Source organism: Aeromonas sp. 55A, assembly GCF_051919665.1.
GTDB classification, from domain to species: Bacteria; Pseudomonadota; Gammaproteobacteria; order Enterobacterales; family Aeromonadaceae; genus Aeromonas; species Aeromonas veronii.
Window position 1 is genome coordinate 230,687 of record NZ_JBQBEH010000001.1, and the last position, 56,513, is coordinate 287,199.

The following is a 56,513-nucleotide window of genomic DNA, read 5'->3' on the forward strand; positions in this document are numbered from 1 at the left end:
TCGGCATCCATATTTTATCTAGTAGATAAGCATTAACGTTGAGTTTTCGCTCATAGCTGATGCCATAATCTTTGGACCTGCCAGAAGCAGACATGACCAAAACCACAGCGTCAATCAATGGGGAGAAAGCCAGCTTGTCTGAATGAAAGAATGTTCGGCGGACAATCCCTGCATAATTAGCGACCAATAATGGACAAAAGACTAAAAGTGAGATCCCCACACGAGCCATCGTTTTGAGATGTGGATCAGAAAATGCACCAATAAAACTGTAAAATAGGTTTACATGTTTAGACCTGTGCCAATTGAAGGCTTAATCTATATACCCTTGGTGCCGGCCTGTTACATCAGTCCGCAGACGGGGGAAATAATAAAGGGGCTGAACCGTGGTCAGAATTTGCAAAATCGAGATCCAGAATTTCCGAAGCATCCGTTTACTGAGCTGGCAACCCTCACCAGGCCTCAACAGCTTGATCGGCCCTGGTGACAGCGGCAAGACTACGGTTCTTGATGCGATTGACCTTTGCCTCGGTGCCCGTCGCAATATTAGTTTCTCCGACACCGATTTTTATGGACTGGATGTCACTCAGCCTATCACCATTACGCTGACGCTTGGTTCGTTGCCCGATGCCCTGATGCGCCTGGATTCCTATGGTAATTATTTACAGGCATTCAACCGTGCGAACGGGGTAGTCACCGAGGAGCCTGAACAGGGTCTGGAAACCGTGCTTTGCCTGCGTTTGATGGTGGATAGTGAGCTGGAACCTGTCTGGACGTTGGTATCCCAACGTGCTCAGGCCCAGGGTCAGGAGCGCAATATTGCCTGGAAAGATCGGTTGCTTCTGGCTCCCGCCAGACTCGGTACCTATGCCAGCTCCAACCTATCATGGACACGTGGTTCGGTGCTTAATCGACTGACGGAAGAACGTCCGGATCTGGGCGCTGAACTTGCCAATGCAGCACGCCAGGCTCGGACCAGTTTCGGTGGACAGGCCGGCGTACAGCTCGCAGAAACACTTCAAATCGTGACACAAAAAGCCAGTGAGCTCGGCGTGCCAGTTGGAGGCAATACCCAAGCGTTGCTGGACGCGCACGCGGTATCCATCGGAGACGGTGCCATTGCACTCCACGATGCAGCAGGTGTGCCCTTGCGCTCACTGGGGACTGGTTCGTCTCGTCTATTGGTCGCAGGTCTGCAGCGTGCGGCAGCACAAAACGCGTCCGTCGCGCTAGTCGATGAAGTGGAGTATGGCCTAGAGCCACATCGACTTACCCGACTCCTTAACTCTCTTGGCGCTAAGGAAAATACCCCACCCCTTCAGGTATTTCTGACTACCCATTCTCCGGTCGCAGTCCGCGAGCTCAACGGCAATCAACTCTTCGTGGTACGTAAGTCTCCTGATGGGGAACATCAGATTCTCCAAGTAGGTGTCGCTGATGATATTCAAAGCACCGTCAGGGCGGATCCGGAAGCGTTTCTCGCCCGTAGCGTTATTGTCTGCGAAGGCGCCAGTGAAGTCGGCCTGATCCGTGGCCTTGACCATTTCTGGACGAACATAAACGGACAGTCAATGCTGGCCGCAGGGACTGCATATGTGAATGTCGGTGGCGGAGAGCCTGACCGGTGTGTCAACGCCGACCGAAAACTGATCCACTCTGGCTAATTTCGCCGATTGAAAAGTGATCCACCCGGACATGGGGTTAATTGGTTTTGGGTGTGGCCCCCGCTTTGCGTTTCTCTTTCAAACGATAGCTTTCACCGCTGATCTGAACGATGTGTGCATGATGTAACAGCCTATCGAGCATAGCTGCCGTCAGTGTCTGATCATCGGCAAAGGTGCTGGCCCACTGGCTAAAGGGCAGATTGCTCGTCAAGATCAGGCTCCCTTTCTCATAACGTTTGGCGATCACATTGAAAAACAGGTTTGCTTCCTCACGCCCAAACGGCAAGTAGCCTATCTCATCGATCACCAGTAAACGCGGCCCCATCACGACACGGCTGAAGTAGGCATTAAGCCGCTCCTGTCGTTGAGCTGCTTGAAGCTGCAACATCAGGTCTGCTGCGCTGATAAATCTGGTCTTGATGCCAGCCATCAGAGCCCGATAGGCCAGTGCGATGGCAAGATGCGTCTTGCCCACTCCGCTTGGGCCCAGCAGCACTATGTTTTCCCTACGCTCGATAAAGGCCAGACTGGCTAACTCCTGCAACTGGCTGCGAGGTGCGCCACTGGCAAAGCCGAAGTCGTACTGCTCCAGCGTTTTGACCACGGGTAAAGTGGCCAGTTTGAGCAAGGTCTGGCGGGTGCGCTCGGTCCTCAAGGTCTGCTCTGCGTGCAGCAACCACTCCAGATAATCGGCGAAGCTCGCCTCCTCGTTGGCAGCCTTCTGAGCTAGTGCTGACCACTGGGCAGCAATCCCTTCCAGGCGCAGCGCCTGACTCAGGGCCATCAGGCGTTCATGCTGCAAGTTCATACGTTCACCTCCAGCAGGTCTTGGTATACCGATAGCGGATGCTGCAAGCTCTCCAGCGGCATGGGGCGCGCAGTGGCCGTGGTGCCGGGACTAACGGGTAGCGCCTGTGGCAGGGGTAGAAAATGAGGCAGCTCTTGTTGCAATCGGATAGCCGGGACTTCACCGGTAGTGCCATGGCTACGCTGGTTGGCGATGTCTTGCAACCAGGGGCCTATATGGGCATTGGCGGTTGACACATCTAGCGCCAGTCCTGCCTGCTTGAGGGTGGCTGCCAGTGGTGTGACAAAACTGCGCTTGAGGTAGCCATTGAAGCGCTCGACCTTGCCTTTGGTCTGGGCCCGGTAGGGACGGCAGACGCGGGGGCGAAAACCGAACTCTTCGGCCAAGGCGAGCAGGGCCGGATGCCAACGATGGTCACCTTCACCATAGGCATCCCGTTCGCGGATGATGGTACTGGCATTATCAAATAGCACCTCCTGCGGGACCCCACCGAAGAAATGACAAGCCTCACGCAGTCCGGTCAACCAGGCATCATTACGTTCGTGATCGAAGAAACGGACATAGCTGGCGCGACTAAATCCCAGGGTAGCAACAAAGGCCTTCAGAGGCCGATTGCCGCGGCGGATAATGGTGAAATCGACCTGCATCTGTTTACCGGGGGCCGTTTCAAAACGGACGACAGTGCCAGAGGCGTCATGGCGCAGAGGAGATAACCAGGCCTTGAGCTGGGAGAGCCCGCCAGTGTAACCATGCTCTCGCAGTTCCCTGAGCAGAACCGTCGCCGGGATCCAGTGTGGCTTCGCTGCCTGGATACGCGCTTGCAGATAGGGTTTAAAAGGATCGAGCTTGGTTGGTCGGGCAGCTCGGCTGGGATAGATTGGCAGGCCCGGGTTGCGCAGATACTTACGAACCGTGTTACGGGACACCCGCAATTGCTGGGCGATAGCCCGGATGCTCATGCCCTGACGGGCCAACACTCTGATTTCCACTGATAACTCCTGGGTCAACATGGGCGTGGCTCAAAAGCCACGATCTTGGCCCAGGTGGGTCAACTTTACTCCGGCGTTAGTGGGTCATTTTTACATCGGCGGTGACACCGGTGTTTTGTACGCGGGCTCGCATTGCGCCGACTTGGTTACCGGGTGCTGGTCATGGTTGATGCGGATAAGCCGCCCTCTGCAGCGATCGTACATGCATACGTGGATGCCGGTGGGGAGTACATCACTTGGCGAGAAGAACGTGCTCTAGAAGACGAGTTATTTCTGAGCCTGCCAGATGTGGGGGTGGATGCTCTGCTTCAGCGAGCCATAGACCTTGTGGAAGAAGATCTAGTGGCTGCACACATCCAGACTCAGTCAAACGGACAATTGACTCTCGCCCACATCCGGCAACAGCGTCAACTAGTGGGGGAGCCATATCCTCTCGCGACGCGACAACTACTGGGGCAGGCTGCACGTAACCGTCGAAACGGATGGTTTAAATCAGTCACCAAATTTGAAGATGTGGCACGCGACATTCTGGGTCCCAATAGCCAAATTTCAGAACCAGGATTTGTCGCCTTGATCAACCGTCTATATTGGTGGGCCCATGCCGCCTGAGTTCAATTTATTTGCATTTCACCGCGGAGTGATCACCGCCCCTGCGGGGTGTGGCAAGACGCAACTCATTGCCGATTCGCTATCTAGGCATACCGGCACATCGCCGGTTCTCATCCTCACACATACCAACGCGGGGGTCACGACACTACGTCTGCGCATGCAGAAGGCTGGTGTACCTACTTCTGCTTACCATATCGCCACGATCGATGGTTTTTCCATGCGCTTGGTGGCGATGTTCCCGCAGCGAAGTGCTGTCGATGCTGCGGTCCTCCTGCTCCAGAATCCCAGCGTCGACTACCCGGCAATACGCGTTGCCGCTAGGAATTTACTGCAAAGCGGACACATCAGTGATGTCCTCGTGGCAAGTTATGCCCACCTGATTGTCGATGAGTATCAAGACTGCAATTTAGTACAACATGCTCTGGTGACAGAACTTTCCATGGTGCTACCCACCTGCGTCCTTGGCGACCCGATGCAAGCTATCTTCGGCTTTCGCGGCAACCAACTGGTGGACTGGAATACCGACGTACTTCCACATTTTCCTGCTATTGGTGAACTGAATCAGCCCTGGCGCTGGACGAATGCAGGTACACCCGAGTTCGGCCAATGGCTTCTTGAGTGCCGGCAAATACTCCTAGCGGGAGGTGGCATTGATTTGCGCCAAGCCCCACCTGAAGTCGTCTGGGTAGCGTTGCAGCAAGCGACAGCTGTTCAGCAACGGCTGACAGCGGCGTTAACACCTGCTGTTACGCGAGATGGTGACGTGTTAGTGATTGGAGACAGCCGTAATCCTCGTGGTCGTCGGCGAATGGCGAGTCAAACACCAGGGGCGTCCGCAGTGGAGCCCGTAGACCTAACCGACCTCACACTGTTTGGAGTGACGTTTAACCTGCACTCTGCCGACGCCCTGACTCGTCTGGTGACATTTGCCGCAGAGGTGATGACACAGGTAGGTCCTGCTGCTTTGCTACCCAGACTGGGGAGCTTACTTCAAGGGACTGCACGCAATCCTGCCACAGAGGCTGAAGCCGCTCTGGTCGCCTTCGCGCAAGCTCCGAGCTTCCCTCTTGCTATCGAAGCACTGCGCGCATTGACCCGACAGAATAATGCTCGTGTCTATCGCCCCGATGTCTTGTATTGCTGTCTGCGCGCGATGCAAATGGCTGCTGGAGGCAGTTGCAGTTTTGCCGATGCCACGGTGCGGGAACGCGAACGAAATCGGCATGAGAGCCGGCCTCTTGCGCGTCGTGCTATTGGAAGTACCCTGTTGCTGAAGGGCCTGGAGGCGGAAGTGGCCGTTATAACTGAACCTGAGGAAATGGATGCCAGACATCTCTACGTCGCATTTACACGTGGCTCGAAGAAGCTGGTTGTCTGCTCGTTTGCCCCCGTGCTGACAGCCCGCTAACTCCAGCGTAACTTATCCATGTTCAATGGGGGTCACTTCCATTCGAGCCGCCTTAAGCACATTCAAGGGTCGTTCAGCTAACTCATCCATAGGTGTCTTGCCACCAAGCCAACTATTTGCACTGACAAACCAGGAAGCGATCACAAGTGCCGTTCTGTGAGCAGCTAGAATAGCCAGTATCTCCTTCATTTTGGGTAGAGGCTTACCATTGATCCCAAAGCCATAGGCAGGGAAAAGATCTTTTCCCCCTACAGATATTGTGAAAATCTGCCCCGCCTTTTTCCACTTATTTGGCAGTTCTGAAGCGTTTGCCCCCTTATATCCTGCATTGTCGGAGACCTGTTGTGCCGTCAGCCACGTTGACAGGCTAAGGACCTGTTCACACAGTTGAGCCGCCGTAACCACATTCAATTTGTGCTTCACTCCGGTGCATTTATTCATTTGAGTAGTCTCTGGCATAACGACAGGCGATGCGTAGTTTTTTGGCTGTCCCCTCTGTAAAGCAGAGATCATGCGGCCCGCATCAGGAGCTGTTTTGGTGTATAACCACCAAGTGCTATATTGGGCCACCCATGGTTACATAGCACAACTAGTTCGTTACAAACTCTTGTAACTCATTAAGTGACTCAAACATGTAACCGTGACTGCAAATAGCTTAATGAGCTTACCTTCATTAAATGCAGATGTCCGCAATCCCATTTATCGGCGTTTCTTTTTGTTAAAATTCACCTTCAACATCTACATTTTGACCTTCAACACCCTGCAACGAAAGGTGTCAATTGAGTCTAAAATGGCGAACTAAAAGTCGGGTCTGGTACAGATAGCCACCCGCCAGATGCGTCAGTCGTACATATCCACTCGTATGGGGTGTGGAGCGAACTACAGCAGCGTATGGGTATCACACACCGCCACTCCCATGGAGCCGTTATTCCTTATTGGCCTCGGCCAACGGCTCTGGCTGCCCATTCTGCGAATCACCCGCGCGCCAGTCCACTTCCAATCAAGAAACCATCCAATTCAGCAAGCTGTTCATCGAGGATCGGTCGTTTTTCCTCTGCCATCGTGAAAACTATGCAAAAATGCGTCGGTATTCTCTGTCTTCTCACTACCCACAACTAGGCAATGGTTTCTAAAGTAGTTGAAAAATGGGCCTACCAATCTATGCGGCTCCATCCTTCCAGAAAGACCGCATTCATTCACTTAAAACTACCTAAATTTTCCTCTCAAGAGACCCTGCTCATGGCTCAAAAATTGAGGCGCCTGTCATTTTAACACTTTGAGAACGCAACCTAGGTGGCGCCCTAGAAACATGGCCAGTGTGTGTCTGGGCGATATATACAATTTTAATGATAATGCTAACAACAAGTGTTGATGGTGGTCTTGAGGAATGTTCAGTCTAGAAAGCGGTCAAGATACCGAATTTTCAATCGTTCGAAGGCATCACCTGAAAATGTAAGAAAATAGCTATTATTGCGCAAAAATAGCCAATTAAATTACATTCAGTCTTAATGTTTGTCATGAAATTATCGAAAAAAGTCTGTGTTAGTGGCATTTTTACAGACTTAGCCGTCAGTCTACAACCGAACCGTGTTCTATTTTATCTCCATACGGGCTCTCAAACCGATGCCCGCACGGGCACCGGTTCAATGCAGGCCCGATGCAGAGGATCGGGCCGAAGAGGCATTACTCGCCGGCCAGCTCGACCAGTGAGACTACCTTGATGCCAGCGGCAGTCAGGCGGGCATCGCCACCCAGAGACGGCAGGGAGATGATGAAGGCCGCATCGGCCACTTCACCACCAGCACGGCGGATCAGCTTGACGGTCGCATCGACGGTACCGCCGGTCGCCAGCAGATCGTCCACGACCAGCACCTTGTCACCGGGCACGATGGCATCGGTGTGCAGTTGCAGGGTGTCGGTGCCGTACTCGAGGGCATAGGACTCCTCGATCACTTCGCGCGGCAGCTTGCCCGGCTTGCGGACCGGCACGAAGCCCAGCCCCATGGCATAGGCAACCGGCGCGCCAAAGATGAAGCCGCGAGCTTCGGTGCCAACAATCTTGGTGATCCCTTGATCACGATAATGATTGGCCAGCAGATCGATGGTGGCCTTGAAGGCCTCGGCGTTCTCGATCAGGCTGGTGATGTCACGAAACAGAATGCCCGGCTTCGGATAGTCGGGAATGGTCTTGATGCTTGCTTCGATAAATTTCAGGGTTTCCGGATTCATGTGTTGACCGCTTATTTTTTTGACCCAGGGGTGGCCATTTTTTCTCAATTCCCTTCTGCGGGAAATAAAAAAGCCTGTCACGCAAAAATGACAGGCCGACTCCATAGCATTATTGCTGCAATAGCTTAGGGACTTCACTTCACCATTGCAACTGGCTCCAGCACCGGCAGACGCATTAACCAGGTGAGCAGGATCACCATTATGATAACCAGCAACCCCTTGACCCACAGCAGTGGCACCACCGCCAGCGACACCGAAAAGGTGAGCAAAATGAAGATAATGGCGCGCCGTCTGGCCTGACGACGAATGCCGCGATACTGTTGCCAATCCACGATGGGCGGGCCAAACCAGGGATGGGTCAGCAGCCAGCGATGAAAACGGGGCGATGAGCGGGCAAACAGAGCGGCAGCCAGCAACATGAAGGGGGTTGTCGGCAATAGCGGCAGCACAATGCCCACAATACCGGTGGCAAATGCCAGCCACCCGAGCGCCATCAGACACCAACGCTTCATTCCTTCTCCTTGCGTGATTTATCTCCCTCTAGCCTAACAGAGTTTGAGCGGGTGCTGACAGCGGGCCGCAACCCCACTACAATCTGCGCTCTTTTTTCTTGCCACTCTCGTCGGAAAGCCGTTATGCGCGTTATTTTGGCCCCCATGCAGGGGGTACTGGATCACCTGATGCGGGAGGTACTCACCTCCGTCAATGATTACGATCTCTGCGTGAGCGAGTTTATCCGGGTCGTCGATCAGCTGCTGCCCGCCAAGGTGTTCTACCGCCTCTGCCCTGAACTGCTGCAAGATGGCAAAACCCGCGCAGGCACCCCGGTGCGGGTACAACTGCTGGGGCAACACCCCGAGTGGCTGGCCGAGAACGCCGTACGCGCTATCGAGCTGGGCTCCCCCGGCGTCGATCTCAACTTCGGCTGTCCCGCCCCTACGGTCAACAAGAGCAAGGGCGGTGCGGTGCTGCTCAAAGAACCCGAAACCATCTACCGCATCGTCAAGGCGGTGCGTGAGGCAGTGCCCGCCCATCTGCCGGTGAGCGCCAAAATTCGTCTCGGTTACGATGACAAGGAGCTCTATCTGGAGAACGCTCAGGCGGTCTTTCAGGGGGGCGCCAACGAGCTGGCCGTTCATGCCCGCACCAAGCGCGAAGGGTACAAGGCCCCTGCCCACTGGGAGTACGTGGACGCCATTCGCCGTGCCCTGCCCATCCCGGTCACCGCCAACGGCGAGATTTGGGATCACAAAGATGCCCTCGCCTGCGCCAGGGTCTCGGGTTGCGATGCCCTGATGGTCGGGCGCGGCGCCATCTCCCTGCCCAATCTGGCCAACGTGATGAAAACCGGCTGCCCGCACATGAGCTGGGCCGAAGTGCTGCAGTTGATGGTGAGCTATACCGAGCAGGATCTGGCCAGCGAAAAAGCCGACTACTATCCCAGCCGCATCAAACAGTGGTTCAGCTATCTCAAGCGGGAATATCCCGAAGCGGACCAGCTGTTTCAGGAGATCCGGGTGCTCAAAGAGACAGATCCCATCCGCGATTCCCTGCTGCAAGCAGCCAAAAGCCACGGCTAACCACGTTTAACTTGACGCATATCATCTTGATAGAGTTATCGGATCCCTATACTGCCCCGAATCTGTCGTCTGTCCTGTGGGGGATAATGTGTGTGAAATGACGCAAGCACAGTTGACTGTCTGGCGTAATCGCCTGCTGTCAGACTGGGCCCAAGTACGAGAAACGCTGATCGGTCAGCTCAAAGCCTGCCGCCGTGACGAGTGGGCCGAGCAGGTAGGTCACTGCGAGCAGGATCAACTGGTGGAACTGACCAGCCGGCTGGATCTGCCGAAGGTAGAGCAGAGTGTGGCCCGCCTCAAGCGGATCGATGCGGCACTCTGCCAGATGGATCTTGGCCTCTATGGCCTCTGCTCCGATTGTGAAGAGCCGCTTTCCATCGAACAGCTGGAACAGGATCCGACTCTGCAACGCTGCCCGCGCTGTGAAACCCGTTACCGCAAAGTGTTACAATCAAAAGCACACACATCCGAAGAGATCTACAGATTGTGGGCCGAGAAGAACGAACCAAAGATAAATCAATAGCTTACTCATACATCAGGCTGAGTTCTAAACAACAAATCAAAGGTGATGGAGCAAGACGGCAGATCCAAGCTGCCGAGCTGTATTGCAAGCAAAACAATCTAGTCCTCTCACCCAAGACATTCCGCGATTTAGGCATATCTGCTTACAAGGAAGTGGATCGCCCTTCCCTTTCTGACCTTCACCAGTGCATCGCTAACGGCATGATCCAAGCTGGTGATGTCGTTATTCTTGAAAAGCTAGATCGTCTGAGTCGGCAGGGCATTGCCAAGACGCAGGCAATGCTTCAAGAGATATTGTCCAGAGGTGTTGTTGTCGTAAGTCTGATGGATGGGCTTGTGCTTGATCGCGATTCACTAAACGATTTGACATTAGTGATCCGAATAGCGGTTGCTAGTGATATTGCCTATAAAGAATCTCTGGCTAAGTCTCAACGCATACAAGCGAACAAAGACGCAGCCAGAGAGAAAGCAAAACAGGGCGTTGCAATACCTCGCAAGCTGCCATTTTGGCTATCGTTGATTGACGGAAAGTATGATTTCAATGATCGCCTCCCTGTGCTGAAAACTATCATCGACATGAAACGTAATGGTGCGTCACTCGCTAAAATTGCGGCTCATTTGAATAGCTCCAGTATCCCCACTGCTAATCATAACGGCATCTGGAACCCAAGCACTCTCCGCGACGTGATAGCTAATCCCTGTCTGTATGGTGCGCATCAAGTCAGAGTAAAAGTCCAGGGCAAGTATCAGCCGAGCGAGTTGATCAATGATTATTACCCTGCGGTAATCAGCTTTTCAGAGTATCAAGAGCTTAACAGCCGAGCAGTTCAACGCCCCGCTGGCAGAAGCGAAACGAATCACATTAGTGGCTTGGTTTACTGCGAACACTGCGGCAAGAAGATGGCGGCAAAGAGCCGCAAGAATAAAACTGGAAAGGTCACTTATTACTACTGTCGGTACTCTTTATTGGAGAGCTGTGAGCACAAAGCCCACGTTCGCGATCTACATAGCCATGTGATTGAACATGCCAATCGATTGGAAATCAAACAGACGCTAAAAGACGACAAACGCGCTAACGAAATTTTGATCGAGTTGAGCCAGATCGACAATAGAGTCCGAGAGCTGTCTGAATCACTGGCAAGCATGACTAGCACAATAGCCACAACAGCTATTATCAGTGCCCTATCCTCTCTCGAAGAACAGAAGAAGGCTCTATTAGCAGAGCAAAGACAGTCCGTGCCAATCGCTGCTGACGCTGTTAAAACACTGCTGACGCTGGTGGATGATCCCAAGCAGTTCAACATTCAGCTAAAGAAGATTGTTAGCGAAATAAGAGTACGTCAAAGCGGAAATGGTCATATCGTCAGCGTGAAACGACACGATGGACACAAGATTGTTTTTCATACAAACGGTGCATTTACCACTGATACCAAGCAATTCTTGGACGAGGTTCGTCAAATCAATCAATAGGCCGCGAAGCGGCCTTTTTCATGCCCGTTAAATGTTGAATTAACGGGATCGAACGGGGTTATAATCCGAGACGCTGAACGACTCGTTGACATGTTGTGATGCTGAACTTTGATCCTCTAGCCGTCTTGATACCACGAGCATTCAGACTCTCGGCCATGCGCTTGAGTGTGTATCCGTTGCGTCTCATTTCTTGAAACTCTGCTCTTAAACTCTCTGCTCTATCGTCTGCGGCTTCTTTAACTGCCAGGTTGCGAGTCTCACGATCCCCTTTATAGCCACCCAGCTTAACGCCACGCGCTTTGGCTGCTTGTAACGCTGCTTTTGTACGTTGAGATATGAACTCTCGCTCCTGTTGTGCAAGTGCTGCATACAAGTGGATCTGGAACTTATCAGCAAACGGCATACAAGCGATGCGAACGTCCACATGCTTGATGATATGAGCGACTGTTTCGACGTCACGACTTAGACGATCCACTTTGGCAACAAGTAGAGTTGCACCTGTGGCTTTGCAGAGTTCGACGGCTGCTTTCAATGTCGGGCGATCATTAAGACTGCCCTTACCAGAACGAACATCAACGAATGTTTCAAGCACCTCGGGATCATTTGCATAGTGAGACAGAAACAAATCGGTGTCTCGTTGTTGTGCTTCTAATCCGAGTCCAGATTCGCCCTGCTTTTTTGTACTCACTCGGTGATAGATAACAAATTTCATTGTCAAGTTAATCCGTTCTGTTTCTTACTCAATAAGAACATGGTAACAGGAGGCCAGTGCCAGTAAACAGATTACAACACTCGTTGTTGATGTGTATGACGTATGAAATGTGTAAGAGTTGACAGGCAACGGAAGTCCTGTTTAGTGGATTTCAGTCATAGGTGAGAGATAACGTCCGTATTACCTATAAGATCGCGTGTGATTACCACTGAAAATCATTCAATAAACAGTGATTTTTGGGTCATAAAACAATGATTTTACCGCTGCTTTTGCACTGGTATTTTCGGATATCCTTTCATGTTCTTTTTCACCAACGTGAATATTTCAGCAAGCAATCGAAGATCCATCACCGGCTCATTTTTGAAATCAACGACTAAACAATTCGACGGTGTTATTTCAGCGCGGTACATATACCCTTTATGGAATAATACCATGTTAATATCATATCCCATAAACGGTATAACAATCGTGGTATTATTGAATCGATTGTCGGCCCTAGACTTCTTAAACTTTTGAATAGTGGATTTGCACCACTCTTTCATGATGTGAAATGGATTTTGAAATCGGTATTTAAACTTGAACATATAGCTCCTTGGTAATAGGGGGGTGTTTTATTGAGAATGTATGACCACAACACAGCCACATGTCTCTGTCGTGTGTAGGAAATCGAAAATTCCAAAAACTTTTTTCGCTGATTTAAACTGGAATAACGATTTCGCAGTCCTTTAGATACTCGGTATCTTCACGGCGAGGATGTTCTATCAACAAGTATTCTCTGATTTTATTGATATCCCCCTTGGCAATAAGCCCTTGAATTTCACGGGTCTTAGACATATGGCATGGATTACAGACACTAACAAAGTTAGCACGACAACGCGCAAAATTACGACTCGGATCAAGTGACAGCTCCAGATGATGATCGACCGCAACAGCAAGACGGCGGCCACAGTGTTCACACATCGGGTAATTGATTCTATGGCTCTTAGATAACGAACGCCATCCAGATGAATTATAGAAATCCATGTTAGTGTCTAAGCCCTTAGCAGTTGTTTTTGAGTATTTGCGTGAGCGGTGAATTTTCTTGTGTTCTGGGCAATACCAGCCTTTCCCTTCAAAGGCATTAGTACAAGTCGGGTGGGTGCATAGTTTTAGCATGTTGGCTCCTTTTATTTTTATTTACTATCACGCTGGTGGAGCCCTAGAGAAAAAAGTTTCGGCCATAGACTTCCTGTAAACCTGACTAACGTGGGGTTGTGTTAGGAAGCAGTGTGTTTATATAGCCCGCCCCCCTATAAGCAGAATGTTTATTACCGTGGGTGGTCGTGTTATTATAACTACATCCGAAGTTAAAGTTAGTAAGTTGATTTCCTCGATGTGAATATTTCATGATGTTTATTACATTGGTAGGCAGTGCTATTATAACTGCATCCAAAGTTAAAGTTGTTTATTTGATTTGAATATTTGGCAATGTTTATCACCCTGTTTTTATTCGTTATAATAAACAGGTGTTTTTCACAGTAATCTCCTGATTTTGAATATTATTTTTTCATTTTCCTCATGTTGAAACCAGTTCATTGGACTGGTTTTATTTTGATCTGTGAAATAGTCACGCAAAACTGTTTAATAATTTATTAAGGAGAAATATATGGCAGCTGCCAACACCATCACCGCACAAGAAAGAAGAATTATCGAGACCTATGGGTTTACCACGTATACATTTGCACTAACTGGTCATACGAGATCTAAGATTTATAACTGGATCAAGAAATATGATATCAAAGTGCCAGAACTGGCGGAAGTAAATGAACGTGTGAACGCTATAATCAAGCAGCACGAAGCTAACAAAGTTTAATAACCATCTGAGGAAAACATAATGAACAAACTAATATTCCATCAATTTAAAGGAGACATATCGTGGAAAAAAACCATAAATCAAAATTTTCTATTCAAGAAGTAAAAGAATTATATGCGGATGCAGAACAGATAAAGATCTACGATTATCTGGATAATTTCGGCCTAGATGAGCATGAGATTAAACACATGCTTGAACTAGAGGAAGAGTTTCGGCCAAAGCTGGCATTAACTCGACTCGTTAGCCTGCTCAAGGAGAAGGAAGAAGTAAAGAAACAGATTCAGAAGAACATGACAACAGATGAATCATTGCTCCATTTATATGACTATCTGAATCGCAAGAACATATATTATTTGGGCGATACAGAAGAATTCGTAATGCTTGAGCCAGTTGGTTATGAAGACGAACCACACAATTATCGTTGGACAACTCTGACATTCAAACAGATAAAAGAGCGTTATGATAACGGAGAACATCCTACTCCTAGGATTAAAACACTCGATGATATTCTATTAGATAGTAGGGTTGATTCTGGCATAGGCGCGATTATGAAAAACGCACTATGTTATCTCGGTGGGCGCAAGACAACACGCCGCTTCAATTTTAGAACGTCTTCATCGCGTCGCATGGAAGACGAAACTCTGAATATGTGCGAAGCCGAGAAAGAAAAGTGGATTATTAACTCTGACGAGTACCACATTGCAGATCCTAGTAAGCCAGATCCATATGTTAAAGCATTGCTATGGTCAATTTCAGGCGAGAAGCAAGAAAACTTTGACCATATATGCAAATGCATTCTCTGGAAACTAAAAGGTGGTGTTATGCATACATTGCCTTCATTAGTGCTATTCGGTGGTCAGGGTTCCGGTAAATCAACTTTCACAAGCGTACTGATGCCGACTGTTTTTCATGGTTCTAGTTCTTGCGTATCAGGTAAGATCGACGATTTAAGCCGTTTTAACAGTTATATGGAAGGTGCGCATCTTGTGTATTTCGATGAAGCTAAACTGGACAAGCGTTTCAACGAAGAACTGAAAAAGACTATCGGTAACGTTAGTATTCCAATCGAGAAGAAAGGACAAGACAAATATTATATCGACAACCTCGCATGGTATGTGTTCTGTACCAACGACGAATTCGGTGCTGTTGCTTTGAGTCAAGACGCCAGCGAGAACAGACGATTCAGTATTTGCAAGGGGAATGATGCGCTGTGGAAAGTAATAACCCGAGAATTCGGAGTTAGCACAGAGGCGGAAGCAAGAGAGATTGAACAGCGTGTTATGAAAGCTTGCAAAGACAGGAAAGCAGTTGCACAGACGATAAAGTGGATCGAGAAGACTTACTGGGAAAGCATGAATAACCGCTGTCCAAGAGCATTGCACGGTGAAGACTATGAAAATCTATTGGGTATGCAGAAATCCGATAAAGATCACTTAGGGAAGGTGCGAACAAGTCCCTGATATGAGATCATGTTTGTCATCTGGAGCCATGGAACAGGGTTCATCATGAGTCATCAGCTCACCTTCGCCGACAGTGAATTCAGCAGTAAGCGCCGTCAGACCAGAAAAGAGATTTTCTTGTCCCGCATGGAGCAGATTCTACCATGGCAAAACATGGTGGAAGTCATCGAGCCGTTTTACCCCAAGGCTGGTAATGGCCGGCGACCTTATCCGCTGGAAACCATGCTACGCATTCACTGCATGCAGCATTGGTACAACCTGAGCGATGGCGCGATGGAAGATGCTCTGTACGAAATCGCCTCCATGCGTCTGTTTGCCCGGTTATCCCTGGATAGCGCCTTGCCGGACCGCACCACCATCATGAATTTCCGCCACCTGCTGGAGCAGCATCAACTGGCCCGCCAATTGTTCAAGACCATCAATCGCTGGCTGGCCGAAGCAGGCGTCATGATGACCCAAGGCACCTTGGTCGATGCCACCATCATTGAGGCACCCAGCTCGACCAAGAACAAAGAGCAGCAACGCGATCCGGAGATGCATCAGACCAAGAAAGGCAATCAGTGGCACTTTGGCATGAAGGCCCACATTGGTGTCGATGCCAAGAGTGGCATGACCCACAGCCTAGTCACCACCGCGGCCAACGAGCATGACCTCAATCAGCTGGGTAATCTGCTGCATGGAGAGGAGCAATTTGTCTCAGCCGATGCCGGCTACCAAGGGGCGCCACAGCGCAAGGAGCTGGCCGAGGTGGATGTGGACTGGCTGATCGCCGAGCGCCCCGGCAAGGTAAGAACCTTGAAACAGCATCCACGCAAGAACAAAACGGCCATCAACATCGAATACATGAAAGCCAGCATCCGGGCCAAGGTGGAGCACCCATTTCGCATCATCAAGCGACAGTTCGGCTTCGTGAAAGCCAGATACAAGGGGTTGCTGAAAAACGATAACCAACTGGCGATGTTATTCACGCTGGCCAACCTGTTTCGGGCGGACCAAATGATACGTCAGTGGGAGAGATCTCACTAAAAACTGGGAATAACGCCTTAAATGGCGAAGAAACGGTCTAAATAGGCTGATTCAAGGCATTTACGGGAGAAAAAATCGGCTCAAACATGAAGAAATGAAATGACTGCGTCAGCCGAGAAGAATTTCCCCGCTTATTCGCACCTTCCTTAGAAACTTCCAACAGCGGAAGAATTTGACAGAGACGTACAATGACTTTAAGCCTGCCTTCAAATTGCTTAGGGAACAACAAAAGAAAGGGATAGAGTATTTTCATCTTGTCTATGCTCTATGGCTTCGGCACCAACACGATTACATGATGTATCCGAACATGAGAAATAACGATCTTTTTAAAATTGTCGAATACTCACCGATAGTTTCCATTCTTGCAGAACGTGAATCAATCATGGGTAGAATTAAAACGTTATTCGACGAACTCGGATACTACCACTGAAAAATCTTGGTAAAGGGAAAATTGTGTGATTACGTCAAATCAAACGTGATCGCGGCTTTATCAAATAAAACAAATCAAAACGCTGGTGAAGTCCACCAGCTTTCAACTATCAATATTAAACACAACTAAGGAGATTTACCTTGAGAAAATTTATCAAAGACATTAGCAACCTTGAAATCCGTAGTCATTATCCACATGCCGATGAACGGGAACTGTATTACGTTACTTTTGGACGTGACTGGAAGGTCGGATCAAAGAACTTGATGCGAGAACTGGCATACGTCACTCGACACACAGAGAGCATGACACACCTCAAATATGTTCTGGCATATTGGTTCCTACACCCACATTTTGACGATGAAAGGAACAACGAGATTAAAGAGTGGTTCAGCGCCACAAAGTTCTATAAGTATCTGACCCTGGGCGAAGGAAACTATCCTGATACCGACGAAGAGTTTCAGAAGTCTTGGATCAATATAGCTTTATGCAGCCCAGTGGATTCATGTGACATGCACAAGCTGCCAGATGAAGAAATCCGAGCGATGTTTGATATCTGATGTGTGTTTTTTACATTTTGAAATTGGTCTTAGTGAAATTTCTAGATGGCTGGGACTGTGGTGATTTCGATTAAATCTCAATAAAACGGCCCCCTTTCTAAATAACAGGTGGGTTGGGTGCCCACGATATCAGCTCCGCAGCCGCCTTCGGGCGGCTTTTTCATATCTCCAATCTGCAAATTCCTGTGCGGATTAATCTACTAAGGAAATAGTGGATTCACTGCAAAATCCTGTGCAGTGGACTGAGCTGATTACATAGCTCAGTGACCAGCTATAAAGGCAGCTGATTAAATCCTCCACGCGAGGTTCAATAAATAGCTCATATACAAGGAGCTAATATGACACCACATGAATTTCTGAACATACTGGCAAAAAAAGCCAATATCCCAATTACCCAATCAAAGGACTTTCGATTCATCGAATCATCCGGCATTAGAGTTCTGGATCACTATCACAAGATTGCTATCAGTATTTCAACACACGAAAAACAAACTGTAACGCACTACCACGAGCCCACCAGCGAACTGATAACAATGCTTGTCGATGCACTGAAAACGGGTGCAAAGAGCCACCAGCAACGTCTGGCAGATGATCGTATCAATCACTTTAAAACTATGAAGGGGAAGAAGAATGTTTAACATGAACACCAAGGGATTCCAGGTCGAAGAAATCGAACAGCAAAATGATCAACAAGATGAACAGTTTGATGAAGTAGTCAGCACAATTGACCCAGAATTCGAGTCAGAGATTCGCCGCTTCATTCGTACTTGTTACTGGTACGGACTGAAAGATGATTGGATTAATAGCCTTGAGAAGGATAAGCCTAATCCCTCATTTGCTGGCATGACAGGTATCCCGCGTGATGTGCTAGTGAATCTGATTCGTAACGAGATGAAAGAACTTGCGGAAGTAGCTCAACGCGAACGGGAACTCGAAGAAGAACGGATCGGTAAGCTGTATGTCTAATGAAATCGAAGAAATCGCTGGTAGCTCGCTGCCAGTGGTTTATCGCGATCTTGTAGTAGGTAGCTATGATGACACTAGCGAGGTGATGGAAAGTGTTCCTGAGCTGTTTGGCGTAGCATTGGAGCTGGTGGATTGTTATAGCTACTGGAAGATAGTCGAGACTGATGAACTGGACAGGATTATGAGCGACTTGATCGATTATTGAACTGATTAGATAGTGAACTGATTGATACTGTGCGGTAGCACTTCGCGTAAGCGATTATCATTAATAGTATTATAATCAATACTACTTAATTATAGTAATAATTATCGGCTGCGCCGAAGTCGCTAACGCGACAATCTTATTAATGATTATTTTTAATACTGATTATTAATAATTATTAATGATCAATATCTATCGCTACACTACGTTTCGCGAAATCACTTCGTGATAACTGCATTATAATCACACCTCGAAAAACGGTAAACATTTCCGTTCAAAAATAATTTCTTAGTTCACATTTCACACTGTTGTCAACCTTTGTTTATAGTCGTCATAATCAATGTTATGATCACTCTATCGAAACAAGGAGACAATATGATCTATAAAACAGCGAAATCAATCGCAAATACCACCGGACAACACATCCCGAATATTTTCAAATCAATTTCCACTCTCTGCAAGCGTCACGGTATCAAACCCACCAGCATTGAATATGAACTGAAAGACAACAAACTTCACTCTCTTATGATCAACGATCTGATGTTCATTCGTGGCAAGTCAAATCATTGGGAGCGTGTTTGATGGAATATGAGCGTGAATATGATTTTCTCGTTGAAATGTCAGAACACCGGAGAAAGTTTATCCCGAACGGTGTCACTCTCTATTACTTCCAGAACAATCAACTGATTGATTATTTCATTCATGAATTTCAAGCGAGAGATACCGAACATCGCTACTCACTGAAAAAAGACGGTAATAGAGTATTCTTCACCGACGGTTCAACAAGCATGATCACATTAATCGTCGGAACCAATTACTTCCAACTGGATTTCGATTACTGGGGTAAACTTGCTTTCAGTGCCGTTTATGAAGCAAATAATACTGATCGTTCATTCTTTTGGAAGAAAGAATGCACTTTGATGGAACCTGGACTTTATGCCGCTTTAGATATTATCATGAATCCTATCACCGCTGATAATTTCAAGTGGTAATGTTTATTGTCAGCATAACGCATGATAATATTGTTTTGTTGATGAACAACATTGCCTTGTGAGTAAAACATTATGACTGAGGAATATATTATGACCTATTAATTTAAAGGAGACTGAAAAATGCCTGTTATTGAAATCAAAACAGATAAAAAACTCACCCATTCTGAAATCTATAATATTATCCAAGAATCAATCATTGAAAACATTCACACACGTTTTCATAAACTCGAAATTCCGTGCAGCTCTGTATACGAAACTCGTACCGGATTCCGATTTGATCTAAAACTCGGTATTACCACTGGTATTCTCATCGAGAATGGCCACGTTTTTATTGAAGACCTTATTGAAGGTGAACTGAGTAAAAGCAAAGTAATCACATTTGAAGGCGACCGATTCCGAATCATCGGCACTAATTACCACAGCCCCTCTATCGTGAGTGAAATCGTTGATGTTCTGCTTGATGAATTCGATCACGTTAAAGGCCAAGAACTCTACGACAAAGTGAGTATGACCGATCTGAGTAACATCGCTTGGATGTTCGGTGAGAAACACCGCTGGGCTACACCAGATGCGGTATATATCGATGACGCAGACAAAGATTTCCATGTAATCATTGAAGCTGACGGCCACCTGATTTCTGTTCACGCTGAATTCGAAATCGACAATAAACCGGTGTTCGAGATTATCAGCCGTCATTGTGCCCTGCCCGCAAAAGCTGTGCGACTCACTATGAAACGGTTCCGTGATGCTTATAACAGTGTGGAGGGCGTTTAAATGGAAATGAAAAAAATGTCCGAAAAAGAAATGAATGATTACGCCCTTGAATATTACATGAATCCCGTTATCGATAGCCTAGAAGACCTAGGCTATCTAATCAGCGATGTTACTATCGGCACAAACATTTGTTCAGTTGATACTCCATTCGGCAAACTGATTCTTGAACTAGAAGGTCCAACTACTGGCATAGGGGAATTTATTCTTCAAGATGAAGATCAGATTAGAGCGTCACTTGTTCGATTTGCTAACAATGAATACCACGTCCGTACTGACAGCTATCAACAAGCATTGGTCGCAGAAATCGCCGGAACTCTTAATCGTGACCACACGCCGAGCATTGAATCTTGTAAACATGAATCAATTCCTCTGACCGATTTACATAACGTAGCTTGGATGTTCGGTACTGAGCATAAAGTTGATCGTGATGTTATTTTCGTGAAGGTCGATGATCATATCAGCGTCCAGCTAGAAATCGACGACGATTGGTTCACTGTTATACCAGTGATTGAAGATTATGAAGATGGTTTTTGTTTCAATATAAGCAGGTATGATTGCCTGCCCGCTCGCACTGTTGAAAATTTGAAATCAAAATGCCGAGAAATTTATGCCGATGTACTTGCTAAACAGGTTTCAGAATTGATCGATTAAAGGCCCCGAAGGGGCCTTTATTTTTTAACTCTCACAACCTTCGGTAAAAGCTTACCCGCGATATATAATTTAATATACAACTTTTTATCGTCGTGGATTTTGAAGTAGTATTCACCTGATAACGGTAACGACCAATGTTCAAAGCTATCGATTCTTCTTCTCGACAGTGATTCCCAACTTGGAAGTCCATCCTTACTTTTCATTATAAAATTTCTAAAAGGCCAAAAACCTCTTCGCCATTCTAATTCCCAATGATTAACAATCATTGATTTGCTACTAAGATTTGTAATGAATATCTTGTTTTCTTCCCTGCCATGTATGTTAAATTCGCCTGTCACCGAAACTCGGTAATGGTTTATCCACATTTCAGCTATTTTAATGAGTGCTAAAATAGTAGATATAACAGCACCCCAAATTGCAATCCAATCATTTTGCATTATATTAACCCAAAGCTTTCTCAGCATTAGCGAGGAATAATAAATTGGTAGCAGTTAGATGAATCATATAACTAGCAAGGTGCTCTGGGATTTCGATTACTTCTGGGCCCTGACCATGACTCCCTTTTTCATTTCTAACTTTTGGCACACCTGTTTTAATAATAGACTTGAAAATATTATTTATTTCTTTATGCTGCATTTTTTGCCATTCAGGGAATAATCCATTAGCCGAACACGAATCAATCAGTGGGCTGGCAGTAGCTTTGCCTTTCTCATAATCCCATCCGCGCTTTTCATGAATAGCCTTTAACATGCTTTCGAAAGAATTCCCACAACTGGATATAGCGTCACGATAACGGCCATGCCTGTAATGATCATGCGCGGTCATGAACTCGTTCTGAGAACCGGCATACATAGGTTCGGAGTTTAATGCCGTAAGAATAGGTAGCATGACTTCTGACTGTATAAATTCACTTTCAATTTTAATGATATGCAGGCTGTTTTTATCAATCTGATATCCTACCGCTGACTCACGAAATCTAGTATTAATTTCGTCAATCAGGCTGTCGATATCAACTGATAACGTGCCTCGTTTACTATATTTATCCACTCGGTCTATTACAACTTCCAGTACGGATAGAAAGCCATCGGTATCACAGTAATTCTCAACATATGAAAATAGCACCTGAGTTTCATAGTTCTTTTCACTGTATTGGCTAATTGCAAATACATCATGAGGAAGATTATCTCCGATTTCATTTTCTATAAGTTCTTTCACATTTGCGTATACAGGATTCATTACTCTATCCCTAAGAGTAAAGAGATTCTCGTATATTTTTAATATCTGAAATCTTAATCTTCTTGGAATATCTTCATATTGGTAAACATCATTGAATTCACCGCGAAGTCGCTTTTGTCGCTTTGCATATGTTTCATGAATAGCCATCAATCTGTCCCTAATCTATCAATTGATAAACAGGATTTTACCACTGCGGTGCTGTTTGACTACAGAAAACAGCCGTGTGCTTTCAAGCGCCAAAGCAAGGGATTCCACGCCCACGAACTGTGAGGGATGCACATCTGTGCATCCGCTCAACCCTCAGCACTGGTTACTCCGTCGTTCCTGTCCAATACTCACCGTATCAGCCTGTTCGAGGGTATGCGTTGTGTACAGACTCTTGTTGTTATGGTGTTTGTGTTGCCAGGCTACGGCACAAGAGTCATTGGTCGTGGGCTGGGTCGACTGGCAGCCCTTCAGTTATCGCAATGAACAGCAACAGCTCCGCGGACTGGATGTGGAGCTGCTCAACGCCATCTTCCTGCGTGCCGGTTATCAGGCCAGATTCAGTGAAATGCCCTGGGCTCGCGTGTTGCACGAGCTGAAATTCGGCACGGTTCAACTGGCCATGTCAGCCAATATCACCGCCGAGCGGCAGCAATATGCCCGCTTCAGCCACCCCTATCGGGAAGAGGAGACGGCCATCGTCATCCGTCGGCAAGATGCCGAGCGCTGGCGCGGGATCACCACCCTGGAGCAGTTGATCAACACCCCTGACTTCCATATCGGGGTGCTCAAGGGCTTTGATTATGGCAATACCTTCCGCCAGTTGATGGCAAGGCCCGAGCTGCAGCCCCGTTTGCAGATGCGCCTGCGGCTGGAGCAGTTACTAAAGATGTTGCAAGGGGGACGGATCCAGGGGTTTATTCTGGATCCCCACGGACTGCAGGAGTGGCAGGGTAAGGATGGCGTGCAGGACAAGCTGTATATTCTGCTGCATATCGAACTGACACCAGTTCACCTGATGCTGAGCAAAGAGAGCACCACAGAGGCGCAACTGCTGCGGATCAATCAGGCTATCGATCAATTGAAACAGAGTCCCGACTATCAGCAGATCCTCGATCGCTATCAGTTCAGATCCCTGCATTCACAGGAAAACACTCATAAGTAAGGGGAGCATCTGCTCCCCTTGCAGTCTCAAACAAACCCAATCCTGTCTCAAACAGCCCTGGTTGCAACTTGCCAGGACGTTTTGGTCACCGATAACGTGATGGTTAAACCTGGCTATCAGCGTCCCAGCACAATGTCGGCAAGGTGGGCGAAGTGGTGGATTTCGTGTGTGGCATCGCACTCGCCCGCTTGCCGCGCCGGGTTGTACCAGCAGGTTGCCAGCCCCTGCGCCGCCGCCCCGGCAATATCGGTTTTCGGATTATCCCCCACCATCAGCACCCGCGCAGGATCCGGCTGCCCCATCAGGGAGAGGGTGTGCTGGAAAATAGCTGGCGCCGGCTTGGTCACCCGGATCTCGTCGGAGATCACCAGCGGCTCGAACCACTCGCTCCAGCCCAGTTTGCCGAGCCGCCCACGCTGGGGCACGCTGAAACCATTGGTGATGATCCCCATCCGCACCTTGCTGCGCAGCTGCTGCAGGGTCTCGACCACCCCTTCAAGAGGCATGCTAAGGGCAATAATTTGCTCCAGAAAGGTGTTGTTCATCGCCATGGGATCGGCGGCAACCTGCTGGGCAAAGAGGGAGAAGCGGGTCTGCTGCAACGCCGTTGCATCGATCTCGCCGTCGTTGTACTGCTGCCAGAGCCCATGGTTGAGGGCGTGGTACTGCGCCATGCTGGCGTCATCAGCCTGTACGCCATAGGTCTGCAAGGTATGCGTCAGCGCAGAGGCGACCGGAAAATCGAGCAGGGTTTCATCCAAATCGAACAGCACCCAGTCATAACTTGGTTTTTTCACAGAACTCCTTGTTATCATTCAGATTATTCAGAGGCTTGGCGACCAACTCTGCCAAGCGGGCTGGCCAGCAGATCGAGCGTGAGACGCACGCCGAAGCCGGTCACTTCGCTGGAGACCACCCCATTGCCCCCCTTGTTGCGAAAACCGCTCAGGTCGAAGTGCAGCCAGGGGGTCTGCTCGGGCACGAAGTGGGCGAGGAAACGAGCCGCATCAATGTGATCCGGCGAACTGCCCGGCGCACACTGCAACAGATCGGCCCACTCGCTTTCGATGTTGTCGTCATAATCGTCATCAAGCGGGAAGGGCCAGATCCGCTCACCGCTGCGCTGACCCAGATTGACCAGCGATGTCATCCATTCGCTGCGATTGGTAAAGACCCCGCTGTAGCGGCTACCCAGCGCCCGTTTGCAGGCCCCGGTCAGGGTCGCGTAATCGAGCAGCAGATCCGGGGTATCCTGAACCGCCATCGCCAGGGTGTCGGCCAATACCATTCGCCCTTCGGCATCGGTATCGACCACCTCGATGGAGGTGCCATTGATGGCAGTCACCACCTCGCCGGGGCGATAGGCGTGAGGGCCGATATGGTTCTCGGCAATGGCCAGCCAGCAGTGCACCTCGTAAGGCAACTGGGCTCGGCTGATAGCGTAGAGGGCCCCCAGCGCCACCGCGCTGCCCCCCATGTCCAGATGCATGCCATACATGCTGCCGGAGACCTTGAGGTTGTAACCGCCAGAGTCGTGGCAGATCCCCTTGCCCACCAACGCAATGCGGCGCACCGGCTTGGGTGGATAGTAGCTGAGCTTGACCATGGCCCCCTGATTGTCTTCCGAACCACGAGCAACAGCCAGAAACGCCCCCGCCCCCAGCTCGGCCAGCTGCGCCTGATCATAGTGATGGCACTGCCACCCCTCATCTTGCGCCAGCTTGCTGACAAACTCGCGATAGCTGGCGGCCGTCAGCTCGGAGGCAGGCAACACCGCCAGATGGCGAGCCAGCCCGTTGCCCCCCGCTTCGCTGTAAAGGCGCGCCAAGTCCAGCACCACCGCGGGTGAAACCTTGATCTGCTGATAGCTCCAGCTGCTTTCACTGCGGCGCTTGCTGGTGGGCAACGAAATATTGGCGGCAAGCAGGGCTGACAACATCACTTCGGCCAGCATCACTCGCTCGGAGGGAGAAAAACCTTCCAGATGCAGCCCGAGCCGCTCCACATTGAGCCCAGAAAGAGGAGCAATCCAGCCTCTGATCTGTTTATAGAGGCGGTGATCCCGCGTCACACTGCCGGCCACAAACACCACCTGCAACAGGGTATTGCCATGCATCAGGGTAAAGGGCGCTTTTTTCCCCAGCGCCAGCTGGGTCTGGAGATCCGCAAGGGCGGGCAGCGAAAGCAAGGACTCCTTCTGCTCTTCGGCGATCAGCAGCAGTTGCAACGGCAGCCCTTGGGCAAGGGCTTCGGCCAGCATGGCATCCCGGCTTTCAATAGCAGGAGGAAGATAGGTGAAGGGAGTGATCACAGGCGCGTGCCTCATCCATGAAGAGATACCTGATGATACCCAACAAATGGTTGATACGACCAGTTTTGGTCTTGAAAAAGCGTCAGAAATAGCAGCAATCACCAGATGGTGACGAGCATCAAGAAGGATTGTTCAATGATTGGCAATGCAGGAAGGGAACGTACAGAAAGTTGGTTGCGGGGGCCGGATTTGAACCGACGACCTTCGGGTTATGAGCCCGACGAGCTACCGAGCTGCTCCACCCCGCGTCCGAATTGTCACCCCCAAGCCGAGCAGTAGCTTGGTGGCGTTTGTCTGCCTTCGATTGTTTACGCAATCGCAGGCTGACGAAAGAGTTGGTTGCGGGGGCCGGATTTGAACCGACGACCTTCGGGTTATGAGCCCGACGAGCTACCGAGCTGCTCCACCCCGCGTCCGAATTGTCACCCCCAAGCCGAGCAGTAGCTTGGTGGCGTTTGTCTGCCTTCGATTGTTTACGCAATCGCAGGCTGACGAAAGAGTTGGTTGCGGGGGCCGGATTTGAACCGACGACCTTCGGGTTATGAGCCCGACGAGCTACCGAGCTGCTCCACCCCGCGTCCGAATTGTCACCCTCAAGCCGAGCAGTAGCTTGGTGGCGTTTGTCTGCTTTCGACTGTTTACACAATCACAAGCTGACGAAAGAGTTGGTTGCGGGGGCCGGATTTGAACCGACGACCTTCGGGTTATGAGCCCGACGAGCTACCGAGCTGCTCCACCCCGCGTCCGAATTGTCACCCTCAAGCCGAGCAGTAGCTTGGTGGCGTTTGTCTGCTTTCGACTGTTTACACAATCACAAGCTGACGAAAGAGTTGGTTGCGGGGGCCGGATTTGAACCGACGACCTTCGGGTTATGAGCCCGACGAGCTACCGAGCTGCTCCACCCCGCGTCCGAATTGTCACCCTCAAGCCGAGCAGTAGCTTGGTGGCGTTTGTCTGCTTTCGACTGTTTACACAATCACAAGCTGACGAAAGAGTTGGTTGCGGGGGCCGGATTTGAACCGACGACCTTCGGGTTATGAGCCCGACGAGCTACCGAGCTGCTCCACCCCGCGTCCGAATTTTTTCTCGAAGTGGCCGAGCAGTAGCCAGTTCGATTTCTCCTTTCCCACCAACCGGTTACACCGGCTTGACTGGTCAGGATCTCAGATGGTTGCGGGGGCCAGATTTGAACTGACGACCTTCGGGTTATGAGCCCGACGAGCTACCGGGCTGCTCCACCCCGCGTCTGAGGTCGCCAATAATAGGCGCCAGCGCACAGATTGCAAGTAAATATCTCAAAAAAAGTTTATTCGTAGATTAATCGGACAAATAGTGCGGTCATTAGCAGCATCATGCTGTTTTTTCAGGCAATCGAGTCCTTGCCAGGCATCCGGCACTACACTCAATAAGGTGAACACTCCTCATTTTGGGTAGGTAGAATATGCGCATCTCCGCCGGTCACTGCCGTCAGTTGGGGGCCACACCCGACAGTAACGGCGTCAACTTTGCGATCTGGGCACGCCTCGCCAGCCGGGTCGAACTGCTGCTCTTCGCAAGCGCAGACGATGCGACCCCCGAGGTGATCCCCCTCTCCCCGCGCCTTAACCGCACCGCCTACTACTGGCATATCCATGTGGAGGGGATCTCGGTCGGGCAGCGTTACGCCTATCGCATTCAGGGCCCATGGCGCCCATATGGCGGCACCCGCTTCGATGCCGAGAAGGTGTTGCTCGACCCTTACGGCCGCAGCATCGAGCTTGGCGCCAATTACGATCGATGGGCGGCGGCCCGTCCAGGCAGCAATCTGGCTTGTTGCGCCAAGAACAAGGTGGTCGATACTCGCCACTACGACTGGGAAGGAGACAAACTGCCTGCTCACTCTCTCTCCCGCTCGGTGATCTACGAACTGCATCTGGGGGGCTTTACCAAGTCCCCGAGCTCCGGGGTCGATCCGGCGCTACGTGGCACCTATCTCGGGCTGATTGAGAAGATCCCCTATCTGCAATCTCTCGGCGTCACCGCCGTCGAGCTGCTGCCGGTGTTCCAGTTCGATCCTCAGGATGCGCCCAAAGGACTCTCCAACTACTGGGGTTACAGCCCCATGTCCTTTTTCGCCCCCCACGCCCAATACGCCTGCGGCGATGATCCGCTGACCGAATTTCGCGACATGGTCAAGGCGCTGCACAAGGCCAATATCGAGGTGATCCTGGACGTGGTTTACAACCACACCGCCGAAGGGGGTGATGATGGCCCCACCTTCTCGTTTCGCGGCATCGACAACGAGGCCTACTACATCCTCGACAACAACCAGAAGGACACCAACTATTCGGGCTGCGGCAACACCTTCAACGGCGCCCATCCGGTGGTGCTGCGGATGATCATGGACAGCCTCCACTTCTGGCGTCAGGAGATGCACGTCGATGGCTTCCGGTTTGATCTGGCGGCCATTTTGTCGCGGGATGAATCGGGCCAGCCGCAGGCCAACGCCCCCACCCTGCGTACCATAGACACCGACCCCAACATCGCCGACATCAAGCTGATTGCCGAAGCCTGGGATGCGGGGGGGCTCTATCAGGTGGGGTCACTCGCCGGCGCACGCTGGCGTGAATGGAACGGTCAGTTCCGCGACGATGTGCGCCGTTTTCTGAGGGGGGACGATAACAGCGTGACCGCCTTTGTCGAGCGACTCTGCGGCAGCCCCGATATCTACCACTATCACCATGCCGACCCCGAGAAGAGCATCAACTTCGTCACCTGCCATGACGGCTTTACCCTGTGGGACTGGGCCAGCTACAACCACAAGCACAACGAAGCCAACGGCGAGCAGAACCGCGATGGCTGTGATCACAACTTCAGCTGGAACCACGGCCACGAAGGGGTAACGGAAGACCCCCAGATCAACGCCCTGCGGATGCGTCAGGCCAAGAACATGATGGTGGCCACCCTGCTCTCGGTGGGCTCCCCCATGCTGCTGATGGGCGATGAACTGCTGCGCACCCAGCATGGCAACAACAATGGCTACTGTCAGGACAACCCCACCTGCTGGATGGATTGGCAACCCAACGCCCGCAGTCAGGAGATGTTCCGCTTTATGAAGGAGCTGATCCAATACCGCAAACACCTGTTCCAGCGCCCGGAGCAGGAGAGCATGCCGCTATCGCTCACCGAGATCCTGCGCCACAGCGAGATCTGCTGGCACGGGGTCAACGCCGGACAACCGGATTTCAGCCCCCACTCCCACGCCATCGCCATGTCGGCGCTGTCGAGCGAAACCAAGCTGGCGCTCTATGTGCTGTTCAACGCCTACTGGGAGCCCCTCACCTTCAACCTGCCGAGCCCGCCAAAGGGGGTCGGCGGCTACTGGCGACGGATCCTCGATACCGCCCTCCCCTCGCCGCAGGATATCTGCACCTTCGGCATGCCGCTGGAGGGACTGACCCGGGAGTATCTCGCCCAGCCGCGCAGCAGTTGCCTCTTTATCTGCGGGGCCGACGATTTCTATTGATCGATTGCTGTGAATTAATAGCAGCGATACCTGCAAACCAGATATGCAAAAGCCCCGAGCCAAGGCTCGGGGCTTTCTCTTTTCAGCGCCAGTGTCAGATCAGCTGGTGCAACACGCTGGTAGCGGCAATCTGGGCAATCAGCAGGCCACACAGGGAGGTGGAGACCACCACAGGCGCGGTATCACGCTGCAAGTAGAGCGGGCTGAACCAGAGCAGCAGAGAGGCCACCAGCAACGCTGCCTGGGTCACCACCGCCGGGATCAGGGCATCGAGATTGGCCTCACCCCCTTGCCAGCCCACCAGCACTGCCAGCCAGACAAGGCTGGCCATCGCCCCCACCAGACCGGCCAGCGGCAACAGGGTGTTGAATGCCTTGAGACGATGACGGGCCCGCAGCAGCATCAGATGGGCAAAGGCCGCCCCCAGCATCGCCATCTGCAGCAGACCGCTCACCCAGCCCTGCAGTTGCAGCAGCCCGATGCCATAGAGAGCGAGCGGCAACGCCGGTAGCCAAAGCAGTGTCGAGGGGACTGAACGCTTGCCCTCCAGCCGTGACTGTGCCAGCGACAAGCCAACCCCGAGCACCAGTGCAGCCCCACCACTCCAGATGAGCCAGCTGGCCGCCTTGGCCTCGACCGCCAGCATCGGAAAGCGCGGTAATGACCCAGATGGAGAAGAGCTGCTGACTGATGCGCGAGCGCTGGCCAGGGCAGATATCACCGCGCCACAGCACGATGCCGAGGGCGATCAGGGCGCCAAGCGCCATCAATCCGGTGAGAGGAAAGAGCCAAAAAGGGAGTTGGACGAACACGACGCCTCCAGCAGTAAAGATTCGAGGTGCGCCACCGGGGCGCCAGAGAGGGGCGAGTATACCCAAACCGAGGGCTATCCCCAATCGCGACAAACAATCGTGGGCAAACAATCAGGGGCAATTTGCCGCCAGCAGGGCCCACCTTGAAGAGTGCCCTGCTGGCAGCCATATCCATATTGACGGGATGCAGCGCTGGCGTTAGCCCTGACCGCGGGCCAGCGCCACCACCCGGGCAAACATCTGGCGGATCACCGGCGGAATATGTTCGGCGCCGAGCCGCTCCGCCTCTTCCACCACCGCCAGCGCCATTCCCGGCTTGCTGCGGTGATGGATAGCCTTGTTGATGATGTGACTGGCACTCCACATGGCGCGCCCGCCCACCCCGGCCTCGCGGCGAAACACAGCTTCGAAACCGTTGTGATAGAGGTAGTGCTCGATGTCGGCGGCAGGGAGCTGGGTCAGTCGGTCCCGCTCCCGCTCTCCCTTGAGCTGGCCACGGGCCGAGGTGGCATACTTGAGCCCCGCCTCGTCACCATCGGTCAGCAGGTGCCACTCGATGCCAAAATCCCGCGCCACCTTGATGAGCGGCGACTGGCCGCACTGGGCAAACTCGATGATCCGCACCCCCTCGGCCCGCAGACTGTAACCGCAGATCTGCGCCAGCTCGGAGAGCAGCCAGATCTCGGTCTCCCCCTCCACCAGCAGCCAGCAACGGGCAAACAGCGACATGGGGCGGTTGATCCGCACATGGAAGGCGATCTTGCGCAGATCGTCGCTGCTGTAGCGCTCGCCCCCCAGCTGGTGACAGAGGATATCCTGCTGACGGCGCACCAGCCGCCGCACCTGATTGAGCGGCAGGGAGGAGAGCAAGTCCCCCGAGTTGGTGGTGAGCAGCTTCTGGCCCGGCAGTTGTTCCAGCAGCCCCCACGCCAGCGCCAGCATGGTCGGGTGCAGCCGGCTCTCCGGGTCCTCCAGGATCATGATGGGACGGGCCCCCTCCTCCAGCTCGCGGTTGCCCCGCGCCTGCAACAAGGTAGCCGCCATCCCCGCCATCGCCAGCTGCAGCGCGCGGTTATCGGCGCGGCGCAGCAGGGTATGCAGGTTGCCAGGATTGCGCAATGTCATGGGGCGATTGATGATGTCGCGCTGACTGCGCGGCTTGTTCTTGATGGGGGCCAGAGCGTTGAAGTAGTGATCCATCAGCTGGCGCACCGCCTGCAACGCCTCTTTGAGCTCCGGTTCGCCGATCCGCTGGGGTTCGTCGATCAGCTTGTCCGCCAGCTCGCTCAGGCGATGCTCGGAGAGATCTCCCCACTGCAATGTCTCCACCCCGTTGCGAGCGGTACGGGCGTCCCGCAGCCGGAACACCGGGTTCATGGTGATCAGCATGCAGACCAGCTCGTGGGTGTTGGCGATGGGCAGGCTCTTGCCTACCCCGTCGAGAAAGTCGTGAATGGTGAGCACAGAGCCATCCGCCTGCAGCTCGGCGCTGGCGCGATAGTGAATGCGGTGGAATTTGTCCTTGTGCAGCACCCAGGAGGGGCAAAGACGGGCCAGCCGACGGGAGTGCTGACACATCTGGGGTCTGTGCTCACTGAAGGTGAGCACCAGTTGCAAGTGGCGCGCCGGGGCCAATTCGGGATCTTCCGGTTGGTGAAAATCCTCGGCGGTGAACTGATAGGGCTCGGCATCCTGCCCCAGCAGACACCAGAGGGCGCGCAGCAGGCTCGATTTACCCCAGGTATTCTCGCCGATCAGCACTGTGGTGTGATCCAGCCCGAGCGACAGGCGATTTATACCGCGAAAACCTTTGACTTCAATACGTTCCAGAAACATCCAGCCATGTCCACATCATTGTGATGGGGCAATAGTGGCAAAGTTACCGGAAAAATCCTATCGCAGGCGGGGCTTTTTCAACGTGAACTGTGAGGCACTGCAGGTTCGGGAGGGGTAACAACAGCGGTGCGATCTTGCGGGGCATTCCAGTGGCTGAACCAGAGATGACGGGTACGGATTTGACGTTTGCGATAATTCAATGGGCATTCCTTTCAATGGATAAGTGGTAGAGAGTACACCTCTTTTGTCCAAAGTCTCAGGGTTATCTGTGACGAGAAGATGACAATTGCGCCCGCCACTGCCCCGGCGTCAAACCAAACGCCTCGCGAAAACGATTGCCGAAATGGGCCTGGGAAGAGAAGCCACACTGACTGGCGATACTGGCCAGCGGCTCGGGGCCGGCCAACAGCTGCTTGGCCCGTTTGAGCCGCAGCCCCAGCAGATAGCGGTGGGGCGGGCAGCCGAGACTCTGGCCGAACATGCGGGCAAAGTGATACTCGCTCAGCCCCGCCTGCTGGGCCAGCTCTGTCAGCGTGACCGAATCGGCCAGATGGGCCTGCAGATACTCCTGCACCCGCTTGATCACCACCGGCGCCAGCCCGCCGCGCAGAGGCGGCAGACCGGGAGCCTCCTCGGTGTGGTGGCGATAGGCGTGGAGGATCAACATCCAGGCGCCGTGGGAGAGCGCCAACCGATCGACCCCGTGCTGCCACTCCAGCTGCATCAACTGGCGCTGCACCAGCGAAGCCGCCTGCGGATCGTCGATAAAGGTCTTGTCCACCAGTTGCAGGTGGCGCCCCTCCTTGTCACACACCTCCTCGGCGATACGGGTGAGGTGAGCCGGGGTGAAGTAGAGATGAAAGAATCGGAACTCTTCGCGCACCAGCCACTCGGATCTGTGGTGATCCGGCATGATGCACACCTTGCCGGTGCCGCCGTGGCCACCCGGCCCGTCGAGTCGCTCGGTCTGCTCGCCTCCTTGCAGATAGACGCTCAGGGTGTGGTGGCCCGGCTTGTGATAGCGGGTCTGGTCATAGCAATTGCGCCAACTGGCCACCCCGAGCCCGGGTTCGAGCCAGCAAGCGTCCTCCAGCCGGGCGCCGGTGCTGACCAGTGCATCAAATACCCCTGCTGTTTTCATTCGCCCCTGCCACCTGTTCCGGTTATGTGTACGGGTTATCCCGCTGCCATCCATCTTACCGACCGCGCCCGCAGATGACAGCGCAGGGCGATGAAAAACCGCAAGATGGTGCAATCCAGCCATCAGGGCTCGCCCCATAGTGGGTCATCTCTCCCTGACTCACCGGAACTGTGATGAATCTGATGCTCTATCTTGCCACCGTGCTTATCTGGGGCAGCACCTGGATTGCCATCGCCTGGCAACTTGGCCCCATCCCCATCGAGGTGTCGGTGCTCTATCGCTTCCTGCTGGCAGCGGTGGCACTGTTTGCCCTGCTTACCGCCAGCGGCCGCTTTCCACGCCTGCCGTGGCACGGCCAGCGCTATGCCGCACTGCTCGGTGCCCTGCTCTTTTCCACCAACTTTCTCTGCTTTTACCACGCCACCCGCTATATCCCGAGCGGCATGTCGGCAGTGATCTTTGCCAGTGCCAGCATCTTCAACGGCCTCAACCTCTGGCTGTTCGAGCGCAAGCGCCCCACCCTGCGCTGGTTGCAAGGCTCCTTGCTGGGGCTCTTTGGCACCCTGTTACTGTTCTGGCCGGTGCTGGCGGATGCGCAACTGGGTGCAAACGGCTGGAAGGGGCTGCTGCTCGCCTGCGGCGGCACCCTCTGCTTTTCGCTGGGCAATCTGGTCTCGGCCCGGGGCCAACGCCACGGCTACCACGTACTGCAACTGGTGCCCTGGGGCATGGTTTACGGCGTGGTGCTGTTGCTGGGCTGGGTCATATTGCTCGGGCAGCAACTGGTGGTGCCGACCGATGGCCACTATCTGGCGGCCATGGTCTATCTCGCCCTGTTTGGATCGGTAATCGCTTTTACCGCCTACCTGACCCTGGTTGGGCGCATCGGTGCCAGCAAGGCCTCCTACGCGACCGTGCTCTTTCCGCTGGTGGCGCTTACCCTCTCCACCTTCTACGAAGGTTTTGTCTGGCAGCCGGTCTCGGTGGCCGGAGTGGTGATCAGCCTCATCGGCAATCTGGTGATCTTCGCGCCACCCTTGAGCGAGTGGCGCATTCGACCGGCCAAGGCAGCAAACGCCCCTTGCTCCTGAGCCAGTCAGCCCCTAAGGTAGCGCTGATCAATCTGTGACGATCCTGATGGCGATAAACAAGGGGGCGAGATGTTACTGGAAGGGCTGGAGACGCTGAGCCTGCTGGCAAGTGAAGGAACCATGGCCAAGGTGGCCAGTCGCCTCTACATCAGCCAGTCGGCGGTGAGCAAGCGGATTGCCCAGCTGGAGCAGCGCCTCGGCAAGAAGCTGATCGAGCCGGAGGGGCGCCAGATCCGCCTCACCCCGCAGGCCAAGGAGCTGCTGGAACGAGTGGCCCCGAGTCTGGCCGAAATGAAGGGGGTGCTTGCCGATAGTCAGGATCTGGCGGATCAGAGCCCCCTCCCCATCGCCTGCTCCGAAACCCTGCTGGCGGGTTATCTCGCCCACTTTATGCGTGACTATCTGGAGCGCGATCCCCACCTTGCCCTCTCTACCCACCACACCCCGGTCATTCTGGCGCGGGTGCGCAGCGGTGATGCCCTGCTCGGCATCTGCGCCGGTCGGCTCCCACCCGGCCATGGCCTCGGCGCCGATCTGCTGCTTGAGGAGCCCTTTTATCTGGTGGGCGAAACGCAGCAGAGCCTGCCACCAGCCAGCGCAGAAAGCAGGCGCAAGATCCTTACCATGGATCTGGAGAACCCCTCCAACCGCTACCTGCGCGAACCGCTGGCAGATATGGGATTGGAGCCCACCATGGAGCTCGACTCCTATCTGGCGCTCATCGAACTGGCCAAGGCAGGCATTGGCCCTGTACTGCTCCCCGCTGGCCTGCTGGGGCTGGTGGGCGAACAGGGGGAGATGGCCCGCCCACTGCCCGGACTGGGCCGTCCCCTGCATCTGGTCTACCGACCAAACAGCCTAAAGCGCGAGCGGATCGCCAGGCTGGTGAGCGCCCTGCACCAACACTTTCGCCACTGCAGCGACACACCGCGCTAGCGCTGTAAAACACCAGATATGACAACGGGGCCCGAGGGCCCCATTAACAATTGCGATGCGGCAAGCAAGGCGCACATCAGATCCAGGCAAACAGCTCCGGATACTGGCTCCACACCAGCTTGGCGGACATCAGCAAGGAGACGGTCACCAGTAGCGGCTTGATCAGCTTCACCCCTTTTTTCAGCACCATCTTGGAGCCAAAGCGGGCGCCGATAAACTGCCCCAACGCCATGCAAAAACCGACACTCCACACCACCTTGCCACCAAGAGCAAAGAACAGCAGGGAAGCGATATTCGAGGTGAAGTTGAGCAGCTTGGTGTGGGCGGTGGCGCGCGCCATGCCAAAGCCTGCCAGCGCCACGAAACCGATGGCAAAGAATGAACCGGTCCCCGGCCCGAAGAAGCCGTCATAGAAGCCGACCCCGCCCCCCACCAGCAGCGCAAACAGCATGGGAGTCAGACGGCGGGAGCTCTCGGCATCGCTTACCCGCGGTGAGAAGTAGAAGTAGCAGGCAAAGGCCATCAGCAGGAAAGGGAGCAGGCGCTCGAGAATGGCGGCATCTATGGTCTGCACCGCCAGCGTGCCGATGGCCGCACCGATAAAGGTGCAGATCACCGCAGGCCAGATCATGGCCCACTCCAGCAGCCCCTTGCGGGCATAGAACCAGGTGGCGGAGAAGGAGCCAAAACTGCTCTGCAGCTTGTTGGTGCCAAGCACCAGCGCGGGGGGCATGCCGGTGGCCAGCAGTGCAGGCACCGTCAACAGGCCGCCGCCACCGGCGATGGCATCGATAAAGCCGGCGACAAGCGCTACACCGAACAGGGCAAACAGAGTAACCAGTTCCAATTCCATCCATAGACCTCACGAGAGTGGGTTGCCCGAAGGGTCGAGCAACCGGAGATAACCAAAACGACGTTGTGCGGGGGGCTGCACAGGCTGTCCGCTATCCTAACGGGCCACTGCCCATGAATCTAACGAAACAGTGGCAGCCAATTGATTCCTGATTTTCATTTATTTGAGCTCAGAGGGCCCGTTAGCAAGCCGGTGAAGCGACGTTCGCTTCCTTGATGGCCGCCAGCGCCTCACAGAGATGATCCTCATCGGCACTGGGGAAACGGCTGACCCGACCGGCCATGTAGCGGCTGCTGAACAAGTTGAACCAGTGCTGCAGTGCCTGCCCCGCCTTGAGCTCCCCCGCCACTTCCAGCACGCAGGCCGCCACTTCGGCGGTGCAGAGGTGCTCATCGCAGTTGGCGACCCGCATACCGTAGGTGGAGAGCGTATCGGGTTTGATGGCGAGCACCGGATAACCGTCCAGATAGGGGCTCTTGTTGAACATCTTGCGCGCCTCCGGCCAGGTGCCATCAAGCAGGATAAAGAGCGGTTTTTTACCCGGTGCCAACGTCACCTCGCCGGTCAGGCGGGCAGGCGCCTTCTCGCAAGCGGGAAAGACTACATAGGGCTGCCAGGCGGGATCGGCCAGCAGGGCCAGCAGCTCGGGATGGGGCTGGGTGCGCGACCAGAGAAACGCCCAGGTGGAATCCGGCAACACATCGGCGATCAGGCGACCGGTGTTGGAGGGCTTCATCGGCTCGCTGTCATACATCAGCAGGCAGAAACCGGCCTCCGCTTTGAGCTCGGGGCGCCACTCGCAGGCACACCAATCCTCGCGCAGCTGACAGGCCGGACAGCGGGCCAGGGTGCCGCCACGGGCAAGAAACGGTCGGGTAGAGATACTCTTGCGCCAGGCCCGCAGGCGGTTGACGGCGTGATCAGGAACAGGCTTCATCTAGGTTCACAACTGGAGTCAAAACAGGAACGGCAGCGGTGCCAACATGTCACGGCGCCATAGGGCGCGATAACAGGGGGCTGCCGGAAAAGCGCAAGATTGTACCGAGTTACGCGCTGGCGGAACAGCAATCCCTGCCCCTTTCGCCAGATGCAGTGCCCACTCCTCTTGCCTTACGACTCCTGACAGCTGCGCAGCAGCTCCAGCAACAGGCTGCCATCGCGCAGTGCCTTGTGCACCTGCACCGAAGTGGGCTTGGTGGGATCTTCGTAGAAGTGGGTGGATTCAATCTGCAGCCGCACCAGATATTCGGCGGGCAACTGGCTGGCCAGCGACTGGTGCAGCATGGGGAACAGCAGCCGATCGGCACGGGTGATCTCGCCCCCGAGCAGCAGCTTGCCCGGATTGAGCAGGCAGATGAGATTGGAGAGTACCTTGGAGAGACGACCCGCCGCCTGATGGAGAATATCCTGACAGAGGCTGTTGCCTGCCAGCGCCAGCTCGCACAGCTCGCGGATGGTGACGCTCTCGGGCAAGTCGTGCTCCTGCATCCGCTCGCGCAGATCCCGGTATTGCGCCTCCAGCGCCTGATTGGTCACCAGGGTGCAGGCACAACCAAAACCGCCGCAGTAGCAGCGCTGGCCATAGGGCTCGAGCTGCAGGTGGCTGAGATCTCCGAGCAGCGCATTCTCGCTCTCGATAAGCTGGCCATTGACCACCATGCCGACCCCGATGTCGTTGTGCACGAACACCAGTACCGCATCGGCGCAATTTTTGGCAGCCCCCCACTCCCGCTCAGCCTGGATCCAGGTGCGCACGTCACCGCTTACCAGCACAGGTACCGAGAACGCCTGTTGCAGTGTCGGGCCAAGGGGCCAGTTGCGCAGATCGTAGAAGGGGAAGTGCTTGACCATGCCGGAGTGGCGCTCTACCTGACCCGGCAGACAGAGGGCGATACAGGCCAGATTGAGGGACTTTCTTGGCAAAAACACCTTGATGGCGTGCACCAGACTGCCCAGCAGATCGGCGCGCTCCTCCTCGGTAAAGAGGTGGCGCTGGCGGGCCAGCGAGCGACCGGAGAAATCAAACAGCGCCATATCCACGTAGCCACGGCCAAGACGCATGGAGAGAAACTGAAAGCGGCGCTCGTTGATGCGCAGCAAGGTCTGACGACGGCCACGCCCCACCGAACTTTCACCACAGGTGACCACCAGACCCCCATCGAGCAGTTCCCTGGTGATCTTGGTGATACTGGCAGGCGAGAGGCCGGTCAGGCGGGAGAGATCGGTGCGCGACAGCTCCTTGTGCTCTTCCAGGCTGGCATAGACCAGGCCGTAGTTGAGCTGCCGGATCAAATCGATACTACCTTTCACGATCTCATTCATAGGGTATGGGGCAAAGGCTGAAAAAAAGAGGCTGGCAATTTTCACACATTATTGGTCAATCCCCAAATAAAGTGCGGCCTGAACCGGGGGTCAGGCCGCATCTTGTGGTTGCCGTCACGGACCATTACAAGATCAATAACGGAATTGCGATACCAGTTTGCGCAATTTGTCGCCGGTATTGGCCAGATCGCGGGTGGTGCTGTTGGACTCCATGGCTGCGTCGGTCAGCTCGCTGACGATCTGCTGGATCGCTACCAGGTTCTTGTTAATCTCCTCCGACACCGCATGCTGCTCTTCGGCGGCGGTAGCGATCTGGATATTCATATCGTTGATGGTACTGACCGCCATCACCATGCTGTCGAGGGAGCTGGCAATATGGCTTGCCTCCTGCACCGTCTCCTGACTGCGATCCTCGCTCGCCTGCATCACATCCACCGCCTGCTTCACCCCCCCTTGCAAGCGCTGGAGCATCTCATTGATCTCTTTGGTGCTCTGTTGGGTACGACCGGCCAGCGAACGCACTTCATCCGCCACCACCGCAAAGCCGCGCCCCTGCTCACCGGCACGGGCCGCCTCGATAGCGGCATTCAGCGCCAACAGGTTGGTCTGCTCGGCAATGCCGCGAATGACCTCCACCACCGAGCCAATCTTGGCGGTCTCTTGGGCCAACTGTGCGATGACGCCAGCAGCAGTATGCACCTCCCCCACCAGTCGGTTGATGCTGTTGATAGCCGTACTGACCACACCACGAGCTGCGTCGGACTCACGGGCGGCATCACTGGTTGCTGTCGCGGCATTGGAAGCACTGGCCGCCACCTCCTGGGCAGTGGAGCTCATCTCGGTCACCGCAGTCACCACCTGATCGGTTTCCCGGCTATGGCCATGCATCTGCTGGTCATAGTGCTCGCTCAGATGGTGCAGCTTGTCAACAGCGGTGAAGAGATGGTTACTGGTCTCGCCAACCTGACTCACCACCGACTGGATCCGCTCGACAAAGCGGTTGAAGGCGCTGGCCAGCTGGCCAATTTCATCGTCGCTCTGCACCTTGAGGCGCTGGGTGAGATCCCCGTCACCATTGGCAATATCGTTCAATGCCAGCACGGCATCAGCCAGCGGCTTGGTAACCCGATTCCCCACGATCACGGTCGCCGCCAGGGTGACACCCAGGATCAGCAAGATCACCAGCACACTGCTCTGCAGCGACTCGTGCATATTGCTTTCGCGCTCGGCGCGCAGGGCCGCCAGCTCGTTGTCGATGTCATCGATATAGAAACCGGTACCGATAACCCACTGGTATTTGTCGAGCGCAATGTTGTAGGCGAGCTTGGGAGCATCACGACCAATGGAAGGTTTGGCCGTCCAGTACTCGGCAAAGCCATCCCCCTGACGGGCCACCTTGATAATGTCCTGGATCAGCAACTTGCCCTTGGCATCCTTGTCGTTCCAGCGATTTTTTCCCTCCAGCTCGGCACGGGTAGGCAGCAATATAGTGTTGCCCTCGAAGTCATAGACAAAGAAATAGCCATCGCTGCCGTAACGCAACGGCCTGAGCAGCTCTTTGACCTTCTGACGATTTTCCGGAGAATCCGGCTGTGCATAAACGGCATCGACGGCGGTTTTGGCCATCATGATGTAACTGCTGAGCAGCGCTTTACCTCCTTGATGGCATTCTCCCTCGCCACCACCAGCTCAGACTCCAGGTCGCTCTTGGAGACCATGTAGTTACTGAGATTGACCACCAGGGCCATCAGCAGCACGGGTACTGCACCCAATAACAGGATTTTCTGTTTTAGCGTCATCTTTCACATCCTTGCAGCTGTTTTTATTGGAATTCCTTGCTTACCCATCAGTATAGGTGCTGGCAGGGCGAGCCCAGCTTTCGTTACAATTCCCTTAAACAAATCGGCCAGAACGTGAAAATCATGAATCTTTGTCCTTGCGGCTCAACCCTTTCTCTCGAATTGTGCTGTGGCTTACGTCACAGTGGCGCGGTGGCTGACACCCCGGAGCAGCTGATGCGCTCGCGCTACAGTGCTTTTGTGCTTGGTCTGGGGGAGTATCTGGTCTATAGCTGGCACCCGGCCCACCTTGGCAGCCTCACCGCCGAAGAGCTTTCACGCATCGACACCCGCTGGGATGGTCTAGAGATCATCGCCAGCCAGGGCGGCTCGGAGGATGAAACCGGGATGGTGGAGTTCAAAGCCTGGTTTCTGGAGGGGGATGAGCGCCACTGCCTCCATGAGCGCTCCCGCTTCGTGCGTTATCAGGGGCGCTGGGTCTACACCGAGGGAGAGCAGGATCCGGCGCCCCTCAAGGCGGGGCGCAACGATCCCTGCCCCTGTGGCAGCGGCAAAAAACACAAAAAGTGCTGCGGCTGACCCCTAACACACCCACCAGACTCGTCAAACAGTGACAAGGGGCATCCGATGCCCCTTTTTTGTGCCTGTTATTCGCCACCAGCCCACAAACCGATGCGATAACAAGCGTGACAAATGTCACACAATGCTCATTAACGCGCGAGCAAATGAGCGTTTGCGAGCGCAAATTTGGCCCATATCAAACATTTCCACTCAGAAGTAGGCCACACTGGCCTCATCTGGAAGAGATGAGACGGGCAACAATGAAAAGAATAACTACACAAGTCGTCATCATAGGCGGCGGTGCCACAGGGGCCGGCATCATGCGCGATTGCGCACTGCGCGGCATCGACTGCATCCTGCTCGAGCGCGATGATATCGCCGCCGGCACCACCGGCCGCAACCACGGCCTGCTCCATTCCGGTGCCCGCTACGCGGTGACGGATCAGGAGTCCGCCCGCGAATGCATCCAGGAAAACCGCATCCTCAAGCGGATTGCCAGCCACTGTGTCGAAGACACGGGCGGCCTCTTCCTCACCCTGCCGGAAGATGACATCAATTTCCAAACCACCTTTATGGATGCCTGCGCCCTGGCCGGTATCGAAACCCGCCAGCTCGATCCCGGTGAAGCCCTGCGCATGGAGCCCAACGCCAACCCGGCGATGATCGGCGCCATCCATGTGCCGGACGGCACGGTCGACCCGTTCCGCCTCGCCGCCGCCAACGTGCTGGACGCCAAAGAGCATGGCGCCCGTATCTTCACCCACAGCAAGGTGCTGGGACTGCTGCGCACGCAAGATCGGGTGTACGGGGTCAAGGCCATCAACACCCGCACCGGCGAAGCGTTCGAGGTAGAGTGTCAGGAGGTGATCAACGCCGCCGGCATCTGGGGCCAGCAAATTTGCGAATACGCCGATCTCGGCATCCGCATGTTCCCGGCCAAGGGCTCCCTGCTCATCATGGATTACCGCATCAACCAGTTGGTGCTCAACCGCGCCCGCAAACCGGCGGATGCGGACATTCTGGTGCCAGGCGATACCATCTCCCTCATCGGCACCACCTCCAGTCGCATTGATTACAACAAGATTGACCAGCTCACCGTCGAACCGGAAGAGGTGGAAGTGCTGCTGCGCGAAGGTATCAAGCTTGCTCCCATCATGGCGCGCACCCGCCTGTTGCGCGCCTACGCCGGGGTGCGCCCGCTGGTGGCGGTGGACGGTGACGACACCGGCCGCAACATCAGCCGCGGTATCGTGCTGCTCGATCACGCCGAGCGGGATGGTCTCAAGGGCTTCAACACTATCACCGGCGGCAAGCTGATGACCTACCGCCTGATGGCTGAGTGGGCCACCGATCTGCTGGCCAAGAAACTCGGCAACAGCAAGCCCTGCCAGACCGCCGAACTGAGCCTGCCCGGCTCGCGGGATCCGGAAAAGGTCTCCGCCCCCGGTCTCTCGGTGCCGGTCGAAGGCTCAGCCCAATACCGCCACGGCGAGCGGGTCATCGCCTTCTTCCGTGACAATCCCAAGGCCAACGCCCTCATCTGCGAGTGCGAAATGGTCACCGCAGGCGAAATCGAATACGCCCTGCGCGAGCTGGATGTGGACAACCTCATCGATCTGCGCCGCCGCACCCGTCTGGGGATGGGGCCCTGTCAGGGCGAGCTCTGCGCCTACCGCGCCGCCGGTCTGATGCAGGAGTATGGCAAGGCTGACGGTCGTCAGGCCTGCGTCATGCTGCGCCAGTTCCTGGAGGAGCGTTACAAGGGCACCCGCCCCGTCCTGTGGGGCGATGCCCTGCGCGAGGCCGAGTTCACCTACTGGATCTACGAAGGGCTGTTTGGCCTGGGAGAATGGACGGCGCCGCAGCTGGTTGCCGATACCCCACGCGGCCCAACCAGCGAGACCACTCACAAGGAGAGCCGTCATGAAGTTTGACAATATCGTTATCGGTGGTGGTATGGCGGGACTCTCGGCCGCCCTGCGGCTGGTAGAGGCGGGCCAGAAGACCCTGCTGATGGCCTCCGGCCAGAGCGCCCTGCACTTCTCCTCCGGCTCGGTCGATCTGCTCGACAGCGAGGGAGATCCCCGCGCTGCGCTACCTGCATTTATGGCAGCCCATCCGGATCACCCCTACAGCAAAGTAGGGATGCAAAATATCGAAGCGAGCCTGGCCAATCTGCAGCGCCACTGCGCCGAGCAGGGGCTGCCGCTGGTGCACCACGAGACCAACCATGAGCGCCTGACCCCTATCGGCACTCTCAAACGTACCTGGCTCTCCCCCGATACTTGCGCCTGCGTCACCGATGCACCGATCCCGGACGTGCTACTGCTGGCCACCCTCGAGGGCTTTCGCGACTTTCATCCGGCACTGGCGGCGGCCAATCTGGCGACCCATCCGCGTTTTGCCCACTGCCGCATTCTGACTGGTGACATCCGCCTGCCCCAGCTGGCGGAATTCAGCCGCAATCCCCATGAGTTTCGCTCTGCCGACATCGCGCGCCTGTGTGACAAGCACCATCTGGTGGCCGATCTGGCCAGCGAGATCAGTCGAATGGTGCAGGAGAGCGGCGTGCCCGACTGCCGCCATATCGTGCTACCCGCCTGCCTGTCGCTGGGGCTGGTTGGCCCGCGTCTGGCGGAGCTGGAACAGCGTACCGGCTGCACCATCAAGGAGGTGGCCACCATGCCGCCGTCTCTGATCGGAATGAGAATGCAGGAGGCGCTCAAGCGCCGCTTCATGGCCCTTGGCGGCACCTTCCTCACCAGCGAGCGGGTGCTGGGCGCCCGTTACGAGGGGGATCGGGTGGTCGGCGTACACACCCAGAATGGCGATGACCAGCTGTTTGAAGCCGACAACTTCGTGCTCGCCTCCGGCAGCTTCTTCAGCCGCGGGCTGGAGTCCCGTCTGCGCGGCATTCGCGAACCCATCTTCGATGCCGATGTGCTGAGTCTGGAGGAGCGCGACGCCTGGGCCGGTCGCCGCCTGTTCGACCACCACCCCTTTATGGGGTTCGGGGTCAAGACCGACGACAAGCTCAGAGTGCTGCGCGGTGGCAAGCCGCTCACCAACCTCTACGGCGCCGGCAGCGTGCTGGCGCACTATGACCCCATCAAGGAGGGGTCAGGTTCCGGTGTCGCGGTTGCCACCGGCTGGCAGGCCGCCGGCCATATTCTGGGCGCCGCCCAATGATTTATTTGTCCCATATCCCGTGCCTTCACACCCTACGGGAGGAGAACTGACATGCTACTGGATCATGCCAATCAAACTTTCGATCAGTGCATCAAATGCACCGTCTGTACCGCCTACTGTCCGGTGGCCAAGGCCAACCCCGCCTACCCCGGCCCGAAACAGGCGGGCCCGGATGGGGAGCGGCTGCGCATCAAGAGCCCGGAGCTGTTTGACAGCGCCCTCAAGCACTGCACCAACTGCAAGCGCTGCGAAGTCGCCTGCCCGAGTGGAGTACGCATCGGCGACATAATCGCCAAGGCCAAAGACAAGTACAGCGGCTTCAAACCGGGGATCCGCGAGTTCGTGCTCTCCCACACCGATCTGATGGGCAGCATGTCTACCCTGATGGCGCCTGTGGTCAACTTCACCACCGGCCTCAAGCCGATGAAGCTGGTGCTGGACAAGGCGCTGGGGGTCTCCTCCCACCGCGACCTGCCCAAATACTCCCAGGGCACCTTCCGCGGTTGGTACAAGAAGCAAAAAGCATCTCAGGCCCGTTATGAGCGCCAAATAGCCTATTTCCACGGCTGCTACGTCAACTACAACCACCCGCAACTCGGCAAAGAGCTGGTACAGGTGCTCAACGCCATGAACATTGGTGTCCAACTGCTGGAGCGGGAGAAGTGCTGCGGCGTGCCACTGATTGCCAACGGCTTCATGGACAAGGCCAAGCAGCAGGCGGCCTTCAATATCAAGCAGATGGAGAACTCCCTGCTGGGCAACGAGATGCCGCTGCTGGCCACCTCCTCCACCTGCGGCTTTACCCTGCGCGATGAATATCCCCACCTGCTGGAGCAGGACAACCACAAGGTGAGGGATCGCATCTCACTGGTGACCCGCTTCCTGTGGAACGAGTTCTACAAGGGCAACAAACCGGCGATGAAGCCGCTCAATCTGCACATCGCCTACCACACCCCCTGCCACATGGAAAAAATGGGGGGCGTCATCTACACCCTCGAATTGCTGCGCGCCATTCCCGGGGTCAAGGTGACGGTACTGGAGTCCCAGTGCTGCGGTATCGCCGGCACCTACGGCTTCAAGTCGGAGAACTACCAGACCAGCCAGACCATCGGCGAGGGGCTGTTTGATCAGATCAACCGCCTCTCCCCCGATCTGGTGATCACCGATTGCGAGACCTGCAAATGGCAGATCGAGATGAGCACCAGCTTCCGCTGCGAGCATCCCATTCATCTGCTGGCCCAGGCTCTGGCATAAGATGAGCGTGACCATATCCGCTGGTGTAAACCCCGAAGCCGGGGTATTCGTTGGTTCACCACCATGCCTTTGGGGCTGCAACCCAAACAGTATCTGATCACGATAAGACCTGAGAGGAGCCGGCATTGCCGGCTTCTCTCATTGATGTTGCCGACCATCTCGCCCATCGGCGGAACGCCCGGCCCGTACAGACTGTAACCGACAGCCCTCTCAAAAAAAGAATATTTATTCATTTATTATTTTTATACCCATAAATAGATAATTGATATGACAGATAATCCTGCATGCCTTGCCAAATAACACAGGCATACCTCAGGTGTCGCTCCGTCCCGCCACAGAGACTCATTACACTTCCAATATTCTGACTTTCTTAATAATTTAACCGGGATCTCATTTCTGTCTGTTGGTGCTCTCGGTAATTGATCTAGCGCAAGCCCCCCTCTGATAAATCATCATTCTTTTTACCCATTTGGTAATATCCAACTCGAGCAATCGCATAAAAACATGGGTTTTATTCACTAATAACAATGAAGCGGCCTGCCTGCTCCTGCTTGGCGGGGGCGAACCAATGCCCACATCCAGGATGGAACTGTCAGGTCTGGCAATGAGATCGATTAGGGAGTGATGATCGTGAGTTCACGCAACAGACAGATCAAGCTGGGCCTCGCCGCCCTGCTGCTGACTACCAGCCTTGGCACCAGCGGCTGGGCACAGGCAGCCGATGACACGCAACCCAAAGGCAAGATCGAGGCGCGCAGTGAGCTGTTCGCCAAGGATCACGCCGATCAGTTCACCAGCTGGCAAGCCACCAGCGAGAGCAAGGAGCGCACCGATGCGCTGGCGGAAGATCCCAACATGGTGGTGCTGTGGGGCGGTTACCCCTTCGCCAAGGATTACAACAAGCCGCGCGGCCACTTCTATGCGCTGACCGATGTACGGGAAACCCTGCGTACCGGCGCCCCGAAAACCGCCGAAGATGGCCCCCTACCCATGGCCTGCTGGAGCTGCAAAGGCCCGGATGTGGCCCGCGTCATCGACGAGAAGGGTGAAGATGGCTACTTCAAAGGGATGTGGGCCAAAGGTGGGCCGGAAGTAGTCAACACCATCGGCTGCGCCGACTGCCACGACACCGCCTCGAAGGAGTTCAAGGAGGGTAAACCGGCCCTGCACCTCTCCCGTCCCTATGCCGATCGGGCCATGACAGCCATCGGCAAGCCGTTCAAGGAGCAGGGGCGCTTTGATCAGCAGTCCCAGGTGTGCGGCCAGTGCCACGTGGAGTACTACTTCAGCGGCCCCACCAAGGCGGTCAAATTTCCCTGGGACAAGGGCACCACGGTGGAGCAGATGGAGGCCTATTACGATGAAATCGGCTTTGCCGACTGGACTCATGCCCTCTCCAAAACCCCCATGCTGAAAGCCCAGCACCCCGAGTACGAAACCTGGCGCGCCGGCATTCACGGCCAGAACAACGTCGCCTGTGTCGATTGCCACATGCCCAAGGTGCAGAACGAGCAGGGCAAGGTCTACACGGATCACAAAGTGGGGAACCCCTTCGATCGTTTCGAGCAGACCTGCCGCAACTGTCATACCCAGAGCAAGGAGATGCTGCAGGGGATCGTCAAGCAGCGCAAAGAGGCGGTAATCGAAACCAAGCTGAAGGTCGAGAAGCAGCTGGTACACGCCCACTTTGAAGCCAAGGCGGCCTGGGATGCCGGCGCCACCGAGGCTGAGATGAAGGATATTCTGCAGGACATCCGTCACGCCCAGTGGCGCTGGGACTACGCCATCGCATCCCACGGGGTGCAGATGCACGCCCCCGAAGTGGCCCTCAAGGTACTTGGCAGCGCGCTGGATAAAGCCGCTGACGCCCGCACCAAGCTGGCGCGCCTGTTGGCCAGCAAGGGGATCAGCCACGAGATCGCCATCCCCGACATCTCCACCAAGGAGAAAGCGCAAGCCGCCCTTGGCATGGATATGAAGCAGTTCAACAGCGACAAGGCCCAATTCCTCAAGACCACGGTCCCCGCCTGGGATGCCGAGGCCAAAGCAGCCGGACGGCTGGCACAGTAACGGCGCCTGCGGGTCCGGCGCCAAGTCGGGCCCGCAGCGGATGGAGGCTTCCTATGGGTGATTTAACGATGGATTTTTTACGACTGATGCTGATGGCAGCCATGCTGCTCACCAGCCTGCAGGGTCAGGCGGCCGAGCCGGCAGCAGCCCCTGTTCCAGCTACACATGAGGTGGAATTTTTACGCAATCCCGACAAGGCCTGTACCGACTGTCACAAAGAGCAGAGCGAGGGAATGCACGGCAAGCATGGTCAGGCGACCAATCCCAACAACCTGGCACCTGTCACCTGCACCAACTGCCACGGCCAGCCCTCCCCCCAGCACAGGGAAGGGGTCAAAGATGTGATGCGCTTCAGCCACAGCCTGAAGGATAAAGAGAGCATCAAGCTTTATCCCATCAGCGAGCAGAACGGGGTCTGCATGAGCTGCCACGAGCCCAAAGAGCTTCGCGAGGCGCTCTGGGCCCACGACGTGCACGCCACCAAGCTCACCTGCACCAGCTGCCACCAGTTGCATCCGGCCAAGGAGCCCATGGTGGGGATCCCGGAAAAATCCCGCATCAAGCTCTGCGTCGACTGCCACAGCAAGCAACATGAGGCCAGCAAGGTCCGGCAGGAGCAGTCCAAATCGGCTACCGGCAAGGAGGCATCATGAGCTGCTCTCGCCGTGATTTTATGGCGGGCATGGGCGCGGGGGCCCTCATCATGATGACGGGGTCGAATCGCTCCCTTGCCACCCCCCTCGCCCACAGCCAGACCATCGACGGGATCCGCTATGGCATGATCCACGATGAGACGGCCTGCATCGGTTGCACCGCTTGCATGGATGCCTGCCGGGAAGTGAACAAAGTGCCGGAAGGGGTCTCGCGCCTCGAGATCATCCGCTCAGGCCCCATCGGGGAATTTCCCGACGCCGAGTACCACTTTTTTCGCAAATCGTGCCAGCACTGCGACAACGCCCCCTGCGTCCACGTCTGCCCCACCGGCGCCTCCCATATCCGCAAGGAGGATGGCATCGTCGATGTCGACGCGGATCTCTGCGTCGGCTGCATGTATTGCCTCGCCGCCTGCCCCTATCAGGTGCGCTTTATCAACCCGGTCACCCGAGTGGCAGACAAGTGCGACTTTTGCCGCAAGACCAACCTGGCGGCGGGCAAGGAGCCGGCGTGCGTGGAATCCTGCCCCACCAAGGCGCTGGTGTTCGGCAATCTGGATGATCCGGACAGCCCCATCGCCCAACGGCTGGTGAAGGAGACCACCTATCGCTACAAGCAGGCGCTCGGCACCTCACCCAAGATGTACCGCGTGCCCAAAGGGGAGATAACGTCATGACCATGCAAGCGGCATTTCACTTCCCCTCTCTTGTCTGGGGATTTGCCCGATCGCCATCTACTGCTGTGAAAGAGGGAGGAATGGATCATGTTGCATGACGCATTTCACTTCTCTTCACTCGTCTGGGACTGGCCGATCGCCATCTATCTCTTTCTGCTCGGCATCTCCGCCGGAGCCACCACCCTCTCGGTGCTGCTGCGCCGCAAGGGGGCCGGCAGCGAGAGCGGCATCATCAAAGCGACTGCCATTCTGGCGCCGGTGAGCGTGGTGCTGGGGTTACTGATCCTCATCTTCCACTTGGCCCGCCCCTGGACCTTCTGGAAGCTGATGTTCCACTATCAGTTCGACTCCGTGATGTCCATGGGGGTCATGCTGTTCCAGGTCTACATGGCGGTGCTGTTCGCCTGGCTGGCGGTGGTGTTTCGCTCCGAGATCGAAACCTTGCGCAGTCACCTGCTGCAAGAGAAGTTCGCCTTTGTGGATGATCTCATCGCTTGGCTTGCCCGCATCGAGCGGCTGCTGGCGCCGCTGTTGCTGCTGCTTGCCGTGCTATTGGGGGCCTACACCGGCTTTCTGCTGTCGGCGCTCAAGACCTATCCGCTCTTGAACAATCCGGTGTTGCCGGTGCTGTTCCTCATCTCCGGCGTCAGCTCTGGCATCGCCTCCACCATCTTGCTGGCGGTCACCCTGTTCAAGGAGAACCATCACAGCCAGGGGGTGAGCTTTGTTCACCGCTTCGAGCGGCCGGTGCTGGCGGTGGAGGTGCTGCTGCTGGTCTGCTTCTTTACCGGCCTCTACTTCGGTGGCGGTCAGAAAGAGGTGGCCATGTGGGCGGCCATCGGCAGCGGCTTCTGGGCTCAGGTGTTCTGGATCGGGGTGGTGGGCATCGGCATGCTGCTGCCCCAGCTGCTGGCTCTTCTGACCCCGGCGCCCCTGCGGGAGCGAAGCGGCCATCTGGTGCTGGTCTGCAGCCTGACCCTGGTGGGGATCCTGCTGCTGCGCTACTTCGTGCTCTACGCCGGTCAAATGACAGTCGTATAACGGTATGATCACCAGCGCCAGCCACCCTCGGGTGACTGGCGCTAGTTTGTTGCTGGCCCAATGAATTTCTGGTGATGCCACACCCGTTGCTTGGCAATATTCCCCGCCAAAGCGAGACGACGCTACGTGTGTGCCATGACATGAATGACATCAAAGATTGACTGGAGGTTGTGTGCTGGCGGAGCTCGGCTATCTCTCACTGTTGCTGGCGGCGGCGCTCTCCTTGCTGCAGGGCACCCTGCCCTGGCTGGGATTACGGCTCGCCTCCCCGACCCTGCTGCGCTGCGCCACGCCGCTGGCGCTGATCAATGCCATCCTGCTGTTGACCGCCCTGCTGCTGCTCGCCAGCTGCTTTGGCCAGGATGATTTCACCGTCAGCTATGTGGCCCAGCACGCCAACAGTGCCCTGCCGCTGGGCTTCAAGCTGGCGGCGGTGTGGGGCGGCCATGAAGGCTCCATGCTCTTTTTCGTCTTTGCGCTGGGGCTGTGGGGCGCTCTGGTGGCCCTTTGCTCCAAGCGGGTCGATCCGCTTATTACAACCCGGGTATTGGCCATCATGGGGCTGATCGTCGGGCTGTTCGGCCTCTATACCCTGATCTTCTCCAGCCCGTTTGACCGCCAGTTCCCGGGGCCGCTGGAGGGGCGCGATCTCAACCCCATGCTGCAGGATATCGGCCTCATCATCCACCCGCCCCTGCTCTATCTCGGTTACGTCGGCTTTGCGGTCAACTTCGCCTTCGCCATGGCGGCGCTGCTCTCGGGGCGGCTCGATGGCGCCGTGGCTCACTGGAGCCGCCCCTGGGCGCTCGGCTCCTGGGTCTTTCTCACCGCCGGCATCGTGCTGGGTTCCTGGTGGGCTTATTACGAGCTCGGCTGGGGTGGCTGGTGGTTCTGGGATCCGGTAGAAAATGCCTCCCTCTTGCCCTGGCTGCTCGGCACCGCCCTGCTGCACGCCCTGATTGTCTGCGAGAAGCGCGGTGCTTACGGCCATGCCGTGCTGCTGCTCTCCATCTTTACCTTTGCCCTGAGCCTGCTCGGCACCTTTGTGGTGCGCTCCGGGGTACTCACCTCGGTGCACGCCTTTGCGGTGGACCCCAGCCGCGGCCTCACCCTCTTGTTGCTGCTCGGTTTGCTATTGACCTGCGCCCTCACCCTGTTTGCCCTGCGCGCAGACATTCACGCCCCCTATGCCCGCTTTGGTTTGCTGTCAAAGGAGGGGCTGCTCGGCGCCGCCATCCTGCTGCTCTGCGTGGCCTGCGCCAGCGTGCTACTCGGCACCTTCTACCCCATGGTGTTCCAGTCGCTCCATCTGGGCTCGCTGTCGGTGGGCGCCCCCTATTTCAATACCATCTTCGTGCCGCTGGCCCTTTGCCTGATGGTGCTGATGACCCAACTGCCGCGCCTGCGCTGGCAGCTGCTTGTCGCAGGTTCCCGACTCAACACTTTGTTGCCGCCACTGTTTGGCCTGCTTGGTGGCGGGCTGCTTAGCCTTGCCTATCTGGAACAGGGATCGTTTGTCGGTAGCTGGATTGGCATCCTCGCCAATATGGTGAGCCTCTGGCTGATGGCCAGCCTGCTGCTCCCGCTCTTGCAACCGACGTCGCTGCGCGAGCTCACCCTCAATCGGCTCGGCAGCTTGCTGGCCCACCTCGGGGTGGCGGTGTGCGCCCTTGGCATCGCGCAGGTGAGTCACCACAGTCAGGAGGGGGGCACTGTGCTAAGTGCCAACCAGCCCTACCAGCTCGGTGCCTTCGAATTTCGCTATGAGGGGCGCGAGCCGGTGATCGGCCCCAACTATACCGCCGAGCGGATCACGCTTAGCGTGCACAAGAACGGTAAAGAGGTGGCGCGGCTGACGCCGGAGCGGCGCCACTACAGCGTTCGCACCATGAACATGAACGAGCCGGGCATCGCGTGGGGAATGCTCGGCGATCTCTACGTGGTGCTGGGTGAGAAGATGGGGCCAGATGCCTATGCCATGCGGCTGCACTACAAGCCGCTGGTGCGCTGGATCTGGCTCGGTGGCCTGTTGATGATGGCAGGTGGCGCCCTGCGTCTGCTCGCCCGTCGCCCCTTGCTCGCCTCCCGTTCCGTTACGGTTGGCACCTCCCGTCCCCGGCTCGGACAGGAGGCGTTATGAGATCCCGCCTGCGTCTCTTTCTTCCCTTGCTGCTGACCCTGGGCCTCGGCGCCCTGCTCTGGCTCGGCCTTGGCAACAATCCATATAGCCAGGATGAGGCGACGCTCGGACGTACCCTGCCTGCGTGGCAGAGCGACAATCTGCTGGGTGGGAGTCAGATCCAGACCACAAGCCTCAAGGGCGAGCCCTTTGTCCTTAACGTCTGGGCCAGCTGGTGCGTCAACTGCCGCGCCGAACATCCGTTGCTCAGCGAGCTCGCGGGCACCGTGCCCCTCTATGGTCTCAACTACCGGGACAAGAGAGAGGCCGCCCGCGCCTGGCTTATCCAGGCGGGCAACCCCTATCGCGCTGTGCTGGCCGACCCTGACGGCAAACTGGCCCTTGAGCTCGGCGTCTACGGCACGCCGGAAACCTATCTCTTTGATGCCGATGGCGCCCTGCTGACCCGTCATACCGGCCTGCTCACCCAGGAGATCTGGCAACGTCAGTTTGCCCCCCTGCTCGACCAGGCGCGAACTGATGCGCAGATAAAGGCCGCTACAACGGCACACGCAATTGCGCCATCTATTGCAACATCAGCTCGGGAGACACAGCCATGATGTGCCGTTCTCTTGCCTGCGCCCTGCTGGCCCTCGGCATGCTACTGAGTGCCACTGCATATTCCAGCGGGGTCGATACCTATCAGTTTCGCCATCCCGAGCTGCAAAATCGGGCGCAAGAGCTGGCCCGCGCCCTGCGCTGCCCCCAGTGCCAGAACCAGAACCTGGTGGAGTCCAACTCCCCCATCGCCCGGGATCTGCGGCTAGAGGTCTACCGCTGGGTGGACGAGGGACAGAGCGATGAGCTGGTGATCGCCCGCATGACGGAGCGCTTCGGCGATTTCGTCCGCTACGATCCCCCCTTCAAGGCCAGCACGGCGCTGCTGTGGGGCGGCCCCCTGCTGCTGTTGGGGCTGGCACTGTTGACCCTGTTTCGTCGCCTGACGCGCACAAAGGCGCAACCCATCCCTGTCGTTAAGGCCATCGTTGAGGCCCCCCCTCAACCCGCCGCCGATCCGCGCAGCGAATTGAATTTGCTGATCATGCACGGGGAGCAGGCAGGCCTCTCCCCCGACCAGCCACTCTACAGGGAGCTGAGCGCCGCCCGCTTGGCCAACGCCATCCCGGCGGCTGAGCTGGCCCTGCGCGAGCGACTGGCCAACCAGCATGACAATCGCGGCCGCAATAACCGGCACGGGTGGGCCTTGTTGCTGCTTGGTATCATGGCATTCGTAGCCGTGGCCGCTGTCTATCTCAGCACCGGCCGCTATCAGGCATGGCAGGCTTATCAGTCGCGCCCCGATCCGCTGGCGGGGTTGAGCCCGCGGGATCTGCAAGACAAGGAGCTGGGGAGTCTGCATCAGAAACTTCAGCGCAATCCTGCCGATCTCGACAGCTGGGCGGCGCTCGGCCAACTCTATCTCTATCGGGGTGAATATGACAACGCCCTGCTCGCCTACCAACGTCTCGCTCTGCTGGAGGGGGGCGCCAGCGCGGCGACTCAAGCCGCCCAAGCCACCGTGCTCTACTATCAGGCGGGCCAGCAGCTGACTCCCGAGGCAACCCGCCTGCTGGAGAGTGCCCTCAAGCAGGACGCGGGGGAAGTGAGCGCCCTGATGCTGCTCGCCTCCGATCACTTCCTGCATGGTCGCTACAGTCAGGCCATTGCCCTGTGGCAGCAACTGCTCGATGGCGAGCGCCCTCGCATCAACCGGGCCGCGCTGATTGAGGCGATCCAGACGGCAAGCATAATGGGCGGGTAACCCCTTGATTGAAGGAGGGTAATCGTGGTGATATGGCGCCGCGACCACGCAAGTGGCTCAGCACTCTCTTTCAATAGACAAGGATGTCTGGATGCAACTCACCCTGTTAAACGACTCGGGTAAATTCGATGGGCTCGATGACACCATTAGGCACGTTTTTGCCGAGACGGCGCACAAATTGAATGCCTTGTTCGATCTCTCCCAACTGGATGTCACCTTCAGCCCTTTTGCCGAGGGGGATGCTCCCGACTCGGGTATCGGTGGCTGGGCCATCAACATGTATCGAATAGAACTCCAGCTTGATCTGGAACGGCCTGATATCAAAGAGCTGATCATCACCGAATTGCCTGCCGTGCTGGCCCACGAAGTCCACCATATCGTGCAAAAGAAGAATAAGGTGGAAGCAGAAACACTGGCCGAAAACCTGATTTTTGAAGGACTGGCCTGCTACTTTGAGCAGAGGTTCAATGGTGGCACCCTCCCCTCGCTGTTCAAGGAGTCTCATCACCATGACTGGCAATCGCTCCTGGCAGAGATGACGCCCCATCTATCCAGCAAGCAGTTCAACTATTTAGACTTTTTTTACTGCCGTGATAACCGGCCATTTCCCAAATATGCCGGTTACTGGGTGGGGTTCAATCTGGTGACCAACTATCTGGCCAAAAATGGACTGAATGAAATAGAGGTCATGGGTCTACCCGCCGAAGCGTATTTCAATTAACACGCCTTCATACTGTTCGTGGCTATCACAGAGCCCAAATCCGGAGAGAAGATCATGCTCCCCATTCGCTGCAAGGCCGTCTCCGGCGTTGCCCTTACCACTGTCGATGGCGAAACCAGATTGCTGGTGATGAAACGGGTCAAGGGGGGCTTCTGGTGCCATGTGGCGGGCACGGTGGAGGCGGGTGAAACCGGCTGGCAGACCATTATTCGGGAGTTTGGCGAAGAGACGGGGATCAAGGTCACCGAGCTCTACAACGGCCAGTATCTGGAGCAGTTTTACGAGGCGAGCTTGAATACGGTGGAGGTGGTGCCGGTCTTTGTGGTCTATTGCCCGGCCAATCAGGCGGTGACCCTCAACGACGAGCACACCGAATATCGCTGGTGTTCTCTGGCCGAGGCCAAGGCGCTGGTGAGTTTCCCCGGCCAGAAGGCGCTCTACGACCATATCTGGCACCACTTTGTCGACAACGCCCCCTCTCCCCTGATGCGGGTCGATATCCGCTGACCGCGCACGGCTTCCCCTGTAAATGCAACACGCCCCCGGATGGGGGCGTGTTGCATCTAAAGCCAGCCAAGCGCTTTTGTTAGCCCAAGCAGATGGCCTACGGCCGCTCGCCAGCGGCCAGACGGCGGTTGATATCGCCGATAACCGGGGCAATGTCGGCCAGGGTATCAATCACATAGTGTGCCCCCGCCGCCCGCAGTTTGGCCTCGGCCGGTGCGCGCCGGGCGGCGATCTCCGCCTCGCTCATGGCGGCAAACTCGTCCCAGGTGGCACCAAATTCGTTGCCGGAAACCGACAATCCCACCGTCCACATGCCCGCGCTAAGCCCTTCGCTGATACCCGGTACGGCGTCATCCACCTTGATGCAGCGATGCACCGCGCTTACTCCGAGCTCAATCACGTTGGCCAGCGCCATCCAGGGGCCGGGGCGACCACCTGCCTTGAGATCGTCGGTGGCGACCCAGTGATCCGGGCGGTAGCCGTGATCGGCCGCAGCAGGTACCAGCGCCTCCATCACCGGACGGGGGTAACCGGAGCAGGAGCCGATTTTCATCCCCTGCCCCCGCAGAGCATCCAGCACCGGCAGCACACCGGGGATGGGGGCGGCAAAGCGGGTCACGGCGGCAATCTGCAGCGGCATAAAGGTGTGATAAATGTGGTCCACCTCGGCGTGGCTCATGGGGTGGCCAAAGCGGGCCTGCCAGCGCGCATCCACCGAGGGCAAACGGCCCAGCGCGGCGATATGATCCCACTTGCCAAGGCCCATGGGCTGGCGTGCTTCGTCCAGAGTCACGGGGAAGTCATAGGCGCGGGCGAAGGCCTCGACGAAGATGGAGGTGGGGGCGAAGGAGCCGAAATCAACGACGGTGCCAGCCCAGTCGAGGATCAGCGCCTCTACGTCGGTGGTCGGGTCTACAGCAATCTGCAAGTCAGTCATGGTGGTGTTCCTATTTCGGTGAAAGTGCGATCTCGCCGAGGGCGCGATCGAGAATGGTGATGGCGCGCACCAGATCGGCGCGGGCGATATTGAGCGGCGGCGAGAGCTGGATAACGTTGCCCTGGGAGACCTTGAAGCTGAGCCCCAGCTCCAGACAGCAGTAGAGCAGCCGCTCGGCGGCCTGGCTATTGCGGGTGCGACTCTGATGATCGACCACCAGATCGAGCGCCCAGAGCAAACCGATACCGCGCACCTGCCCGATCAGCGGGTGACGCTCAGCCAACTTGCCGAGCTCGGCCGCCATAAAGCGGCCATCCTCCTGCGCTTTTGCCAGCAATCCCTCTTCACGGATGGTCGCGATGGTAGCGAGGGCCGCCGCGCAGCCGATAGGGCTCTTCTCGTGGGTGTAGTGACCGAGCGAAATAGCTGCAGCCTGATTGAAACGGTCGCGGGTGATGAGCGCTGCAAACGGCACCACCCCGCCCCCCAGCCCCTTGCCCAGACAGATGATGTCGGGCTCAATGCCGAACTCTTCAAAGCTGAACCAGTGGCCGGTGCGACCCAGGGCATTGGGGATCTCGTCGACGATCAACAGCACCTTGTGGCGATCGCAGATCTCCCGCACCCGCTGCCAGTAGGCCTTCGAGGGCACCTGTACATCGGTATTGCGGATAGGTTCGGCGATAAAGGCGCCTATTCCTCCCTCCTTCTCGATGACGTACTCCAGATAATCGGCGTAGTGCAGGTCATCCCCTTCCCCGCGATACCAGACGCCGCGATAACGGGTGGGAGGCGGAATGCGCTCCACTCCGGCCATCAGCGGGCCCATACCGGCGCGAAAACAGGCCTCGCCACCGACCGAGATGGCATCGAGGGAGGCGCCGTGAAAGGCATCCCACAGGGACACCACCTTGCTGTTGCCGGTGATAAAGCGGGCAAGCTTCAGGGCAATCCCCACCACCTCGCTGCCACCGGGGGCGAACAGCACCCGGTTAAGATTGCCGGGGGCCAGCTCGGCCAAGGTGCGGGCACAATCGATGGCGACCTGATGGGTGTAGCGGCGGGGCGCAAA

General features: G+C 55.6%; 52 protein-coding genes, 7 tRNA genes and 3 pseudogenes (1 of these 62 cut by a window edge). 34 read left to right on the forward strand and 28 right to left on the reverse strand.

Annotated elements, in window-relative coordinates; translation table 11 throughout:
- The first annotated feature begins 383 nt into the window (after nt 1–383).
- A complete protein-coding gene (locus ACTG2G_RS01020; RefSeq protein WP_439985044.1) occupies nt 384–1,661 on the forward strand; it encodes an ATP-dependent nuclease in 1,278 nt (425 codons plus the stop codon).
- A gap of 37 nt (nt 1,662–1,698) precedes the next feature.
- Here ACTG2G_RS01020 and istB read toward each other — a convergent pair whose 3' ends face one another.
- Both istB and istA read right to left on the reverse strand, forming a co-directional pair.
- On the reverse strand, nt 1,699–2,469 hold the full coding sequence (gene istB / locus ACTG2G_RS01025; RefSeq protein WP_429203991.1) for an IS21-like element ISAeme17 family helper ATPase IstB: 771 nt from the start codon (nt 2,467–2,469) through the stop codon (nt 1,699–1,701).
- On the reverse strand, nt 2,466–3,479 hold the full coding sequence (gene istA / locus ACTG2G_RS01030; RefSeq protein WP_069785377.1) for an IS21-like element ISAeme17 family transposase: 1,014 nt from the start codon (nt 3,477–3,479) through the stop codon (nt 2,466–2,468). The genes istB and istA overlap by 4 nt, the downstream gene beginning before the upstream one ends.
- 141 nt (nt 3,480–3,620) lie before the next feature.
- Here istA and ACTG2G_RS01035 point away from each other — a divergent pair, with 141 nt between their 5' ends.
- Together ACTG2G_RS01035 and ACTG2G_RS01040 are read left to right on the forward strand one after the other, a co-directional pair.
- Nucleotides 3,621–4,067 (forward strand): hypothetical protein, encoded by a 447-nt coding sequence (locus ACTG2G_RS01035; RefSeq protein WP_439985045.1) that lies wholly within the window; start codon nt 3,621–3,623, stop codon nt 4,065–4,067.
- Nucleotides 4,057–5,475 (forward strand): UvrD-helicase domain-containing protein, encoded by a 1,419-nt coding sequence (locus tag ACTG2G_RS01040; RefSeq protein WP_439985046.1) that lies wholly within the window; start codon nt 4,057–4,059, stop codon nt 5,473–5,475. The genes ACTG2G_RS01035 and ACTG2G_RS01040 overlap by 11 nt, the downstream gene beginning before the upstream one ends.
- 12 nt (nt 5,476–5,487) lie before the next feature.
- On the opposite strand, the gene ACTG2G_RS01045 is transcribed toward ACTG2G_RS01040, so the two are convergent.
- From ACTG2G_RS01045 to ACTG2G_RS01060, 4 genes and pseudogenes are all read right to left on the reverse strand, one after another.
- A complete protein-coding gene (locus tag ACTG2G_RS01045; RefSeq protein WP_439985048.1) occupies nt 5,488–5,916 on the reverse strand; it encodes a hypothetical protein in 429 nt (142 codons plus the stop codon).
- A gap of 68 nt (nt 5,917–5,984) precedes the next feature.
- A pseudogene (locus ACTG2G_RS01050) lies at nt 5,985–6,112 on the reverse strand (IS3 family transposase); the annotation flags it as partial.
- Between the two features lie 1,046 nt (nt 6,113–7,158).
- Nucleotides 7,159–7,704: an adenine phosphoribosyltransferase gene (gene apt / locus ACTG2G_RS01055; protein ID WP_005352403.1), complete on the reverse strand. Its 546-nt coding sequence runs from the start codon at nt 7,702–7,704 to the stop codon at nt 7,159–7,161.
- Nucleotides 7,705–7,838: 134 nt separating this feature from the next.
- Nucleotides 7,839–8,216 (reverse strand): YbaN family protein, encoded by a 378-nt coding sequence (locus tag ACTG2G_RS01060; RefSeq protein ID WP_064335934.1) that lies wholly within the window; start codon nt 8,214–8,216, stop codon nt 7,839–7,841.
- A gap of 123 nt (nt 8,217–8,339) precedes the next feature.
- Between ACTG2G_RS01060 and dusC the strand changes: the two genes are divergently transcribed.
- From dusC to ACTG2G_RS01075, 3 genes are all read left to right on the forward strand, one after another.
- Nucleotides 8,340–9,284 carry a tRNA dihydrouridine(16) synthase DusC gene (dusC, locus tag ACTG2G_RS01065; protein WP_429206058.1) on the forward strand — a complete coding sequence of 315 codons (945 nt, stop codon included), beginning with the start codon at nt 8,340–8,342 and terminating at the stop codon, nt 9,282–9,284.
- A gap of 97 nt (nt 9,285–9,381) precedes the next feature.
- Nucleotides 9,382–9,807, forward strand: a complete 426-nt coding sequence (locus tag ACTG2G_RS01070) for a TraR/DksA family transcriptional regulator (RefSeq protein ID WP_374759793.1) — start codon at nt 9,382–9,384, stop codon at nt 9,805–9,807.
- Nucleotides 9,771–11,276: a recombinase family protein gene (locus tag ACTG2G_RS01075; RefSeq protein WP_439985049.1), complete on the forward strand. Its 1,506-nt coding sequence runs from the start codon at nt 9,771–9,773 to the stop codon at nt 11,274–11,276. Before ACTG2G_RS01070 ends, ACTG2G_RS01075 begins: the two co-directional genes overlap by 37 nt.
- Before the next feature lie 58 nt (nt 11,277–11,334).
- Here the strand turns inward: ACTG2G_RS01075 and ACTG2G_RS01080 are convergent, their stop codons facing one another.
- Nucleotides 11,335–11,988, reverse strand: coding sequence for a recombinase family protein (locus tag ACTG2G_RS01080; protein WP_439985050.1), 654 nt, complete (start codon nt 11,986–11,988; stop codon nt 11,335–11,337).
- A gap of 696 nt (nt 11,989–12,684) precedes the next feature.
- Entirely contained in the window at nt 12,685–13,143 is a 459-nt protein-coding gene (locus tag ACTG2G_RS01085) for a hypothetical protein (RefSeq protein WP_439985052.1), read from the reverse strand.
- A 490-nt stretch (nt 13,144–13,633) separates the two neighbouring features.
- On the opposite strand from ACTG2G_RS01085, the gene ACTG2G_RS01090 reads away from it, so the two are divergent.
- From ACTG2G_RS01090 to ACTG2G_RS01140, 11 genes are all read left to right on the forward strand, one after another.
- The gene (locus ACTG2G_RS01090) at nt 13,634–13,840 is read left to right on the forward strand and encodes a hypothetical protein (protein ID WP_439985053.1); all 207 of its coding nucleotides are present in this window, start codon (nt 13,634–13,636) and stop codon (nt 13,838–13,840) included.
- An 821-nt stretch (nt 13,841–14,661) separates the two neighbouring features.
- Entirely contained in the window at nt 14,662–15,300 is a 639-nt protein-coding gene (locus tag ACTG2G_RS01095; protein ID WP_439985136.1) for a primase-helicase family protein, read from the forward strand.
- Nucleotides 15,301–15,345: 45 nt separating this feature from the next.
- The gene (locus ACTG2G_RS01100) at nt 15,346–16,326 is read left to right on the forward strand and encodes an IS5-like element IS5 family transposase (protein ID WP_232093577.1); all 981 of its coding nucleotides are present in this window, start codon (nt 15,346–15,348) and stop codon (nt 16,324–16,326) included.
- 570 nt (nt 16,327–16,896) lie between these two features.
- The gene (locus tag ACTG2G_RS01105) at nt 16,897–17,313 is read left to right on the forward strand and encodes a hypothetical protein (RefSeq protein WP_439985054.1); all 417 of its coding nucleotides are present in this window, start codon (nt 16,897–16,899) and stop codon (nt 17,311–17,313) included.
- 338 nt (nt 17,314–17,651) lie between these two features.
- A complete protein-coding gene (locus ACTG2G_RS01110) occupies nt 17,652–17,951 on the forward strand; it encodes a hypothetical protein (protein WP_439985055.1) in 300 nt (99 codons plus the stop codon).
- Nucleotide 17,952: 1 nt separating this feature from the next.
- Nucleotides 17,953–18,279 carry a hypothetical protein gene (locus ACTG2G_RS01115; RefSeq protein WP_439985056.1) on the forward strand — a complete coding sequence of 109 codons (327 nt, stop codon included), beginning with the start codon at nt 17,953–17,955 and terminating at the stop codon, nt 18,277–18,279.
- Entirely contained in the window at nt 18,272–18,484 is a 213-nt protein-coding gene (locus tag ACTG2G_RS01120; protein WP_439985057.1) for a hypothetical protein, read from the forward strand. The genes ACTG2G_RS01115 and ACTG2G_RS01120 overlap by 8 nt, the downstream gene beginning before the upstream one ends.
- A gap of 372 nt (nt 18,485–18,856) precedes the next feature.
- The gene (locus ACTG2G_RS01125; protein ID WP_439985058.1) at nt 18,857–19,063 is read left to right on the forward strand and encodes a hypothetical protein; all 207 of its coding nucleotides are present in this window, start codon (nt 18,857–18,859) and stop codon (nt 19,061–19,063) included.
- On the forward strand, nt 19,063–19,473 hold the full coding sequence (locus tag ACTG2G_RS01130) for a hypothetical protein (RefSeq protein ID WP_439985059.1): 411 nt from the start codon (nt 19,063–19,065) through the stop codon (nt 19,471–19,473). Before ACTG2G_RS01125 ends, ACTG2G_RS01130 begins: the two co-directional genes overlap by 1 nt.
- Nucleotides 19,474–19,593: 120 nt before the next feature.
- Entirely contained in the window at nt 19,594–20,247 is a 654-nt protein-coding gene (locus tag ACTG2G_RS01135) for a hypothetical protein (RefSeq protein ID WP_439985061.1), read from the forward strand.
- Entirely contained in the window at nt 20,248–20,898 is a 651-nt protein-coding gene (locus ACTG2G_RS01140; protein ID WP_439985063.1) for a hypothetical protein, read from the forward strand. It abuts the gene before it with no gap.
- Between the two features lie 17 nt (nt 20,899–20,915).
- Here the strand turns inward: ACTG2G_RS01140 and ACTG2G_RS01145 are convergent, their stop codons facing one another.
- Complete coding sequence (locus ACTG2G_RS01145) at nt 20,916–21,335, reverse strand: hypothetical protein (RefSeq protein ID WP_439985064.1); 420 nt, start codon at nt 21,333–21,335, stop codon at nt 20,916–20,918.
- A 4-nt stretch (nt 21,336–21,339) separates the two neighbouring features.
- On the reverse strand, nt 21,340–22,281 hold the full coding sequence (locus ACTG2G_RS01150) for an STM4504/CBY_0614 family protein (RefSeq protein WP_439985065.1): 942 nt from the start codon (nt 22,279–22,281) through the stop codon (nt 21,340–21,342).
- 283 nt (nt 22,282–22,564) lie between these two features.
- On the opposite strand from ACTG2G_RS01150, the gene ACTG2G_RS01155 reads away from it, so the two are divergent.
- Nucleotides 22,565–23,284 (forward strand): substrate-binding periplasmic protein, encoded by a 720-nt coding sequence (locus ACTG2G_RS01155; RefSeq protein WP_201950754.1) that lies wholly within the window; start codon nt 22,565–22,567, stop codon nt 23,282–23,284.
- Between the two features lie 116 nt (nt 23,285–23,400).
- Here the strand turns inward: ACTG2G_RS01155 and yjjG are convergent, their stop codons facing one another.
- From yjjG to ACTG2G_RS01200, 9 genes are all read right to left on the reverse strand, one after another.
- Nucleotides 23,401–24,081, reverse strand: a complete 681-nt coding sequence (gene yjjG / locus ACTG2G_RS01160; protein WP_421388106.1) for a pyrimidine 5'-nucleotidase — start codon at nt 24,079–24,081, stop codon at nt 23,401–23,403.
- 23 nt (nt 24,082–24,104) lie between these two features.
- The gene (locus ACTG2G_RS01165) at nt 24,105–25,595 is read right to left on the reverse strand and encodes a M17 family metallopeptidase (RefSeq protein ID WP_421388109.1); all 1,491 of its coding nucleotides are present in this window, start codon (nt 25,593–25,595) and stop codon (nt 24,105–24,107) included.
- 171 nt (nt 25,596–25,766) lie between these two features.
- Nucleotides 25,767–25,843 (reverse strand) — tRNA-Met (locus ACTG2G_RS01170).
- Between the two features lie 88 nt (nt 25,844–25,931).
- Nucleotides 25,932–26,008 (reverse strand) — tRNA-Met (locus tag ACTG2G_RS01175).
- Nucleotides 26,009–26,096: 88 nt separating this feature from the next.
- Nucleotides 26,097–26,173: transfer RNA gene (locus ACTG2G_RS01180), tRNA-Met, on the reverse strand.
- Nucleotides 26,174–26,261: 88 nt separating this feature from the next.
- Nucleotides 26,262–26,338, reverse strand: a tRNA-Met gene (locus tag ACTG2G_RS01185).
- Nucleotides 26,339–26,426: 88 nt separating this feature from the next.
- A tRNA-Met gene (locus ACTG2G_RS01190) sits at nt 26,427–26,503 on the reverse strand.
- Nucleotides 26,504–26,591: 88 nt separating this feature from the next.
- A tRNA-Met gene (locus tag ACTG2G_RS01195) sits at nt 26,592–26,668 on the reverse strand.
- Between the two features lie 95 nt (nt 26,669–26,763).
- Nucleotides 26,764–26,840: transfer RNA gene (locus ACTG2G_RS01200), tRNA-Met, on the reverse strand.
- 196 nt (nt 26,841–27,036) lie between these two features.
- On the opposite strand from ACTG2G_RS01200, the gene glgX reads away from it, so the two are divergent.
- Nucleotides 27,037–29,100: a glycogen debranching protein GlgX gene (glgX, locus tag ACTG2G_RS01205; RefSeq protein WP_421387597.1), complete on the forward strand. Its 2,064-nt coding sequence runs from the start codon at nt 27,037–27,039 to the stop codon at nt 29,098–29,100.
- Nucleotides 29,101–29,194: 94 nt separating this feature from the next.
- Here glgX and ACTG2G_RS01210 read toward each other — a convergent pair.
- From ACTG2G_RS01210 to ACTG2G_RS01220, 3 genes and pseudogenes are all read right to left on the reverse strand, one after another.
- A pseudogene (locus tag ACTG2G_RS01210) lies at nt 29,195–29,912 on the reverse strand (hypothetical protein).
- A 198-nt stretch (nt 29,913–30,110) separates the two neighbouring features.
- The gene (locus ACTG2G_RS01215) at nt 30,111–31,748 is read right to left on the reverse strand and encodes an ATP-dependent endonuclease (protein ID WP_124929339.1); all 1,638 of its coding nucleotides are present in this window, start codon (nt 31,746–31,748) and stop codon (nt 30,111–30,113) included.
- Nucleotides 31,749–32,010: 262 nt separating this feature from the next.
- Nucleotides 32,011–32,889, reverse strand: coding sequence for a helix-turn-helix domain-containing protein (locus ACTG2G_RS01220; protein WP_106843840.1), 879 nt, complete (start codon nt 32,887–32,889; stop codon nt 32,011–32,013).
- A gap of 173 nt (nt 32,890–33,062) precedes the next feature.
- On the opposite strand from ACTG2G_RS01220, the gene ACTG2G_RS01225 reads away from it, so the two are divergent.
- Both ACTG2G_RS01225 and ACTG2G_RS01230 read left to right on the forward strand, forming a co-directional pair.
- Complete coding sequence (locus ACTG2G_RS01225; protein ID WP_439985067.1) at nt 33,063–33,980, forward strand: DMT family transporter; 918 nt, start codon at nt 33,063–33,065, stop codon at nt 33,978–33,980.
- A 69-nt stretch (nt 33,981–34,049) separates the two neighbouring features.
- Complete coding sequence (locus ACTG2G_RS01230) at nt 34,050–34,916, forward strand: LysR family transcriptional regulator (RefSeq protein ID WP_064338079.1); 867 nt, start codon at nt 34,050–34,052, stop codon at nt 34,914–34,916.
- A gap of 76 nt (nt 34,917–34,992) precedes the next feature.
- On the opposite strand, the gene ACTG2G_RS01235 is transcribed toward ACTG2G_RS01230, so the two are convergent.
- The 4 genes and pseudogenes from ACTG2G_RS01235 to ACTG2G_RS01250 all read right to left on the reverse strand — a co-directional run bounded on the left by ACTG2G_RS01235 (nt 34,993) and on the right by ACTG2G_RS01250 (nt 39,890).
- Entirely contained in the window at nt 34,993–35,769 is a 777-nt protein-coding gene (locus ACTG2G_RS01235; protein WP_005333472.1) for a TSUP family transporter, read from the reverse strand.
- A gap of 181 nt (nt 35,770–35,950) precedes the next feature.
- Nucleotides 35,951–36,706 carry a tRNA-uridine aminocarboxypropyltransferase gene (locus ACTG2G_RS01240; protein WP_139732235.1) on the reverse strand — a complete coding sequence of 252 codons (756 nt, stop codon included), beginning with the start codon at nt 36,704–36,706 and terminating at the stop codon, nt 35,951–35,953.
- Nucleotides 36,707–36,879: 173 nt separating this feature from the next.
- Nucleotides 36,880–38,091: an ROK family transcriptional regulator gene (locus ACTG2G_RS01245; protein ID WP_103251204.1), complete on the reverse strand. Its 1,212-nt coding sequence runs from the start codon at nt 38,089–38,091 to the stop codon at nt 36,880–36,882.
- A gap of 132 nt (nt 38,092–38,223) precedes the next feature.
- Nucleotides 38,224–39,890, reverse strand: a pseudogene (locus ACTG2G_RS01250) (methyl-accepting chemotaxis protein).
- A 123-nt stretch (nt 39,891–40,013) separates the two neighbouring features.
- On the opposite strand from ACTG2G_RS01250, the gene ACTG2G_RS01255 reads away from it, so the two are divergent.
- From ACTG2G_RS01255 to ACTG2G_RS01315, 13 genes are all read left to right on the forward strand, one after another.
- Nucleotides 40,014–40,469 carry a YchJ family protein gene (locus ACTG2G_RS01255; RefSeq protein WP_103251176.1) on the forward strand — a complete coding sequence of 152 codons (456 nt, stop codon included), beginning with the start codon at nt 40,014–40,016 and terminating at the stop codon, nt 40,467–40,469.
- Between the two features lie 242 nt (nt 40,470–40,711).
- Nucleotides 40,712–42,385, forward strand: coding sequence for an anaerobic glycerol-3-phosphate dehydrogenase subunit A (gene glpA / locus ACTG2G_RS01260; RefSeq protein ID WP_421387602.1), 1,674 nt, complete (start codon nt 40,712–40,714; stop codon nt 42,383–42,385).
- Complete coding sequence (gene glpB, locus ACTG2G_RS01265; RefSeq protein ID WP_421387604.1) at nt 42,375–43,640, forward strand: glycerol-3-phosphate dehydrogenase subunit GlpB; 1,266 nt, start codon at nt 42,375–42,377, stop codon at nt 43,638–43,640. Before glpA ends, glpB begins: the two co-directional genes overlap by 11 nt.
- Nucleotides 43,641–43,691: 51 nt before the next feature.
- Nucleotides 43,692–44,894, forward strand: coding sequence for an anaerobic glycerol-3-phosphate dehydrogenase subunit GlpC (gene glpC, locus ACTG2G_RS01270; protein WP_421387605.1), 1,203 nt, complete (start codon nt 43,692–43,694; stop codon nt 44,892–44,894).
- Nucleotides 44,895–45,518: 624 nt separating this feature from the next.
- Nucleotides 45,519–46,964 (forward strand): ammonia-forming nitrite reductase cytochrome c552 subunit, encoded by a 1,446-nt coding sequence (gene nrfA, locus ACTG2G_RS01275; RefSeq protein ID WP_421387606.1) that lies wholly within the window; start codon nt 45,519–45,521, stop codon nt 46,962–46,964.
- Nucleotides 46,965–47,017: 53 nt separating this feature from the next.
- Nucleotides 47,018–47,617 carry a cytochrome c nitrite reductase pentaheme subunit gene (gene nrfB, locus ACTG2G_RS01280; RefSeq protein WP_439985070.1) on the forward strand — a complete coding sequence of 200 codons (600 nt, stop codon included), beginning with the start codon at nt 47,018–47,020 and terminating at the stop codon, nt 47,615–47,617.
- On the forward strand, nt 47,614–48,294 hold the full coding sequence (gene nrfC, locus ACTG2G_RS01285; protein ID WP_439985072.1) for a cytochrome c nitrite reductase Fe-S protein: 681 nt from the start codon (nt 47,614–47,616) through the stop codon (nt 48,292–48,294). Before nrfB ends, nrfC begins: the two co-directional genes overlap by 4 nt.
- A gap of 87 nt (nt 48,295–48,381) precedes the next feature.
- Complete coding sequence (gene nrfD / locus ACTG2G_RS01290) at nt 48,382–49,335, forward strand: cytochrome c nitrite reductase subunit NrfD (RefSeq protein WP_421387609.1); 954 nt, start codon at nt 48,382–48,384, stop codon at nt 49,333–49,335.
- Between the two features lie 172 nt (nt 49,336–49,507).
- Complete coding sequence (gene nrfE, locus ACTG2G_RS01295) at nt 49,508–51,475, forward strand: heme lyase NrfEFG subunit NrfE (RefSeq protein ID WP_421387610.1); 1,968 nt, start codon at nt 49,508–49,510, stop codon at nt 51,473–51,475.
- A complete protein-coding gene (locus ACTG2G_RS01300) occupies nt 51,472–52,074 on the forward strand; it encodes a DsbE family thiol:disulfide interchange protein (protein WP_439985074.1) in 603 nt (200 codons plus the stop codon). Before nrfE ends, ACTG2G_RS01300 begins: the two co-directional genes overlap by 4 nt.
- A complete protein-coding gene (gene nrfF, locus ACTG2G_RS01305) occupies nt 52,071–53,276 on the forward strand; it encodes a heme lyase NrfEFG subunit NrfF (RefSeq protein WP_421387614.1) in 1,206 nt (401 codons plus the stop codon). Before ACTG2G_RS01300 ends, nrfF begins: the two co-directional genes overlap by 4 nt.
- Before the next feature lie 91 nt (nt 53,277–53,367).
- Nucleotides 53,368–53,997 carry a DUF2268 domain-containing putative Zn-dependent protease gene (locus ACTG2G_RS01310; protein ID WP_421387616.1) on the forward strand — a complete coding sequence of 210 codons (630 nt, stop codon included), beginning with the start codon at nt 53,368–53,370 and terminating at the stop codon, nt 53,995–53,997.
- Between the two features lie 54 nt (nt 53,998–54,051).
- Nucleotides 54,052–54,504 carry an NUDIX hydrolase gene (locus tag ACTG2G_RS01315; protein ID WP_421387617.1) on the forward strand — a complete coding sequence of 151 codons (453 nt, stop codon included), beginning with the start codon at nt 54,052–54,054 and terminating at the stop codon, nt 54,502–54,504.
- 97 nt (nt 54,505–54,601) lie between these two features.
- Here the strand turns inward: ACTG2G_RS01315 and phnX are convergent, their stop codons facing one another.
- A complete protein-coding gene (gene phnX, locus ACTG2G_RS01320; protein WP_421387618.1) occupies nt 54,602–55,441 on the reverse strand; it encodes a phosphonoacetaldehyde hydrolase in 840 nt (279 codons plus the stop codon).
- Nucleotides 55,442–55,451: 10 nt separating this feature from the next.
- Nucleotides 55,452–56,513, reverse strand: the 3' portion of a protein-coding gene (locus ACTG2G_RS01325) for an aspartate aminotransferase family protein (RefSeq protein ID WP_439985075.1). It continues 360 nt past the right edge of the window; 1,062 of the gene's 1,422 nt are visible here — the last part of the coding sequence; its start codon lies beyond the right edge, outside the window; the stop codon is at nt 55,452–55,454.

Bases quoted from the DNA above. Each gene is read 5' to 3' on its own strand.
- istB (WP_429203991.1), bottom strand. From the start codon at position 2,469: ATGAACTTGCAGCATGAACGCCTGATGGCCCTGAGTCAGGCGCTGCGC.
- istA (WP_069785377.1), bottom strand. From the start codon at position 3,479: ATGTTGACCCAGGAGTTATCAGTGGAAATCAGAGTGTTGGCCCGTCAG.
- ACTG2G_RS01035 (WP_439985045.1), top strand. From the start codon at position 3,621: ATGGTTGATGCGGATAAGCCGCCCTCTGCAGCGATCGTACATGCATAC.
- ACTG2G_RS01040 (WP_439985046.1), top strand. From the start codon at position 4,057: ATGCCGCCTGAGTTCAATTTATTTGCATTTCACCGCGGAGTGATCACC.
- ACTG2G_RS01045 (WP_439985048.1), bottom strand. From the start codon at position 5,916: ATGAATAAATGCACCGGAGTGAAGCACAAATTGAATGTGGTTACGGCG.
- apt (WP_005352403.1), bottom strand. From the start codon at position 7,704: ATGAATCCGGAAACCCTGAAATTTATCGAAGCAAGCATCAAGACCATT.
- ACTG2G_RS01060 (WP_064335934.1), bottom strand. From the start codon at position 8,216: ATGAAGCGTTGGTGTCTGATGGCGCTCGGGTGGCTGGCATTTGCCACC.
- dusC (WP_429206058.1), top strand. From the start codon at position 8,340: ATGCGCGTTATTTTGGCCCCCATGCAGGGGGTACTGGATCACCTGATG.
- ACTG2G_RS01070 (WP_374759793.1), top strand. From the start codon at position 9,382: ATGACGCAAGCACAGTTGACTGTCTGGCGTAATCGCCTGCTGTCAGAC.
- ACTG2G_RS01080 (WP_439985050.1), bottom strand. From the start codon at position 11,988: ATGAAATTTGTTATCTATCACCGAGTGAGTACAAAAAAGCAGGGCGAA.
- ACTG2G_RS01085 (WP_439985052.1), bottom strand. From the start codon at position 13,143: ATGCTAAAACTATGCACCCACCCGACTTGTACTAATGCCTTTGAAGGG.
- ACTG2G_RS01090 (WP_439985053.1), top strand. From the start codon at position 13,634: ATGGCAGCTGCCAACACCATCACCGCACAAGAAAGAAGAATTATCGAG.
- ACTG2G_RS01095 (WP_439985136.1), top strand. From the start codon at position 14,662: ATGCATACATTGCCTTCATTAGTGCTATTCGGTGGTCAGGGTTCCGGT.
- ACTG2G_RS01100 (WP_232093577.1), top strand. From the start codon at position 15,346: ATGAGTCATCAGCTCACCTTCGCCGACAGTGAATTCAGCAGTAAGCGC.
- ACTG2G_RS01110 (WP_439985055.1), top strand. From the start codon at position 17,652: ATGACACCACATGAATTTCTGAACATACTGGCAAAAAAAGCCAATATC.
- ACTG2G_RS01115 (WP_439985056.1), top strand. From the start codon at position 17,953: ATGAACACCAAGGGATTCCAGGTCGAAGAAATCGAACAGCAAAATGAT.
- ACTG2G_RS01120 (WP_439985057.1), top strand. From the start codon at position 18,272: ATGTCTAATGAAATCGAAGAAATCGCTGGTAGCTCGCTGCCAGTGGTT.
- ACTG2G_RS01125 (WP_439985058.1), top strand. From the start codon at position 18,857: ATGATCTATAAAACAGCGAAATCAATCGCAAATACCACCGGACAACAC.
- ACTG2G_RS01130 (WP_439985059.1), top strand. From the start codon at position 19,063: ATGGAATATGAGCGTGAATATGATTTTCTCGTTGAAATGTCAGAACAC.
- ACTG2G_RS01135 (WP_439985061.1), top strand. From the start codon at position 19,594: ATGCCTGTTATTGAAATCAAAACAGATAAAAAACTCACCCATTCTGAA.
- ACTG2G_RS01140 (WP_439985063.1), top strand. From the start codon at position 20,248: ATGGAAATGAAAAAAATGTCCGAAAAAGAAATGAATGATTACGCCCTT.
- ACTG2G_RS01145 (WP_439985064.1), bottom strand. From the start codon at position 21,335: ATGCAAAATGATTGGATTGCAATTTGGGGTGCTGTTATATCTACTATT.
- ACTG2G_RS01150 (WP_439985065.1), bottom strand. From the start codon at position 22,281: ATGGCTATTCATGAAACATATGCAAAGCGACAAAAGCGACTTCGCGGT.
- glgX (WP_421387597.1), top strand. From the start codon at position 27,037: ATGCGCATCTCCGCCGGTCACTGCCGTCAGTTGGGGGCCACACCCGAC.
- ACTG2G_RS01215 (WP_124929339.1), bottom strand. From the start codon at position 31,748: ATGTTTCTGGAACGTATTGAAGTCAAAGGTTTTCGCGGTATAAATCGC.
- ACTG2G_RS01220 (WP_106843840.1), bottom strand. From the start codon at position 32,889: ATGAAAACAGCAGGGGTATTTGATGCACTGGTCAGCACCGGCGCCCGG.
- ACTG2G_RS01225 (WP_439985067.1), top strand. From the start codon at position 33,063: ATGAATCTGATGCTCTATCTTGCCACCGTGCTTATCTGGGGCAGCACC.
- ACTG2G_RS01230 (WP_064338079.1), top strand. From the start codon at position 34,050: ATGTTACTGGAAGGGCTGGAGACGCTGAGCCTGCTGGCAAGTGAAGGA.
- ACTG2G_RS01235 (WP_005333472.1), bottom strand. From the start codon at position 35,769: ATGGAATTGGAACTGGTTACTCTGTTTGCCCTGTTCGGTGTAGCGCTT.
- ACTG2G_RS01240 (WP_139732235.1), bottom strand. From the start codon at position 36,706: ATGAAGCCTGTTCCTGATCACGCCGTCAACCGCCTGCGGGCCTGGCGC.
- ACTG2G_RS01245 (WP_103251204.1), bottom strand. From the start codon at position 38,091: ATGAATGAGATCGTGAAAGGTAGTATCGATTTGATCCGGCAGCTCAAC.
- ACTG2G_RS01255 (WP_103251176.1), top strand. From the start codon at position 40,014: ATGAATCTTTGTCCTTGCGGCTCAACCCTTTCTCTCGAATTGTGCTGT.
- glpA (WP_421387602.1), top strand. From the start codon at position 40,712: ATGAAAAGAATAACTACACAAGTCGTCATCATAGGCGGCGGTGCCACA.
- glpB (WP_421387604.1), top strand. From the start codon at position 42,375: ATGAAGTTTGACAATATCGTTATCGGTGGTGGTATGGCGGGACTCTCG.
- glpC (WP_421387605.1), top strand. From the start codon at position 43,692: ATGCTACTGGATCATGCCAATCAAACTTTCGATCAGTGCATCAAATGC.
- nrfA (WP_421387606.1), top strand. From the start codon at position 45,519: ATGATCGTGAGTTCACGCAACAGACAGATCAAGCTGGGCCTCGCCGCC.
- nrfB (WP_439985070.1), top strand. From the start codon at position 47,018: ATGGGTGATTTAACGATGGATTTTTTACGACTGATGCTGATGGCAGCC.
- nrfC (WP_439985072.1), top strand. From the start codon at position 47,614: ATGAGCTGCTCTCGCCGTGATTTTATGGCGGGCATGGGCGCGGGGGCC.
- nrfD (WP_421387609.1), top strand. From the start codon at position 48,382: ATGTTGCATGACGCATTTCACTTCTCTTCACTCGTCTGGGACTGGCCG.
- ACTG2G_RS01300 (WP_439985074.1), top strand. From the start codon at position 51,472: ATGAGATCCCGCCTGCGTCTCTTTCTTCCCTTGCTGCTGACCCTGGGC.
- nrfF (WP_421387614.1), top strand. From the start codon at position 52,071: ATGATGTGCCGTTCTCTTGCCTGCGCCCTGCTGGCCCTCGGCATGCTA.
- ACTG2G_RS01310 (WP_421387616.1), top strand. From the start codon at position 53,368: ATGCAACTCACCCTGTTAAACGACTCGGGTAAATTCGATGGGCTCGAT.
- ACTG2G_RS01315 (WP_421387617.1), top strand. From the start codon at position 54,052: ATGCTCCCCATTCGCTGCAAGGCCGTCTCCGGCGTTGCCCTTACCACT.
- phnX (WP_421387618.1), bottom strand. From the start codon at position 55,441: ATGACTGACTTGCAGATTGCTGTAGACCCGACCACCGACGTAGAGGCG.